The following is a 57,671-nucleotide window of genomic DNA, read 5'->3' on the forward strand; positions in this document are numbered from 1 at the left end:
TTTGTTTCGTTTGCAGTTGCCAGACCGCAAGTTGTTGTAACAAATCAAAAGGAGTTTTGCTGACGTGCTTAAAGCTTTAAGCTTTACGGAACCCCCCGCCTAGCGGGGGGTTTTCTACATACAAAAAAGCGCTCGCCCCAAGGGCTGCGCCCTCAGGCAACCTCTTCAGCCAGCCAGCGGCGCATGAAGTTCTGCCCCGCCGTGCGGGCGGCTTCTCCCAGCCGTAGCGCGTCCGCCCGTATGGCGCGGGGATCGTTGCCGGTCTGGGCCAGCTCGCAGCAATGGCCGATAAGCCAGGTATCCATAAGTCTGGCGTCCATTTCCGGGTGAAATTGCAGGGCAAGCTGGCCGCGACCGCAGGAAAAGGCCTGATGCGGCGTCAAAGGCGTTGCGGCCAGCAGTTCGCATCCTGCCGGGACATCAAACGTGTCGCCATGCCAGTGGAGCACAGGGGCATCCACAAGCTCCGCCAGGGGACCGCGCAGCCCCGCTGCGGTCACGTCCACCGTGCCCCAGCCTATTTCTTTTTTTGGCCCGGCATACACCCTTGCGCCAAGAGCTGCGGCCATGATCTGCGCCCCAAGGCAAATGCCCAGCAAGGGCTTGCCCGAGGCCAGCCGCTCCGCCACCATGGCCCTTTCGTCAAGCAGGAAAGGATAGATATCTTCTTCGCCCACGCCGATGGGGCCGCCAAGAACCACTGCAAGGTCAGCATCCTTCCACAGATCGCTGGTTATGGGGCTCACCCCGGCCTGCACATAGGTCACGGCATAGCCGGCTTCTTTCAAAGGCTGCTCAAAAACGCCCAAATGCTCAAAAGCCACATGCTGTACGGCAACGCAACGTTTCATATTTCCCTCACAGGCAGTAAGTTACATCCCCGTTATCCGCAAGAACAGGCCCCGGCGTCAAACCATTTCTGCTCCGCAAGGTTCGCGCAGCCGCCCTTCCCCAGAAATGATTACCCCCGAGAATATATGTTTGCAAAATAAACCGGAACGGGGGTGGGCACTGAGGGCCGGTCTGGCGCGCCGTGGCTGGCGCAAAGGGCAGGGCTGCACTGGCGAAGCCCCGGCGCAGCCCGTGCATGACCGCGCGGAAAAGGCTGGCTGAACCGCCAGCGCGAATCCGCCCGCCTTTTCGGCTTGGGCCAGGCCGTTCTCGCTCTGGTCGGGCTTCTCCGGCTATGGCGGGATGTCCCGGATGGGGGCGGGCCTTTTCGGCTTTGGGCGGTCTGTTGCCTATTCGCGCTGCCAGTACCGGTGTACGGTGCTGGCGCAGGCCGGAGCCGCCGGAAAATCAGGACGCGCTCTTGCTTCCTGTTTTACCGCGAGGCCGCGCACTGCTGATGAGCACGCCAGCCACCACAAGCGCCCCGCCCACAAGGCTCAAGAAGGGCAGCCTCTCCCCGGCCATGCGCCCGAAAATAGCCGCCCATACAGGTTCCCCGGCATAAATGAGGGTGGCGCGGGTGGGCGAAATACTTTTTTGCGCCCAGTTCATGACCAGTTGAATGAGGGCTGTGGCAACTCCAAGCCCGCAGGCGCTGCACACGAGCACCCACGAAAACCCCGGAACAGGTTCGCCCACAATGGGCATAAGGCTGAAACTCAGAATTGAGGTGACGGTCACCTGCACAACAGTGACCCTGCGCACATTGACCGACCCCGCAAAGTAGCCGATGAACAGAATTTCAAGAGCGCAGGCCACGGCCCCCAGCAGCGTGACCATCTCGCCGACGCCAAAGCCCAGCGAAACGCCGTCGGGCCCGGCCAGCAAAATCAGCCCCACCAGGGCGCAGCCTATGCCCAGCCACGCCATTGTGCTCGGGCGATGCCGCATGAATACCCATTGTAAAATAGGCACGGCAGGCACATAAAAAGCCGTTATAAACGCGGACTTGCTGGCAGAGATGGTAATAAGCCCATACGACTGCAAGGCATAGCCGCCCAGCAGCGAAAGCCCGATGAGGGACCCGGCAAAAAGCTCGTGCACGGTGAGTCCACGCAGAATGGGCAAAGAAATGACAAGAAGCGCCAGAGCCGCCGACCCAAAACGCAGTCCCACAAAAAACAGGGGGCCGGTAACATCCAGAGCGTTGCGTATGATAAGAAACGTCGTACCCCAGATCATGGTTACGCCAACCAGCGCCCATTCACCCTGGCTGAGCTGAAAAAAACTTTTATCCCGCATGATGGCAAATACCTGATCCCTCGTAAGCAGACTGGGGCAAAACATTATTGCCGCAGCGGATGTAAAACAACGCGAATTGCAGTTCTCTGCCGGGTCTCGTGCCGGGCAGTCAGTCCAGAGCGGATTACCACTGAGACTCTACTGCCCAAGGTTTTGACACGAGCGCCTGGGCGCTTGCCAGTGCATATAATCTGCGCCTGTATGCCTTCACTGCGCCCTTCTGCCCCGCAGCCGCCGGAATTCTTCCAAAGCGAACTCGCTCTGACGGCCACTGAGCATACGCGCAATCCAATACAAAAAAAGTCTGGCTCATTGCGGAACACCTGGTTGTGACTGCACTGGGCGTCCCGCTTCCAGCAGGGCACTGTAGCTCGTGCCAGCGCAAAAGGGAACCGGCAAAACCGGTTCCCTTTCTGCGGCCAGAGCATGGCCGAACTCGTATCTCCCGTGACGCGACTGGCCCCGCGGGAGCGGATATATCACAAATTGTATTTTTTCTTCGCCTTGTACCCAAGCCACACAAGAACCAGCCACACCGGCACCGCCTGCACAGAGCCTTCCATGCCGATCTGCGTCAGCACCACGAGCACCACTGCCATGAAAAGCAGGCAGAGGTAGTTGGACAGCGGATACCAGAAGGCTTTGAACACGATCTTTTCACCGGCTTTAACCTTGGCCGCCCGGAACTTGATGTGCGTAAGGCTGATCATCGCCCAGTTGATGACAAGGGCCGCCACCACCAGAGCCATAAGCATGCCAAGAGCCTGGGCGGGCATAAAGTAGTTCAGCAGCACGCACAACAGCGTTGCGCCCGAGGATATCATAAGGGCGGGAACCGGCACGCCTCTGGCGCTGACTTTGGCCAGAACCTTGGGCGCATTGCCCTGAAGCGCCAGCCCGTAAAGCATGCGGCTGTTGCAGTACACACAGCTGTTGTACACGGACAACGCCGCAGTCAGCACCACAAAGTTGAGCACATGCGCCGCCGAGGGCACGCCGATAAGATCAAAAATCTGCACAAAGGGGCTGGCCACCATGGCTTCTGCCCAGCGGCTCTTGTCCACTGAAGCGCCAAGCTTGTTCCAGGGGTGCAGGGTCAGCAGCACGGTAAGCGCGCCGATGTAGAAAATGAGAATGCGGTAAATAAGCTGGTTGACGGCCTTGGGGATGGTTTTTTGCGGATTGGATGTCTCTGCGGCGGCAATGCCCACAAGCTCAAGCCCGCCAAAGGAGAAGCTCACCACGGCCAGAGAAGTGAAAACTCCGCCCCAGCCTCTGGCAAAAAAGCCGCCGTATTCCCACAGATTGCTGACGCTGGCATCAGGGCCTGCATTGCCGGACACCAGCAAAAAGGTGCCAAGGCCAATCATGGCCACAATGGCGGCAACCTTGATGGAGGCGAACCAGAACTCCATTTCGCCAAAAACGCCCACTTGGGCCAGGTTGATGCCATTGATGAGAAGAAAGAAAAATGCCGTGGTCTGCCACGGCTCTATACCAGGGAACCAATACTGCACGTACACGGCCACGGCAGTGAGTTCCGACATGCCCACCAGTACGTATAGTATCCAGTAATTCCAGCCAGAGAGCAAACCGGGAAATTCGCCCCAGTATTTGTAAGCAAGATTGCTGAAAGATCCGGCCACAGGCTCCTGCGCCATCATTTCGCCAAGCTGGCGCATGATGAGAAAAGCGATAAACCCGCCGATGGCATAACTGAGAATAACGGCAGGACCGGCCATTTGAATTGTGCCCGCAGATCCGAGAAAAAGGCCTGTGCCAATGGCTCCGCCGAGGGCAATCAGTTGGATGTGCCTGTTTTTTAAGGCACGGTGTAGTTCTTGGGTGTCTTTTTTCATACCTGGCCCTTAGGTTATAATGATTCGGGAAGCCATAGCAGCATTCCGAGCTTTTGAAAAGACGGTTGGACCCGGTGCAACATCTCCAATGCCTTTGAAGCGGCTTTGGGCCTGCTGATTTTTTTTGGCGCATGTAAAAAGTCCGTCCTCCCACTGGACAGATGCGCCTCAGTATCGTAAAATTTTTTTGAATAATAAATTTTTTAATACAAATTGCAGCCCTGCGGCCAACCTCGCAAAAAATGGGCGCATATTACGTCGAAACGAACATCTTTCGTCAACCACAGGAGATCGTCATGAGTACAGTTTTGGGAACGCTTGACCATGTTCTGCTGATGGCCCCCGGCCCCAGCCCCGTTGCCTCCAACGTCCTTCAGGCCATGAGCCTGCCCACCCTTGGGCACCTTGACCCCGACTGCATCAAGGTTATGGACGCCATTCAGGATCAGCTGCGGGCCGTATGCAAAACCGGCAACGACGTTACCTTTCCCATTTCTGGCACTGGCTCGGCCGGTATGGAAACATGCTTCGTCAACCTGATTGAGCCGGGCGACGCCGTGCTTGTGGTCAACAACGGCGTGTTCAGCTCCCGCATGGTGGAAGTGGCCTCACGGCTTGGAGCAGAAGTGGACGTGGTGGAAAGCCCCTGGGGCACGCCCGTCAAGGTGCAGGATGTCAAGGCGCAACTGGCGAAAAAACATTACAAGATTCTGGCCGTGGTGCATGCCGAAACCTCCACGGGCGTGAACAACCCTGTTGCCGAGTTGGGTGAGTTGGTCAAAGGCAGCGACACCCTGTATCTGGTGGACAGCGTGGCCGGACTCGGCGGCGTGGACGTGCAGGTGGACAACTGGGGCGTCGATGCCTTTTACAGCGGCTCGCAAAAATGCCTTTCCGTCCCCCCCGGCCTTGCGCCCGCGTCTTTCTCCGAGGCCGCAATGGACGCCATGGCCAAACGCAAGACCAAGGTGCCCAACTGGTATCTGGACGTGTCGCTTATCCGCAAGTACTGGGAAGGCTCCCCGCGCGTGTACCACCACACCGCGCCCATTAACATGTACTACGGCCTGCACCAGGCCCTGGACAACCTGCTGACCGAAGGTCTGGACGCCGCCTTCGCGCGCCACAAGGCCATGCACCAGCGCCTGGTGGACGGTCTGGCCGATCTGGGCTTCAGCCTCTATGTCAAGGAAGGTGCGGCCCCGCAGGTGAACCTTTTTGTGCCGCCCGCTGGCGTGGACCCCAACGCGCTGAAGGGCTGCCTGCGCGAAAAGCATAAGATTGAAGTGGCTGGCGGCCTGGGCGCTCTGGCTGGCAAGGTGCTTCGTGTGGGCGTTATGGGCGAAGGCGCGCGGCCTGAAGCCATTGACAAGCTGCTCGCGGCCATTCGGGTCTGCATGGGCAAGTAAGTTCCTGAACCATCCCTGCGGGCGGCGGTCACAGGCTGCCGCCCGCATCCAGAATTCGTTCAACGAAAACTTGCCGATACTGCGAAGGCGGAGGATGCGCGCCGTAACAGCGTAAGCGCCTGTTCTTCGCTGGTACGCGCCAGTACGGCTCCTTCAAACGTCAAAAAAACGTTCGCCGAATTTGGTCCGCGCCCGCCAGGGGCATGGTCACGCCCACATGGCGCAGCACGACGCTGCCGCAGCATTGGTGCGTTTGGCCAATGGCGACAGCCATAGCGTGGAGCAGACCGTGCGGCACGCCTGCTGCCTTAGTTCGGGATTTATAGCGTGCACAGGCTGAAGCCTGTACAGCGCCGGTTTCCTGCTCCGCAAGACCATTCGGTCAACGGTTGATGCAAGCACTGCGGGCAAGAGTGAAGTGTGGTTGCGTTTTCAGGTGGACGTCAGCGCATGCGGGCGCATGAATTACCAATGCTACACTGCGCCAGCGCTCAGACCTTTTCTTCGTCGCTCTCGACCTTAGCAGCCATGGCCTTGCTAAGTGAGGCGGCACGGCGCTCACTGTTCTTCTTTTTTTCGATCTCTTCCGAAACGCGCCTGAAAAAATCCTCCGGCTGAACTCGCAAGGCTTCACAAATGGAATAGATGGCATTGACGGTAGGCTTTTTCAGCTCCCGTTCAATGTCACGCAAATAGCGTCTCTCAAGGCAGGCAAAGTCAGCCAGAGACGACTTGGTCATGCCGCGCTCTGCCCGCAAAACCTCAATCACCCTGGCAATGGCGCTCGAAAGGTATGGATATACTTTCATGAGTATTGATTACACCAAATTCTGCCGATGAACATGTGCTATAGTACTCATAAATTGAGAACTATAGTTCACTTTCTTTTTTTCCGATTTCTTTATCGAGCAACAATCTCCGCACAATTCTTTTTTACGCATATTCATACCCCCTATATTCCTGTCTTTCTGCTTCACAAAACATTTACACACCCTGCAAAGAATAGGTTTATAAATAAATAGATATCCACTGCGCATATCATACAACACAAATACATACCATATACTATCAATATTATTTCATACATATAGATAGCCAACAAAACAGTTATAAGTAACACAACATTATTAAACAATTTGTAGTTGTGTTTATTGAAAGTAAAAATGAAATATAAATCATCAGTATTAACTTTACTTCGCCACATTGATAGTCAAATTGGTAATTGCATATTGACATATAAAAATATTGTTAAACATTCCTCTTTCTTTCAAGGTGCCTTCGACGTTTCAAATCAAGAACAAACACCATTATCGGTTATCAACTGACCAGTGCATTAGAAAACAAATTTATTTTTAAATTTTAATGTATTATAAGAAAATTTCTTGTCGCGGGGCACTGATCTGGCACAAATTGCCCGCAATGGTCAATTGATACTTGCTTCAGCAATCCAATAAATGTAGAGTAATCCATCATTTGTCACCAATCCATTACTGCGAGCCAAGTTTTCGTCCCTTTTGTCCTCACGCAGCGAATATTGGGCCAGGGTGACGTGATTTACGTGATTGTTGCCCTGATCGCTGGCGCCTCCAGAAAACATAGACTATGCTATACGCAGGGCGGACCCCCCGACTTGCTCGAAATCCACTGTGCGGGTGGTGTGCTTCTGTAGCATCGGACAAACGCTTCCCTATGATCTGCGAAACCTGAGGAAAGCGCGCATGAAGATGTTTCAGTTCAGGATCCTTTTGCTGGTTCTCTCAATTCTGCTTTGCCAGAGCTTCTGCCCGCGCGCCTACGCGCAGGAAGAAGCTGTGCGCGTCGGTTTTTTCGAATTCGGCGACTACATGTTTCGAGCCCGCAGCGGCCAGTACCAGGGGCTCATCTTTGAGTTTCTGCAAGAAATTTCCAGAACAACCGGCATGCGCTATAAAGTTGTGGACTGCGGCAACTGGACCCGCAGCCTGGAAATGCTCGAGCACGACCAGATAGACCTTTTACCCTGCGCCTTTTTTACGCCCGAGCGCGCGGAAAAGATGCTCTTTCCCAACCTGCCTCTTGCCAATTCCTTCATGACCATCAGCGTCAGGGACGACGATAAACGCTACACCTTCGAAGACTATGCCGCATTGGACGGCATGCGCGTGGGCGTTGTGGCCAACACCAAGAACGTCCCCGCCCTTGAAGCCTTTATGCTTCAGCACAATGTGAGCTTGGCGCTGGTGCCCTACATCGACATGCAGAGCATGCTGCAAGCACTGCGCGACAAGGAACTGGACGGCGTGGGCATCACCAATCTTGGCAAAAACAATCCATTTCGTGTTATCGCGCAGTTTTCGCCAGAGCCTTTTTATATTGCCGTCAACAAGCGCAAGCCCGAAATCCTCGCCCTGCTGAATGCGGGCCTGGACAAGATCATGCTGCGTAATCCTTCTTACGGACAAGATCTTTACGGCAAATACCTGTCAACCAATATAGCAAAGCTGCAAGTTTTTACATCTGAGGAGCAGGCTTTCCTTCATGAAGCCCGCGTAATCACTGTGGCCTACGACCCAACGTGGGCTCCTCTTACATATAACCACCCAGAAACAAACGAATTTTCTGGAATCGTGGCGGATGTCTTTCAAAAAATCCAGCAAATGACTGGTCTTAAATTTAAATTCATCCCCATGCCCCAGGATCGTGCCCTGAGCATGCTTACCGTTGGCGAAGTCGATGCCATATGCGCTCTGACAGGTGGCTTTATCTGGGATAAAAAGCTGCAGATCCGCACCACGCGACCCTACCTTCGGACAGCTGCGGCGCAGATCCGCCGACGCGACGATGCGGAAGCGCCGAAGCACATAGCACTGCAGCGTGGCTATCTGCTTTCGGCCCACGTGGCCGAAAACAACCCGGACAAAAAAATCAGTTTTCACGGCACACTGGCTGAGTGCCTGGATGCCCTTATCAGCAAAAAAGCGGACGTGGCGTATTCCAATATTCACACGGCCAACTATCTTATCAAGAATTCCCGCTATACGGGCCTGGTCATAAGCCCAATAGACAGCTACGAAAATGACCTCAGGATCGGCATTTCGCGGCAGGCCGACGCCCGCCTGTTTGCCGTGATGGACAAGAGCCTGCAGTTTTTGCCCATTGAGCAGATTGACGACCTTGTGCTCAAGCACAGCGTGCCCAACCGCGAAACCACACTCAAAGAATTCATTGCCCAGTATCCTCTTGGGGCGTTCAGCGCCCTCATGGTGGTGTCACTCATCATCACCGTGCTTCTGGGCGTCAACCTGGCCATCAAATCAAGCAGCAACAGACGCATACAGATGCTGCTCCACCGCGACACGCTTACCGGACTTTCCAACCTCTATAAATTCAGGCAGGACTGCACCCAGTTTCTCAAAAGCGCCGATGCCGACGGGCATGTCCTGCTGTTCGGCGATATCTGCCAGTTCAAGACGATCAACGACCAGTTCGGTTTTTCCACCGGCGACCAGCTGTTGTGCGCCTATGCTGAAATCCTGCGCGATAACGTGGCCGAAAATGAATTGTGCGCGCGTATTTCAGCAGACATGTACGTTCTGCTCCTGCGCTATGACGGGTGGGAAAACCTGAAGGCCCGCCTGCACCATATGGATGAAAAACTGGATATCTGGCGTCAGCAGCAGGAAATGCCCTACAGGATCAACACGGTCTATGGCGCATACACCGTCAACCGCGCAGAAGGCCGCGACGTGCAGCTTATGCTGGACCTCGCCAACTACGCGCGCCGTGAAGCCAAACGGAACAGCACCTTCAACGTGCTGCTGTATGACGAACACATGCGCCAGGAGGCCCTGCTGCATCAGGAACTCAACGGCAGGCTTGAGACGGCTCTCAAAGAAGGGGAGCTGGTGCCCTGGTTCCAGGCCAAGGTAGATATGCGCACGGGAGCCATTATCGGCAGCGAGGCGTTGGTGCGCTGGAACCATCCTGTCCATGGCCTGCTTATGCCGGGCAGCTTTATTCCTCTGTTCGAGCGCAATGGCCTTGTGGTGGACATTGACATGCACATTTTTGAGCAGGTCTGCATGATCATGCAGAGCTGGCGGCTGCGTAATCTGCCCCTGCGCACCGTTTCATGCAATTTTTCGCGCTTGCATTTCGACCGCCCCGAATTCCCGCGCCAGCTGGCTGAAATCGCCGAGCGTTACGCCATTCCGCACGACCTGGTGGAAGTGGAGATCACTGAAAGCGCGATCATGAAAAACCCGGAGGCCGCCTGGCTGCGCCTGATCCAGCTCAAGCAGTATGGCTTCAAAACGGCCATTGACGACTTCGGTTCGGGCTACTCCTCACTGGGGCTGGTGCAGATGCTCAATGCGGACGTCATCAAGATCGACCGCAGTTTCGTGCAGCGCGACCTCCCGGGGCAGAGGGCGCAGATAGTGCTCGGCAGCATCATCAGACTCGCCCTGGAGCTGGAAATGGCCGTCATTTGCGAAGGAGTGGAGACGGCTGAACAAGCGGCCATTCTCATGCGGCTCGGCTGCTTCAAGGCGCAGGGTTTCTACTACGCCACGCCTGAGCCCGAAAACGAATTTGAAGCCCGCCTGGCCATGCAGATCGCCTGATGCATGCGCCATAAAAAAGCCTGCTGGCACTTTTGACTGCCAGCAGGCTTTTTAAAGCGGACATTTTCACGCACAGGCTCCTGCCTGTTTTAACGCAAAAATTCTATTATAACGGCTCCCCCCTCTCCCGCTTCAGGCCAGAAAATCAGACCAGAAAGCACGTTATACTATTTTAGAGAAGGTAAACTTTTACAAAAGTTTACCTGCTCTAAAATATACCGAGAGTTTTAGGGGATGGGGGTGTGGAGGAGGGACCCTTTTGCAAAAGGGGTCCCTCCTCCACAAAGCATTTCATTCGTTAACTGTCTAGTCGCCAGAGTCGCCCTTTTCATCGGGGTCGGGTCGCCTGTCTGTCTTTTCCTGATCCATGCTGTGCAAAATAAGGCTCATGAGCCGCCTGGTCTGCACTTCTCCGTCATATTCCCGCAAGATTGTCTGCTGGGCGCTGGAGCGCACCTGCTCAAGGGTGGGGGCTTTTTCCAGAGTATCCGAAATCTTTTCCGCCATGGCCTCGGTATCCCAAAAGTCGCATAAAAAGCCGTTGACCCCGTCACGGATGATTTCCCGCACAGGCGGAGTGTCGGAGCCAACAATCAGCGCGCCGCAGGCCATGCCTTCCAGCAGGCCCGTGGTCAATGCATGGGGAGCGGCCAGATAGACATGCACGGTGGAGGCCCGCAAAAGTTCACGGTATTCCTTCAGCGGCCGCGCCCCCAGCACATGCACGCGCACGCGCTGCTCCTCCGGCAGGTTCAGGTTGTCCACGCTGCGCGCGGCCTCTTCTTCCGACCTGCACGCCGGCTTGTCCTCCGCGCATTCCGGGCGCGCGCCCCCCTGTGCATTTTCCAGCCACGAGAGCAGCACAAGACAATTGGGCCTTTGCTCAAGCAACCGGGGCAAGCAGGCTATGAACTGCTGAAATCCGCGCGCGCTCTCGTGCGGGGGGCCAAAAAAACTGACAAGCTCGCCGCTGCGCTCTTCCTGGTTTTCGGACGGCGAGAAAAAGCGGGTATTGATGCCGCTGTGCACCACATGCAGCCTGCTGGCCAGAAAGTCGGGATACTGCGAGCGCTGCCACAGGGATGAGGTCACGGCCAGATCGCACTCGCCCAAGGCGTTGTATTCCCAAAGGTTGGCCACACGCGCCAGAGCAAAATCAGCAGCCGGGCGCGGTTTGCCACGGGTAAAAAAGCAGTGGCTCTCGCCCTGGGTGTAAAACCAGTCCGCCTGGCCCACATAAAAGGCTTTGGGGAAAATGTCGCGCACATAAAAGCTGCCGCCCATACTGGCCGACGCACAGATGATGTCGGGCAAAAACCCTTCCTTGCGCAACGCCAACAGGGCATTGCCAGCCCGCGCGCCGCGCCGCAGCCTCGTGACGATTTCTTTTTCCGCCGGATCATCACTGTCGCAGGAAGACGGGGGGGCCAGCCGCAGACGTCGCACCCCGGGAATGGAGGTTTTCTGACCGGATTCCGCCAGAAAAAGCACCGTGTTTTCCCGCTGGGTTCCAAATGACTGGGCCAGCGAACGAAACCGACCAGGGAATACAGAGTTCAAAAACAACAGCCGCATAGGTACTAACCACTCATCTCAGATTCGCTGTCGCGATCATTTTCCAACAAGTCGAGAAAAGCCTTGCCCTGTTCGGTTGGCAAAAACTGCCTGAGCGCCTCCACAACCTGCATGTCGTATTTGGGCGGCTGCTCGCCAAGAATTTCCAGGGCCTGCTCCACGCTGTGGGCCTGACGGTAAGAACGCGAGCGCACCAGCGCGCAAAACGTATTGGCCACGGCCAGTATCCTGGCATTTTCACAAATGGCGTCGCCACTGAGCTTTTCGGGATACCCGGAGCCATCCATTCTTTCATACATCTGTGCAATGGCTTCCATAACGGGGAGGCCAAAATCAATGCCTTCAAGGGCATGCTTTGCGTACTCCACATGATTTTGCAAAAGCGCCCTTTCTTCGGGCGTGAGCATCCCCGATTTGGTGAACAGTTCCTTGGGCAGCTGTATCATGCCTATTTGCGAAAGGTTGGCCGCAGTGCGCAGGGTTGCCAGCGTCACAGGGTCCGTCTTGCCCAGCCAGTACGCCAGGGTGACCGCCAGTTGGGCAGTGAAGGCCGAATGGCCGCGCAAATAGCTGTCTACGGTTTCGATGGCGCGCACAAAGGCGTTGACGGTCTGGTTGACCATCCGCTGCGCTTTTTGCTGCGCCATGGCAAGGTCGGTCACGTCGCTGTACACGGACACCACGCCTGTCATACGCCCTGCCTCGTCGCGGAAGGGCGTGCAGGAAGTGAAGAAGTAGCGTTGGCTGCCTTCGACTATCAGGGTTTCGGTAAAGCTGGAGAGACTCCCGGACTGGTGTACGGCCAGCGTATGGGTAACGAGGCTTCGGGCCAGGTCCGGCCCAAGTTCGGTGTGGGGGCGTCCACGCAGGGCATTTATATCCTTGCCCGCCATGCGGGCAAAGCTCTGGTTGGCATAGAAAATGACGCCGTTAAGGTCATTGAGCACTATGCCCGACGACAGGGCTGAATTCACCCCGTCCATAATCTGCTTCTGCTGGTTGACCACCGTGTACAGCCGCCGCAACTGGTCAGACACGGCGCGCTCCCTGCGACCCACAAGCCACCACCACGAAGCGGCCATCATGATGCCGACCAGCGCAATGATCAGGGCCGCGCCCATTATGACGTTTTGCCGCAGTGAGCGGTAATCCGCATCAATGCGGACAGCCTCGACGCCCTGCTCTACCAGCCAGGGCAAGCGCGGCACGGGCAGCGCCAGGGTGTAGTTGATTTCATCTTCAGTGCCGCCGGGGCCGGGCTCGTTACGCATTTCCAGAGGCAGGCGGCCGCCTTCCAGCTTCCAGCCGGGCAGATCCACAAAGCCCTCGCGCACCGTGGGATCAATGCGCTGCACCTGCTCGTTAAAATTCTGCAAAATGGCGGCGCTGTATTCCTTGCCGCCGCTGTGCCGCGTTACCGCCTTGACCACAGGCAGCACGTTGTATGAGGCCAGCAGAACGGAAACGACCTTGTCGCCCTTTGAGTCCACATAGAGCGGCGCCTTGATGGGAAAGGCCATGTCCATAACGAGTTCGCCGTTTTGACGGCGCACCGGCATGAAGACAGGCTGCCCGGTCTTGAAGACTTTTCCCAGAAAAGCGCGCTGCGCCTCGTTCACTACGGGCGGCGTGCCCGGCGACATATAGATTTCCAGATCAGAATTGACCAGATACGCGGCCCAGAATGAATTTTTATCAATAAAATCCTTAAGTTGCCGAACCATCATGGGCAGGCGCGGGGCAAGGCCGCTCAGGGGGTCGTTGGCAGACATAGCCACTGCGGCCTTTTCCGCAGGTTCTGCCCCTTCTGCTCCTTCAGCATTTTCCGCAGCTTGCGCGTCTTCCACAGCTTGCGCATCGGAAAAAAGGTCAGCCGTCGGCAGGCTCTTGCTCTCTTTCTTCGCCTCACGCAACAAGACCTCGGCAGGCAGGCGCGAGCTGTCGACCTCCGCAGCAAAAAGCCGCAGCAGGTCCAATTCCACAAAAACTTCCACCTGCTCGATGAGCGCCCCTGACCACACCGTCAGCAGGGCCACCTTGTTGTTGGTCTGCACGTGCAGATTCTGCCCCACCTCCCGCAGCATGCGGGCACGGGAATTTTGCAGGTACCAGTTGGCCCCCATCACGACAACTACCGCCATGACCGCGAAGAACGCCAGCATAATGACTGCCGCTGTGCGGTTGCGCGATTTTTTGTTCGAGGAATCCTGTTGTGCCATATGTCGTTCCTTTCGCGGCGGATCAGCGTTCACGCAGGGCGTTCTGCTTGGCCTTGAGAATGGGCTTGAGCAAATAATCCAGAACGGTTTTTTTGCCGATGAGGATGTCCGTCGTTACGATCATGCCGGGGATGATTGGCAGAAGTTCCTTGTGATAGGTAATGGCATTCTTCTGGGTGCGAACCTTGACCAGATAGAAGTGCTCGCTCTTCTTGTCTTCAATGGTGTCGGCGCTTATGGATTCAAGCTTGCCCTCAAGGCCGCCGTAAATGGAAAAGTCATAGGCAGAAATCTTGACCATGACTTCCTGGCCGGGGCGCAGAAAGGCCACGTCCTGCGGCTTGACCTTGGCTTCCACCAGCAGGGTGTCGTCCAGGGGCACAATGTCCATGATGGGTTCGCCGGGCTTTACCACGCCGCCCACAGTGGAAATGTATATCTGCTTCACGGTGCCGCGAACGGGCGTGCGAAGCTCTGTCCGGGTGACGCGGTCGCGCCCGGCCGAAAGACTTTCGCGCAGGGAGTTCAGCTCCTGCCGTCTCTTGTTTATTTCGTCCGTAATGGCCGATGCCTGTTCCGCACGGCGTGAGGCTATGCGCTGCCGTGATTCTTCCGCCGCGGACTGCGCCTTGGGGATGGTCGCCGCCAGGGCGTCGATCTGGCCCTGAAGCTCCACAACCCTTTGCTGCATGCCAAGATATTCGAGCTTGGAAAAGTTGTTGCGCTGCACAAGGGCATAGGCCGTGTCGCGCTGCTCAATGGACAGGGCAAGGCTGCGGTCCAGCTGCACCTTGCGCGCGGTCTGTTCTTCCACGTCATGCATGCGCTGCGTGTACTGCGATTCCAGCACCTCGATTTCGGCATTGAGCTGCACACGCCGCACCTGATAGGCGTTTTCCTGATCCTGAATGATCTGGCGGGCGCGGATCAGTGTATTTTCATCCACCTTGCGGCCAATAAGCTTGCTGGCCCAGGCTTCAAGATGTTCGGGAAACACTGGGGGCTCGCCCTTGATTTCGGCCTCAAGCCGTATGATGGCGAGGCTGTTTTCCATAGCCTTGGTCACGGCGTCCCGGTACGCGCTCTCGGCCATTTCATTGTCCAGCTGGGCAAGAATGGCGCCCTTGTCCACAATCTGCCCTTCATGAACCAGAACCGCGCGCAGGATGCCGCCTTCAAGGTTCTGGATGGTCTGGGTGCGCTGCGAGCCCACAACCGTGCCTTCGGCATGGGTGACTTCATCCACGCTTGCAAAGGCCGCCCAGATAAGCAGACACAAAAACATGACGGCAACGCTTATGGAAAGCGCCCGTACCCCGAAGCGCGGACGCCGCGCCAAAGCCGCATCCACCTCGCTGGCAAACTGGATGTCATCGGGCGTCAGACCATTGAGCGGCGCGTCCATGGCCGCAAAAAGCCCCGGATTGGACTGGGGTTGACCGGGCTGTTTCGGTGCGCCGCCGCCGCGCAGCCTCTCCATAGTTTCCGCCATGGATTGACGCAGGCTTTTGTCAGGCTTCTGGGCATGTTCGCCGCCCAGCAGCAGCTCGCGCAAAAAGGCCTTGGGGCCGCTCTCATCCGCCGTTCCTTCCTGCTGCTCCTCGGGGCCAAGCGGCTGCATCCCGGTTTCAGCGAGGCCATCAGCGGACGCCATAGGGGCAAAGTCCCCCTTGGGTATCCCCTCTTCACCCCAGGAGGAGCCGAGGACCGCTGGCGCGAATCCGCCCATGGAGGCGTCGCCCTCAGACTCCACCCCTGGCATGGCCGGAATGGAGCCGTCTTCAGTGGACGCTCCCGGCGCGATAAAAGGAGCGCCCTGCCCGGGCAGGGGCGACAGAAATTCACAGCTTGTTTCTTGCCCGAAAAATGCGCTGAAGTCCGGCTGCAACGCGCCAGGGGCAGGGGCTGCTGCGGGAGAGGCCTGGGCCGGCGCTTTTGCCCGACCGTCGCCAGTTACAGTGCCGCCCGCTTGCGGTTGTCCCGCAGGAGCGGACATGTTTTCCGCATTGGTGTTTTGTGGTGTCTGCTGCATATTACGCATTCCCCGCTGCCGCGCGCGCCCCAGCGCCGTGTTCATGTCTTGCCGCCGCAACGCTTTGCTTTGAACGGTCGCGCAGGCTCTGCAACACGGCATCACGCGGCCCATCCATCTTGATCTGGCCGTTTTCCATAACTATCAGCCGTTCCACAATCCTGAGCATGGACAAGCGGTGCGTCACAAGCACCACCGTGCGGTCCTGCATGACCGAGAACAGACGCTTTTGCAGCATGAGTTCAGAATCCGTATCCATATTACTGGTTGGTTCATCCAGAAGCAGCACTTCAGGGTCACGCACCAGGGCCCGGGCCAGAGCCACGGCCTGACGCTGACCGCCGGAAAGCGCCTTGCCCTGCTCGCCCACCTGTGCGGCGAAGCCCGCGGGGTTGTTGCGCAGAAAGTCCGTCACGCCAGCCAGGGCCGCTGCCCGCAAAATCAGGTGGTCGTTAATGGTAGGATCGCCCAGAGCGATGTTGTCGCGAATACTGCCGTAAAACAGCACCACGTCCTGCGGCAGAACCCCTATGCGGCCTCGCAGGTCGGTGCTGGGGATCTGGCGAATGTCCACATCACCGAACTTCACGGCCCCTTCCTTGGGCTGGTAAAGGCCAATGAGCAGTTTTGACAATGTGCTTTTTCCCGACCCCATGGGGCCGATGATGCCAACGCGCTCGCCCGGCTCAATGCGCAGGGAAACGCGGTCAAGAGCCAGCCTTTCCTGATGCGGATAGGCGAAAGACACGTTTTCCATAGTGAAGGAAGGCCGCAACATGCCAAAATCCATGCAGGTCTTTTCAACCTGGTTTTCGGACGGCAGCAGCATGAGCATGTCCAGAGCCTTGAGCGTCACGTGCGAATTTTGCAGCCGCGTGAGCAACGAGGCCATCTGCAGCAGGGGGGCCATGGTGCGGCCCACCAGAATATTGCAGCCTATGAGCGCGCCCATGGTCATGAGCCCTTCAGAGATGCGGTAGACGCCCCACACGATCATGGCCACTGTCACCAGCTGGGTGATGAGCATGGATACCGTGACCGCCAGGTTGTTATACTTGCGCGCTTCACTGTTGGACTGGGCCGAAAGGCCCACCACGGATTCCCAGAGTTTCTGCATACGGCTTTCGGCCATGCAGGACTTGAGGGTTTCAAGCCCACCCACAATTTCCACCAGCAGGGCGTTTTTCTGCATGTTCTGCTTGTAGCTGGCCTCGGCGCTGCGCCGCGAACGCTGCTGCAGCAGCAGGCCCAGCCCCAGCATAAGCGGCATGGCCGCCAGGGGCAGAAAGACCACCGGGCCGCCAATAAAGCCGGTAAGCAGCAGAAAGATCACCAGGAAGGGCAGGTCAATGCAGGCCAGCAAACTCGACGAACTGAAAAATTCTCGCAACTGCTCAAATTCACGAAGGTTATTCACCAAAGCCCCAGTGGATTCCGGCTTGGCGTCCATACGCATTGAAAGCACTTTTTCCACCAGCGAACTGGAAAGCACGATATCCGCATTGCGCCCGGCCACATCCACAAAGTGCGTTCGTAATGAGGACAGCAGAAAATTGAACATGTAGATGATGATGATGCCGATGGCCAGAACCCACAGGGTTTCAATGGCGTTATTGGGCACCACGCGGTCATACACGTTCATGACGAACAGCGGACTGCCCACGGCGATCAGGTTGATGACCACGCTGGCCAGGGCAACATGGCGGTAAATGGGGGCATAATAGCGCAGCACGTCCCAGAACCAGCGCTTGCCGTGCGCAATGCTCAGCCGTTCGGCCCGGTCGTCGGGCGCGGCCTCCACTGCGGCGAAAAGGGCATACCCCGAGTAATCCTGCTTGAGGTCTTCAAGCTGGACAGTCTGGGCGGCTTCGCTGGTTTCGGGAAAAACAACTTCTGCCTTGCCGTCACGAATGTAGGTTACAACGCAAGAGCGGTCGTGCGTCAGAAGAAGGATGCAGGGCAAAACCAGGCTGGGAATTTCATCAAGTTCGGGGCGAAAAACAATGCGCCCTGAAAGCCCCGCCTTGCGCGCCGCCCGCAGGCAGGCCTGGGGCGTCACCTTGTTGCCGGTGAGGCCCGACATGAGAAACTGCGGGCTCACAACCTTGCCGCGCAAACGCAGCAGAACCGCAAGGCTGCGCAACAGACCCGGCATAAAATCCACGTCCGAAGGGCGCAGGGGCCCCATGGTACGTTCCTTGTCCCCCTGCCCGCCGCCCATGGCGGCTTCCTGGCGCGCGGCATGGGCTATGGCGTCCATAGCGGCCTTGCCGACCTGACTGGAGGCACCGGGCGCGCCTTCTTCTCTCTGTTGTCCACCAGTATCTGTAGCTTCGCCAGCCTCGCCTGCGGCGGGATCGCCTTCTCTTGCGCCAGCCCCGGCCTCCGGCGTCGGAGCGTCAGCGCTGTCAGCGCCTGCTGCGGAAGGCTGCACGCCCTGGAGCGCCTGTGATGCCCGCGATTGCGGCATCTGCGATTGCGGCTGCTGCGATTGCGGCTGCTGCGGCATTGTGGCCGACTGCTCCGGCTGCTGCGATATATGGGACTGCTCTAACGGGTGTGATTGCTGCGGCATCTGCGGCATCTGCGGCATTTGCGGCATCTGCGGCATTTGCGGCTGCTCCGGCTGTGATTGCTCTGACGCCTGGGGCTGCTGCGTCTGTACTTGCTGCGACGCCTGCTGCTCCATATTGGCAGCCTCTTTGTGGTCTGCCCCGGGTGATGCCTTGTGCCTGTCATTGCCGAGCACGATTCGGCCTCCGGGCTTCAACGACATGGCGCCGTGCAAGGCAGTGCTTTTTGCCGCGCCGCCTTCTTCGGGCGTATGCTGCTGGTTTGGCGGCGGCGCTCCAGGCTTCGTCGCGGCAGCATGCTCACGGGGGTGCAGCACAGCGGCCCGGCTGACGGCCTGATTGCCACGGGGCGCGGTTGCGCCCGCAGACACCGGGGATTCAGCATCAGGCCGCGCGGCCGGATTGCTCTGTAAATTTATAGAGGAAGCTTTTCCAGAGGGCGCCTCGTGATTTGCGGCAGCGCCTTTGTCGACAGCTGTTGTCTCATCACGGGTATTTTCTGAACGATCTGTTATATTGGAATTTTCCATGGCATTCCCATTGCTGTAGCGTCGGGGCAGAAACCCCTTGCAGATAGGCGGGAGCGTACGTCGGCAACAGGATCACTTGCGGGACTTGTGGCCGCATCGCATGATGTAAGGCGATCTTCCGCCATATGAAAAATACTATACTGATGCAGGATTGCCAAGCGTTTTGGCTACCCGAATCGGCGGAGGAGACGTGTGGGAAAACGCATGCGCTGAAAGATTGGTGTTATGCCCCGGCGCATCTCTGCGCCGGGGCATAACACCTCTTACTCGAACCAGCCGGGAGCGAATTCTTCGCGGGGATCCGCTGCATCCTTGGGCGGGGTCTGCCCAAGGGGTGCGGTATTGATGGACATCTGCGGCAGCAGATTGCCCGAAAGGGCACTCAAACGATACGCGCCCACCAGGATGTTGCCGCGAGCGGTTTCAGCTTGGGTCGAAGAGTTGAAAAGCTCATTCTCTGTATCAAGCACGTCCAGAATACTGCGCTTGCCGATCTGGAACTGCTCAATATAGGCTGAACGTGTGTACTTGCTGTACTCCACGGCCTTGGTATAGTGCGAGAACTGCTCCTGCGCGGCCTGATAGTTGGTCCAGGTGCTCTCGATATCCAGCTTGAGCTCGTCGATGAAGTCGTACATCACCTGACGGCTCTGACGGATACGCGCCGAGGCGGCACGGCGTTCAGCCAGGTCGGCCCCGCTGTTGAAAATATTCCAACGCACAACGCCCATCACGTCAAAGCTGTATATCCAGCGGTCACTTGCGCCGCCACGGTCCGTATAGTTGGGGCCGGCTTCAAGATTCAGCGTGGGGTAAAATGCCGAATCAGCCAGTTCACGCTCGCCGCGTGCTGCACGGATATCCTGCATGTAAGCGGCAATTTTGGGGTTACTCTGCTCGGCCTGCGCGAACACGGCGTCAGGCCCCTGATACAGTTCAGGAGGCATGGTCACGGGAGCCAGCTTGCCGGTCGCCGGCAGGCCGGTAAGGCGTGTGTAGCGCTCTTCGGCCACCAGCAGGGCGGCCTTGGCTTCAGAAAGGCTCGACAGCGCACGCTGGAGGCGTGAACGGGCTTGCGTCACGTCTGCGGCGGTATCAGCGCCAAGGTTGGCTCTTTCCTGCGCTTGGCTGACCAGGGCCTTGTGTTGCGTGACGTTCGATTCGGCCAGCGCCAGAATCTTTCTGCGCCGCAGCACATCAATATGCGAGATGATTCCCTCAAGCGACATGGAAGTGGCGGTGTCAAACACCCTGAACTTCACAGACTCAAGGGTCGATTTGGCTGTACGCACGCGCGACCTGGTGGCAAAGCCATCCCATATGGGCTGCACAAGCTGAGCGCTGACGCCAGCCAGGCCCCACATCTGGGTGTCCAGGTCTCTACCGCGGGTTGATGAGTCGCTCAGGACGCTGCCGCCAGCCCGGCCGGTAACGTCGACGCGTGGGCCAAAGCCGGCTTTGGCGCGGTCGGCCTCATGTTCAAGTACATTACGGTTTTCCTGCATGCCACGCAGGGCGCGGTTTGACCGCAATACTCCGTAAACAGAGTCTTCCACAGTAATGACCTGCCCCGCTGGCGGCGGCGGATAGGCGGATTCTGCAGCCGAGGCCACAGCGGGCAGCAGCAGGCCAAAAGACAAAAGGTATGCAACAAGTTGTTTCACGATTCACTCCCTGAACTGGAAATCCGCACCGTCAAGCGTTTTTCCGCTCTGTCAGCACGCCGGCCAGAATGGCCCACATTATGAAGATAAACAGCCAACACAGGCTTACTTTCACAACGGCATGCTTTGAGATGATTTTTTACTTACACAGGGCAATTAAGCCCTGCAGACTCTTCAAGTTCTGCTTCGGAAGACCAGCCCGCGAGCTGCACATCTTCATCCCAGCAACGCAGCGGCCGATCACGACACGCTGATTGCTATGCAAGATTCGGCCCGAAGCATATGGCCTATACGCAGTAAGCAATAGCTGAAATATAAAAGCAATAGCTTCGAGGCCCTTAACTTGAAATAGGGTTTTTTAACACTCTATAATTATTAACAATATATTCTAATAAATTTTTTTAACACTCTTACAAATACTACATAAAAACAGGCTTGTTAGACACACTCCACAGCTCCGTACCGTTCCGGCTCTGCCGTGCAAAAAAAGATATTCGGTAAAAAAAATCCGCAAATAAAGACAAAAACTTTATAATTACAGCATACTGCATAAACAGTAACGCACGGTACTGCAAATTTCTGTTGATGGGGCTCGCCCCCCACCATCAGGATTCAGAGAGCCGATAGGCGGAACCCAGAGGGGAAGACAGTTGGCGGGGCAGAATATCAGCTATAAGCAGCTGGTATACTGCGTAAACCCCAACTTGCGCGGACAAGGTTCAAAAGCGGCTGACGAGCAGTTTCACATCGCATGCGCCCTGGCGGCCATAGGCCATTCGCCATTGCGGCATATGCGATCTACCGGCCTCTGCTCGCAAAACCCGCCTGGATCTCTCTTTGGGGGGATTTTTGCGGAGCAGACCGACACCTATGTCAAAAAGACGACACCACCGCTCGAACGTAAACGACGTACAGGAATATAAGTCAGAGAGCAGGCGTTCTCTGAGTCAAGGCAGCGCGGAGCAGTCACCGTTGCAAATATTTATTCGCAACGCATCAATATGCGGTTCGCCCTTTGTGGCGCGGGGCAGCGCGGATAAACCGCGCTTAGCCCCCGCGCCTGACGGCTGACCACGCAGCCGCAGGGCAACTTTACAATAAAATTGTCCTAGAAGGTGTAGTTCAGTTCTTCAAAGTAGGCCTTGGGGTGCGCACATGCGGGGCACATTTCGGGCGCATGATCTCCGTCCACAAGACAGCCGCAGTTAAGGCAGCGCCAGACCGTGGGCTTGGAACGCATGAACATGCGGCCTTCCTTGATGTCGCTGGCCAGCTTCAGAAAGCGCTTTTCGTGGTAGGCTTCGGCCACGGCGATATGGCGCATGGCATAGGCCACTTCAGAAAAACCTTCTTTTTCGGCAATGGCGGCCATAGAAGGATACATCTCTGTATGCTCATAATTTTCGCCATGTGCAGCGGCCAGCAGGTTGGCTTCGCTGCCGGCGATGACGCCAGCGGGGTAGGCTGCCTGAATTTCTACTTCGCCGCCTTCAAGAAACTTGAACAGCCGTTTGGCGTGTTCCTTTTCCTGAGATGCGGTTTCAAGAAAAATTTCTTCCACAAGCACGAACCCGTCTTTTTTGGCTACGCCGGAAAAGAAGTCATAGCGATTGCGCGCCTGGGATTCACCGGCAAAAGCGGTAAGAATGTTCTTTTCAGTCTGGCTGCCCTTCAATGATTTCATAAACCTCTCCTTGAACATGCCAAGCATGTATTTAAGGTATGCGAGCTGAAGCGAAATAAAAGGGGACAGCCATTGCCATCCCCCAAAAGCGACTATAAGAAATGAGATCAGTTACTGTCAAGCATTTATGCAGCCTGTTGCGCTGCTGCAAGCTGGGCTTCCAGAGCCGCGAGTTGTGCCTGGAGGGCATTCATTTTGCTATTGATTCCGGCATCCATCACGCCGCCAGTCACATGACTGGCAAGACTGGTCAGCTGACTTTTCAGAGATTCGATCTGCTTTTTGATGCTCTCAACGGTATTTGTACCACTGGAACCGCCGCCAATTCCGGAGGAACCGTCAGCGCCGCCCGTACCCTGAGCAGACCCCTCCGCCTCGCTGCCGGACAATCCTGCAACGGACGCTCCGGACGAACTGGTCGTTTCTTCCTGCTTGTCGTCACTGGAGGCCGAGGAAGTATACCGGCCCAGTTTTTCGGCAAAAAGCGCCTTGGCTTGATCGGAGATGCTTACCGTATCGCCCGAACTGCTCCCAGATGTGGTACTGCTGGCGCTTTTGGAGCTGCCGCTGCTGATTCCCCATAATTCATCCACGCCAGAAAGACCACTGACGCCATATGTGCTTGTGCTGGACACGCTCATAATTACTCCTTCAGTGCTGTGCACCAGGAAAGTATTGCTCCTCGCCCCTTTCCTCCTTGAAGCAGCAAAAAATATGCCACCCGATATAGGGCAAAATTTGCCCAAAAGGCCTGACGATGCCCATTCTTTACAGGCGCGCCGACCTATGGCAGCCTTGTCTCATGGTTGAAAAAAAACCGGCTTCACGGCGCTTCCGGTCTCAAGGCGCGCCTCTGCCTGCCTGCGTCCACCTGCGTCTTGCCGATGGCACCAATCTTACAGCCAGGGTAAGGGTCTCTTCCCGTGCCAGGCGCACGCGCCTTTCCCTCAGCCCTTACGGGCATCTGACCATCACCACGCCAGAAGGCATGCCTCCATCCCTGCTTGAACAAACCCTCCCCCAGTTTTTGCCATGGCTTGAACGTGCATGGAAAAAGCGCAGGGCCACGGCCCCACGGCAGCAACTGCCTCCAAGCATTGCACTGCCCCTGGCCGGGCTGACGTTTGCGGTGCGGACTGAGGGCGACATGGCGGCGGGCAAGCTGGCGGCGGCACGGCATCACGAAAACCATTTTTCTCTGCTGGCGCGGATAGGTTCGCAGCGGCTTCTGCTGGTGCAAAGCGTCGACTGCCTGCGCCTGTTCGGCGCTGTTGAAGACGCCAGCCTGTGCGTCAAGGCCCTGCGCCAGTGGTGCCGCCATATGGCCGAAATCCTGCTCCCGGCGTATCTGGACAATCTTGCCCGGCAGGCAGGCTTTGCGCTTGAAAAAATCAGCGTGCGGGATCAACGCTCGCGCTGGGGCAGTTGCGCGCGTACGCGCAGGGCCAACGGCAGGAGCCAGCCACAGGAAAAAGACAGGCAACGGGCCCAGGACGGCGCAATGCATGGCGCATCCCTCACCGCGCAAGGCAGAGCCGGAAGACTGGCCGCAAAGCTTTTCAGCCTGTTCACCGCCAGACCCGAAAACAATGGCGGCAGGCAGGCAGGGCTTCTGACCACAAATCAGGAGTACAGCCCTGCGGGGCAGCAGGGGCAACCGGTCGGGCGCATCAGCCTCAACTGGCGGGCGGCGCTTCTTCCCCTGCCCCTTCTGGAGCACCTTTGCTGGCACGAGTTGTGCCACCTGCGCCATATGGATCATTCACCGGCCTACAGGGCAGAGCTTGCCCGATACTCGCCCCACTGGCCCCAACAGGAAAAAGCCCTCAATGACGCATGGCGCGACCTGCCCTGGTGGGCGCTGCCTGGAGAAGGCGAGCCGAGTCCGGCCGAAGGCGAAGAAGACTGATCCCCCACCCGTTTGCCGGGCCAGGATGCCGCAGAGACTCTATCTGTTGAGCATATATCGAGATTGTAAATTCTGAACGGTTGACGGCGCGCGCTGCGGCACATGCACGCGCAGCAACCCCCACGGCACGCCTTCACGGCGAGCGCCCGCGCGGCCATCAGAGCAGTGCTGGCGCAACACCACGCCAGATCATGTTACCTTTGAAAAAAGATGGATGCGTTAGCGCTGCACGAAAGTGCAGCGCGCCGCAACGTGGCATGGATGCTGCCAGAATTCGCATCTCTCGGCAGCATGCCGCATTGAAATGTGACGCATTACAAAGGCATTCTGCTCTAGGGCTTCAGGTCGCCCATAGAGTTGGCCCTTCCCGCCAGCACGATGGTGTCGCCCTTTTGCAGTACCGTCATGGCCGGGGGCACAAAATTAAAAGAGTGTTCCCCCACAGGGCGTATGCCCAGCACCATGACATTAAAACGCTGCATCAGGTTGAGGTCAATCAAGGTCTTGCCGTGCCACTCGTCCACCTTCAATTCCTGAATGGCTATGCCGCCGTACTTGGGGATAAGGTCCAGCATGCCGGGGTAGGTAAGCTGATGGGCGGCCATGACGGCAGCCTCCATTTCGGGCACAAGGGCGCGGTTAACGCGCAGGCGCTGCAATATTTTGCGGTGTTCCTCGTTGGAGGCCTTGACCCATATCTTGGGGCCGCCCAGTTCCTGCACGTTCAGGGTGATGCTCAGCGACTGCTCCACGCTCTGCCCCACGCTGATCACCACCCAATCCAGATCCTGCACATGCAGCGAACGCAGCACGGCTATGTTTGTGGCGTCGGCCTTGTACACGGAATTCAACGCATCCTCGGCCCTCTGCACCTGAGAGTCGGACATGTCTATGCCTACCACCGTGTGCCCCAGAGAAACCAGGGTGGTGGCCATGCGCAGCCCGAACTTGCCCAGGCCGATAACACCGATTTCAAGTTTCTTTTCCGCCATATATTTCTCGCAATAACGCTCCGCTGCTGGCGGAAACGCCTTTATGCCCGGCGCTGCTTCTTGTCCATGCCGGGACGTCTTTTACAGGAATGCCGTTCTCGAACGGCGCAAATATTTTCAGGGCCGCAAACCCCGGCACAAGGCCCGTCCAGGCCGCGCGACGCGGCAGTGCCATTGCCAGACAGCGCGCGTACCTTGCCGCGCAGGCAGGAACGACTCGTGCCATCCGCGAAACAATGTGCGAGGCCGCGCGAAGCCGCATCCCCGGCTAGCCGATGGGCAGCTGGGTTTCCGCCACTGTGTACGCCTTGCGCGGCTGAAGGCTCTGCACAGCCATAAGCAGGCTCAGCAGGCCCACGCGCCCGGCAAACATGTTGACGATAATAATGCCCTTGCCCTCGGCGCTCAGTTCTGGCGTGAGATTCAGGGAAAGCCCCACTGTGCCGAGGGCGGACACTTCCTCAAACAGAATGCGCAAAAAGGACGGGCCTTCAGTGGTTGTTCCGTGCAGTATTCCGTATTCCGTGATGCTGAGAAGAAAGGTCGATATGCCAACCAGCATTGAGTAAAAAAAGAACAGCGTCAGCGCGCGGGTGACGTTTTCCTCCGGCACGCCCCTGCCTTCCAGCACTATCTGTCTGTCGCCGCGAAACTGCGTTGCAATATAGCCCACCAGCACCCTGAACGTCACCACCTTGATGCCGCCGGAGCACGAACCTGGCCCGCCGCCCACAAACATGAGGGCCATGATCACCAACAGGCTGGCCTCGCTGAGGCTGGCCATGTTGACGGTGTTAAAACCAGCAGTGCGCGCCACCGCCGTCTGAAACAAGGCCGTCAGGGCCAGATCAAAACCATCGCCAAGGGCGTGCTCATTGCCCACTCGCCAGAATTCAATGGCAAAGCCCACGGCAGCGCCCACAACAATAAGAAAGAAGCTGGTTTTCAGCACAAGACGGCTGAACCGGCTGAACTGGCGCACCGGCAGGCCTATCCGCCCTCTGGAGATGATGCCGAGCGCCTCGCGCAGTACGCCAAAGCCAATGCTGCCCAAAAAAACGCTGGCCGTGATAATGCTGTTCACCACCACATCGTCGCGAAAATTCATGAGGCTGTTGGCGCTGAGCGAAAACCCCGCATTGCAAAAGGCCGACACAGCGTGAAAAACCGCGCTGAACGGATAAAAAAACACAGGATCATGCCAGTACAGCAAAAGGGCCGTCACTGCCTCAATGCTGAAAACAAGAGCCAGCACCTGCAAAAGAAAGGACCTGAGGTTAAAGTCATCCCCAAGCAATGCCTGACTCACGGCCTCACGGCTTGTGAAGGGCACATGATTACGCCAGAGCAGAAAAATAATGCTTGTATAGGTCATGATGCCAAGGCCGCCTAGTTGCACGAGCAAAAGCAGCACGGCCTCGCCAAAGGGGCTGAGCACGGCGCTGATGTCCACAGGCGTAAGCCCTGTAACGCACACCGCAGATGTGGAGAGAAAGGCCGCGTCCATCAGGCTGAGGCTGTGTCCTTCTTGCCAGCTTGCGGGCATGTGCAACAATGCCGCCCCGACGGCAATAACCGCCAGGAATGAAAAAACGGGCCAGGTGAGGGGACTGAAAAATCGGTTCCACTGCATTCTCACCATGTAAGCCAGGCGTGACAGGATTGCAAGGCAGATGACGCCGGGCGGCAATCCCCTGCCGCGCGGGTCATGGCCGCAGTGCTGGCAGAGCGCAAACCCTGCGCGACGGGGCCGTGCCGCTGGCAATGCCGTTGATCTTGCCGCCGCATTTTTCACCACCATTTTCCGTCCTGCACGCCGACAGCTCCCCCTATGTCGCATGGGCGCATGGGGCGCGCTGGGGCACATTGGAGAGCATTGGACACCCTGGTCTGAACGCAGGCGCTCTTTACAGACGGCTTCGGTGCGCGTATGCTTTAAAACGAGCTAGGGGAACCGTGCGGACGAGAGTTGCACGGCTGAGAGTGGGAAAACCCAGACCCTATGAACCTGACGCAGTTCGCACTGCCGGAGGGAAGCCGCAGCCACAAGCTCTACCGCTGCTTGTGGTTTTTTTGCGCCCTGCGTCGCAACCCGCGAGGCACACATGTCTACCACACTTTGTTCCCAGAACGCCGCTCTGCGCGGTCTTCTGGACACGCACCTTGCCACCCTGGCCGCCGAAGAGGGGCTGACGCCCGAAGCAATCATCGCCGCCCTTGAAGCCGGAACCATGGTTCTGCTTGGCAATCCCGCCCATGTCGGACTCAAGCCCATTCTCGTGGGCCAGCCTGCCAGGGTCAAGGTCAACGCCAACATCGGCACGTCCCCCCTGAACAACTGCCCCAACACAGAAGAACGCAAAATTCACGCCGCGCTGGACGCGGGCGCGGACACGGTCATGGATCTTTCCATCGCCGGGGATCTGGACGCCCTGCGCCAGGGCATGCTGGCCGCCTGCCCCCGTCCTCTGGGCACAGTGCCGCTCTACGCCGTGGGCCAGCAGATACTCGACGCCGACCGCGAGATCACCAGCATGCGGCCCGACGACCTTTTTGATGAAATAGCCAAGCAGGCCGCGCAGGGCGTGGATTTTGTCACCGTGCACTGCGGCCTTTCCCGCCGTGGCGCCGAGATGGCCGTCAAGAACAACCGGGTTCTGGGCATAGTCTCGCGCGGCGGCTCCATGCTGGCGCGCTGGATGCTTGAAAACGGCCGCGAAAATCCCCTGCTGGAATACTTTGACCGCCTGCTGGACATCTGCCGCCCCTACAATGTCACCCTGTCCCTGGGGGACGGCCTGCGCCCCGGCGCTGGCGTGGATGCCGGCGACGCCGCGCAGTGGGAAGAAGTCATCAATCTTGGCCGTCTTGCCAAGTACGCGCTTGAGCGCGGCGTACAGTGCATGATCGAAGGCCCCGGCCATGTGCCGCTCAATCAGGTGCGTACCCAGATCCAGGGCATCAAGCGCCTGACCAACAATGCGCCCCTCTACGTGCTTGGCCCCCTGTGCTGCGACAGCGCGCCCGGCTACGACCATATAGCCGGAGCCATCGGCGGCGCTCTTGGCGTGGAAGCCGGTGTGGATTTTCTCTGCTACCTCACCCCCGCCGAACACCTCACCCTGCCTGACGAAGCCGACGTGCGCGCGGGCGTCATGGCCTCGCGGGTGGCGGCCCAGGTGGGCGAAACGGCGCTGGGCCGTCCCCATGCCGTAGCGCGCGAGGCTGCCATGAACGCAGCCCGCAAGGCTCTTGACTGGGACGGCATGTCCAAGGCCGCGCTTGACCCCAAGATGCTCGAAAAACGCCGCGAGGCCCACAAGTCTGAAGAAGTGTGCGCCATGTGCGGCAAATTCTGCGCGGTCAAGATGCTGCGCGACCATTAAAAACAGCAGCTTGCCTTTGACCACAGGCAACTTCAAGGCCACACGCAAAGGCTGGCCGTGAAGACCAAGATCGAAGGCAGGGCGTGAAGAGCAAACACGAAAGCCAGATTCAAAAGCCAGGCTTGAAGGCGGACTTGAAGGCAAGGGAAGCCAGTTACAGCCTTTGATCATGCAAATTCCCGGCGACGCCGTCTCCACCGCAGTTCTGGCGGTAACGGCTGAAACCGGGCTGGCGCTTTCACCACAGGCGGCTGCTCCGGCAGCCGCCTGAGCGTTGCAACGTGACCACACGCCGGATGTGCTGCCCTATCCGGTATAAAAGCGCCGGAACGTCAGGCGGCACAGGTCTGCCCGGCCCGGCGCTGTTGCGGTTCTTGCGCCATACGGCCCTGCAGCCCCATACAGCCGGGCAAGGACAGTGTAGATCAGGAACACTTCCGGGCCGGACACCGCAGCGCTGGCGTTCCACGCCGCCGCTCGGGGCAGGCAGGCTTCCCCCTGAGCGCTTCTTGACTCCGAAGGGTCCTGCATATATGCCTCATCCTTGCCCGCCCTTTGGCGCGGGTCCACCATTCCCTCTGCCCGGCGTAACCCGGTATGCGGAAGCAATATGAACGTACCCGTTCCTGTGGCCACCGTAGGCCTTCTGCTTTTTTCCAACATTTTCATGACCTTTGCCTGGTACGGGCATCTACGCTACAAGGGCGCGGCCCTGCCCGTAGTAATCCTGATCAGCTGGGGTCTGGCTTTTTTTGAATACCTGCTGCAGGTTCCCGCCAACCGCATCGGCTACGGGCACTTTTCGGCAGCTGAGCTGAAAACCATTCAAGAAGTCATTTCCCTGTCCGTTTTTATGGTTTTTTCCACCCTGTGGCTGCATGAACCCATCCGCTGGAACCATGCGGTGGGCTTTGGACTTATCGTGCTGGCCGCGTGGGTTATCTTCAAGGAGTGGTAGGCATGGAATTTGGTCTTGTAGCCCTGCTGGCGGGTATTGCTGCCGCCTTTGCCGGAGGCTTTATCGACGCCATCGCCGGGGGGGGCGGGCTTGTAACCATGCCGGCGCTGCTGCTGACGGGGGTGCCGCCGCACATGGCCCTGGGAGCCAACAAGTTCAGCGCCTGTCTTGGCACCTGCGTGGCTTTGGGCAATTTTGCGCGCAGCAACCTTGTACTCTGGCGCGTGGCCCTGGCCGGGCTGGCCTTCTCTCTTATAGGCTCCTGGGCGGGCGCACGTCTGGCGCTGCATGTGGAACCGGCACTGCTGGGCAAAATTCTTGTGGGGCTGTTGCCCGTGGGCATGTGCGCCACCCTCATGCCGCGCAAGGAGCGGTCAGGCGGCCTGGGCGAAGTGACTCTGCACGGCCCGAGGCTGTGGCTGCTCACCCCCCTGGTCTGCCTGCTTATCGGCGCATATGACGGATTTTTCGGCCCCGGCACGGGCAGCTTTTTGATACTGGCCTTTCACTGGATTCTGCGCATGGGTCTTATGGAAGCGTCGGCCACGTCCAAGGTGCTCAACCTCGCGTCCAATTTCGCCGGGCTGATGGTCTTCATGATCAACGGCGTGGTCGTCTGGAGCCTGGCCCTGCCAATGGCCGTAGCCTGCTGCCTGGGCAACTGGCTTGGCAGCCGCCTGGCCATCCGGGTGGGCCCTGCCGCCGTGCGCCGCTTTCTTATGGTTTCGCTGAGCCTGCTGCTGCTTACCCTTGTGTGGCAATATTTTCTGGCTCCATTCATGCGGTAGGCCTTTGCCTCCTGGAATATTTTGTGGGGAGGGGCCCTTTTGCAAAAGGGGCCCCTCCCCACCTAAAACTCTTGTGTAGTTTAGTCTGGTACAGCGAGTCTTCTTACTTGAGCGGGGTGGACAAGGAACCGCGCCTTACAGGCATCACACCATCTTATAATTAGTCTGCTCCAGGCTTGGCCTGCTCGGCCAGCGCCCCACCACTAGGGCAAACGCTGCGCTGATAAATGCTGCACTGATAAATGCCGCACTGCCATGCCAAAAACGGCGCCAAACACCACCCCGCAGCAGCGCGGGATGGCCACAGGGGCGAACTCCGCTCAACCAGCTGATTTTATAAAAGCAAAGGCCCGTGCACTGTGCACGGGCCTTTGCGGTATGGGGGTAAAAACTTATTTTTTTGCGTCCTGCTGCATCGTGTCACGAACCTTTTCGGCTTCTTTCAGTTCATCCTGCGCTTCACGCAATTTCTGCTGCCGTTTTTCGATCTTTTTGCGCGCATCGCCCTTGGCAACGGACTTGTCCAGATCTGCCTGACGTTCCGCTACTTTTTCCTGTTTCTCAAGCACCTTGATTTTGGCTTCGGCCAGTTCGCCGTCATCGGTGCACCATGTGCGCACGTTTCCCAGGGCACGCTCAAGCCCGGCTACCCGGCCCGTGTTCTTGTGCTGCTTGGCTATACTCAACTGGCGCTCAAGCTCGGCTATTTTTTTAGTGCAAATACCTTCAGCGCGCGCCGACACGGCAAAGGCGACAACCATAACTGCGCAAGCGCACATAGACGCTATCTTCATCATATTTTTAATCATATTTTCTCCCTTTTTGGCCCGGCCAGTGCATGAGGCACATCCGGGGCGGGCACATCATGCCCATAGTTATTCGTATGACAAGGTGCATACAAAACCCAACAGGTGCTGCCCTTGTCCGTTTATTACCGACACGGTACACTTATTACAAACTGGCCGCCATTGCGGCCGCAACTCCTACCATCAAGGAGCGCACATGCGTACGTTTATTTTCACTCTTGTTTTTATGCTTACTCTGGGGCTGAGCGCTGTTCAGGCCGCGCCTGTCAAAACCCATCTGCCCGGCGATCTTACCCTGGAAGAGGCGCAGGACATTCTTAAGGCGGCGCTGTCCAAGGCAAAAGAGGTTGGCGTTCTAATGAATATTGCCGTGGTGGACGCGGGGGGAAACCTTAAAATTTTCGCCCGCCAAGACGGAGCCTATCTTGGCAGCATAGACATCGCCCAAAAGAAGGCCAAGACAGCCCGCTATTTCAATATGTCCACAGCCGAACTGGGCGCTGCCGCGCAGCCCGGCAAAGAACTTTTCGGCATCGAGGTAACCAATAACGGCCTCGCCATCTTCGGCGGCGGGGAACTGCTGGTGCGCGGCGGCGTCGTCGTTGGGGCCATAGGCGTCAGCGGCGGCAGCGTTGTGGACGACAGCACAGTGGCCAAGGCAGGAGCGGCGGCCCTGCAGCAATCATCCAAAAAATCTTCTTTTTAGAGTATGTTACCTTGAAAAAGGCTCCATGCCTCACCGCTGCGCGCGAGCGCAGCGCGGTGCAACACTATGCGGATACAGCTGAAAATAGCATTTTCGACTGTATGATAAGGCTGAAATGTGCAACATTTCAGCCTTAATCCGCATCTAGTTGACCATTTCAATATAATGGCGACTGTCCGCCTTGGCCGGCAGCTCGAATTCAACGGTATACCGTAGCCGTGGATCGCCGTTGGCGCTTTTGTCAACCATACCGGTGGTCGCCAGGCATCTGCAGGAATCCTTGTTGGCGCTCAGAGTCTTGAAGCCTTCGATATCAATGCCCGCATCCTTCACGCCCACTTCATGAGCGTAGGCCTGCATGGCTTTTTTGACGTAGTCCTTGCCTGCGCTGGAATCGCACTCAGGCGAAGACGTGCAGCCCGCTGCGAACACGACCATAAGCGCCGCCGCCAGGATTGTTGTTTTCAGCATGAAAAACTCCTTTAGTACTGCTTTGCCCGGCATAAACCATTAAGCATAAGTGGTTGCCGGTTCCTGAAATACCTTTTTTGCAAAAAGCGCTTCGCGAAATTTGCAGATGCCAGTTTGGGCTTGCAGCCGTGCAGGCTGCCCCGCGTACGTTGCCCAGCGGGCCTGCGGCGCACATCCCGGACGTTTACTCATAAAAACATTCTAACAGTAAATCTATGACAAATATCTGATAATTGGTCAAACCCCATGCCGCCAAATTTTCCGTCAAAAATGGGGTTGGAGAAGTTTTCAGGGCAGATTAAAGCAATGTAATGTTGAAATACTTTGTGGGAGAGGAGCCTTTTGCAAAAGGAGCCTCGCCCACGACCCCACCCCAAAACACTTGGTGCCGTTGCGTCTGTAATAACGAATGTCTTGATTTGCGGGGATTCGGAGGCAGCGTCTTTCAGGCAGCACCCATCTCAACGGTACAATGCTCCAATTGGGCGAGGCAGTGTTTTTGCCGCGCAAAAAAAGAACATCCCGCGCAAGCGGGATGTTCTGCGATCATCGACCATTTGGCAGCCGTGACATGCACGGCTGAAAAAATCAGTTTTTCAGGCTGTGGATGGGGGCAGGAATACGGCCTCCCAGAGAGATGAAATCTTCGGCATTGCCGCCGGGCACGGGCATGATGGCGGCCTTGCCAAGCAACCCGCCAAAAGAGACCTCATCGCCAACGCCCTTGCCGGGCACGGGGATAAGGCGCACAGCCGTGGTCTTGTGGTTGATCATGCCGATGGCCATTTCATCGGCAATGATGCCGGAAATGGTGGCCGCCGGGGTGTCGCCGGGGATGGCGATCATGTCCAGCCCCACGGAGCACACGCTGGTCATGGCCTCAAGCTTTTCAAGGCTGAGTATGCCCGCGGTGGCGGCGGCCTCAATGCTTGAGTCTTCAGACACGGGAATGAACGCGCCGGAAAGCCCGCCCACCGAGGATGAGGCAAAAGCCCCGCCCTTTTTCACCGCATCATTGAGCATGGCGAGCACGGCGGTGGTGCCGGGCGCGCCTATGCTGGAAAGCCCGAGGCTCTGAAAAATCTCGCCCACAGAGTCGCCCACAGCCGGTGTGGGCGCAAGGGAAAGGTCGGCCACGCCAAAAGGGATGCCCAGACGGGTGGCCACTTCGGTTCCGATCATTTCGCCCACGCGCGTCACCTTATAGGCAGTGCGCTTGATGACTTCGGCCATGTCCAGCAGGGTGAGGGGGCCGCCCTTTCCGTTATGGCCCGCCTCGCGGGCGCGGTCCAGAGCCTTTTTCACCACGCCGGGGCCAGAAACGCCCACATTGATGACCACATCGGGCTCCCCAACGCCAAGATACGCGCCAGCCATAAAGGGCACGTCCTGCGGAATGTTGGCAAACACCACAAGCTTGGCGCAGCCAATGCCGCCGCGATCCGCCGTGGCTTCGGCCACCTTGAGGATCTGCCGGCCCATAAGAGCCACGGCGTCCATGTTGATGCCGCTGCGCGAGGAAGCCACGTTGATGGACGAGCAGATGCGGTCCGTCTGAGAAAGGGCTTCGGGCAGGGCTTCAATGAGGGCGCGGTCGCCTTTGGCAAAGCCTTTTTCCACCAGGGCGGTGAATCCGCCCAGAAAATCCACGCCCGCTTCCTTGGCGGCTTCGTCCAGAGCCTTGCACACGCGCACCATGCCGTCAGGGCCAAAGGGCGCGGCCACTACGGCTATGGGGCTGACGCTGATGCGCTTGTTGACCACGGGGATGCCGTATTTGTCGCCCACCTCGTCGCAGATGGCCACAAGCTGTGAGGCGTAGCGGCGCAGTTTGGCCCGCACGTTGGCGGTGAAAAGATCGAGATCATGGCTCACGCAATCAAACAGGCTCACGCCCAGGGTGACGGTGCGCACGTCAAGATGCTCGTTGCGGAGCATGTTCAGAGTGCTTATGACTTCGCGTTCGGAAAGCATGGCTATAATCCTGTATGGTTGCAGACGCTGTCTGGCAATAATTCTTGAACAACGGTTCCTGTGCGGACGCGCAACGGCCTTCGCCCAGGGGCATACCCTGATGCAGGGCCTGACTCCGGGTCATGCCCCGGGGCTGGACTCTGGAGCCCGACCTCCCGCGCCTGTTCAGCCTTCGCTAGAAGGAGCTGACGCGGTGAACGGCCTCGAAAATATCCCGGTGCTGCACGCTCACGCGCAAATCGCGGCTCTGCCCTTCACAGGAGAGTTCACGGCGCAGACGGCCAAGATCCACGGAGTCGGGAACCATGACCTCAAAAACAAAAAGGGCGTGGTTGGTTCCACCTTCGCCCAGAATGGCCTTGAGGCTTTCAATGTTCACGTCATGACGGGCGAATACGCGGCTCATGGCCGCGATGAGGCCGGGTTTGTCCGGTCCGTCGGCAGTGACCACAAAGGGTTCGCAGTGCAGGTCCTGCCCCCATTGCCCCTTGATGGCGGGACGCACCAGCACAGACAGGTCAACCTTGGCTTCGGCCAGGCTGGCGCTGAGATTCTGGCGCAGATTCTCGGCATCTGTCCCGTCAGGAGCCGCCACCACAAATATGGCGGCAAACTCTCCGGAAAGTATGGTCTGGGTCACTTCTTCGATATTGCAGCCGTTTTCTTCAAGAATACGACTGACAGCGGCTACAACGCCGGGGCAGTCGCGCCCCAAAAATGAGGCAGTATACTTGTGCATGAGGTAATCCTTGCGGAAATATACCGCGGGCAGAGCCGTGCGGATGTTGTCACGGAAAGCACTGCTATATACGCAACCACCGCGAACTTCAAGGGGCAACAGGCTCCACGGGCGGCTGAAAAGCATTGGGCACGCCGTCCTTGACGCCTTTCAGTGAATGGCATACCCTTACAATCCTTTAAGACTAGGCATCTCAGGAGTTTCTCAGTGGAAAATCGGGAAAAGAAGATTAAAAAGCCTACTATCAAACTAGGCACCAAGTCGCAGCACGCGGGCTATTTCATGCCCATGTTGGAAAGCTTTGCCAGCCGCGAAGGACTTAATGAAGTCGTAAAAAACCGCGTGGTCAAATCCTGCGATCTGCTGGATGCGGGCGTGCCCCTCTTTCCCAATGATTTTCGAAAAGAGCACTCCATCTCCTGGGTACTGGACAAATTTGGCGACCTGGAGGGCGAAGCCCTTGAGAGCCAGGAAGACGTCGTTGCCATTGCCGGGCGCATTGTTTCGTTGCGCTCCTTCGGCAAGGTGGCCTTCTTCCATATAATGGACCAGACGGGCCGCGTGCAGTGCTACGCCGCGCGCGAACACCTGGACGAAGCGACGCACAATCTGGTGAAAAAACTGGATATTGGCGATATCGTCGGTGTTTCCGGGCATCTGTTCCGCACCAAGACGGGCGAACTGACCATTGCCTGCCGCAACATCAAGCTCATCACGCGTTCCCTGCGCCCCCTGCCCGAAAAATACCACGGGCTCAAGGATATGGAAACGCGCTACCGCCAGCGCTATGTGGACCTTATCGTCACGCCGCGCGCCCGCGAGATATTCTTCAAGCGCAGCCTTATCGTGCGCGAGTTCCGCCGCTTTATGGAAGACCGGGGCTTTATGGAAGTGGAAACGCCCATGATGCAGCCCCTGGCAGGCGGCGCAGCCGCCCGCCCCTTCAAGACGCATCACAACGCGCTGGATATCGGCCTCTACATGCGCATCGCGCCGGAGCTGTATCTCAAGCGTTTGCTGGTGGGCGGCTTTGAAAAGGTTTTTGAGCTCAACCGCAACTTCCGCAATGAGGGCATCGACACGCGGCACAATCCAGAATTCACCATGTGCGAATTCTACTGGGCCTACGCCACGTTTGAAGACCTCATGGATTTGACCGAACAGCTTTTTGCCCATCTTGCCCAATGCGCGTGCGGCTCCACCGTGGTGCCCTATCAGGGGGATATGATCGACCTTACGCCCGGCAAGTGGACGCGCATGAGCTTCTACGATTCGCTCACCGTCATTGGCGGGCATCAGCCTGAGTTCTACAACGATTACAGTCGTGTGCAGAACTATATCCGGCAGAAGGGCGAAAAGGCCGCAGACAGCGAAAGCCTGCAGAAACTGCACGCCAAGCTTTTTGACCTTGACGTTGAAGGCAAGCTTATCCAGCCGCACTTCATCTACCATTACCCCACGGAAATCTCGCCGCTGTCGCGCCGTAGCGACAAAAACCCCGGCCTCACCGACCGTTTTGAGCTTTTCATCACTGGCCGCGAGCTTTCCAACGCTTTTTCCGAACTCAACGATCCCGTTGACCAGCGCCTGCGCTTCGAAGAGCAGGTGCGCGAAAAAGAAGCCGGTGACGATGAAGCCCACAACATGGACGAAGATTACCTGCGCGCCCTTGAATACGGCATGCCCCCGGCTGCCGGTCAGGGCGTGGGCATTGACCGGCTGGTCATGCTGCTGACGGATTCGGCCTCCATCCGCGAGGTTATCCTCTTCCCCCTGCTGCGGCCCGAGATTTAGAGCAATATAACTTTTACATTGCTCTAATCGCGCTCTGGCCGCTGCGTGAGCAGGCGTTCGCCACGGAGGCGTAAGCGCAGTTTATCTGCGCGGTTAAACGCCGTAGTGGGCGTGCATTAAACTTTGAGAATATATATTCTCAAAGGTAATCTGCGCGAGGCCCGAGCCCACCATCACGATTTTGCCTAATTCAAGAGGGCCGTTCCTTTGGGAACGGCCCTCTTCACGTGGTGGGCACGCCTTTACGGCTCGTGCGTTTTTAGATCCGAATAATGTTGAAATAGTACATTTCAATTTTCAATTGAACGGGTAGCTGCTGACGCGTGAAGCCCGCGCTTGCATCTGCACGCCTAATGTCCGCTCACACAGCGCCGGGGCGCTTCGCCGCAAAAAGCCTCACAAACGAGCGGGCAAACAGCCAGAGAAACACGCTCAGTCTTCGGGCCGTCCGTGCTGCCTGTGAAAAACCTTCCATCCCAGCGCCCCGCCCCGGCTTTCACAGGCTCGCAGGCATTCGCCGCAAACCGTGCAGTCCCGGCGTTCCGGCCCGTCCGGCCGTCTGGGGTTGAGTTGCAGCGGGCAGGCGACCCTGCACGGCGCTTCTCCCCGGCAACTGCAGTGCGCGGCAGTCCAGCCAATGCGCAGACCCGGCGCTTTTGCGGGCAGACAGCGGGCCGCCGTCCCCAACAGCACGGATTGCGGGCAGACATACCGGCACCACAGCCGCCTGCCGCTTATCACTTCCAGCGCCAGCGCCGCTGCGGGCAGAGCCAGCGCCGACAGCAGAAACAACACTCCCGCGCCCTGCCAAACCAGCACGGGAACCAGAGAAAGTTCACCGGGCATGCCCAGCACATTGAGAACCGGATATTCCAGCAAAATGACCAGAGACAGTCCCGCCACGAGTATAAAACCCTTGGCGGCAAAGGCCAGGGCATGCTTCGCGGAGGCTGTTTCACGCTTTGGCGCGGCCTTGGACCGGGGCCACCGGGCGGCCACCCCATACAGCAGTTCGGACAAAAAGCCGTACGGGCACACCCAGGAGCAGAATACCCGTCCCAAAAACAGGGCCAGAATCAGGGAGCAGACCGCGCCCCACAGCAGGGCCCCGGCGGTCATCATTCCCTCTGCCGCCACCTGCAGGGCGGCCACAGGATCGGCAAAGGGAAGTCCGAAAAAATGCAGGGAAAAAAGACTGCCCCTGATCTGCCCAAAGCCCGCCGCAGTGATCCAGGGCAGCATGCAGAACAGCACAAGAACAGACAGCTGTGCGCACCGACGCGCCAGAGTGTACCATTTCATACGCCGCTCCCTGGTGCATCCAGCGTCGGCACGGCGGAAAGAGGCCTGCGGTGAGAAGAGGCGGGCCATACCTCCACCGCCTGCACGGGGCACACGTATTCGCAGATGCCGCAGCCGACGCAGGCCTTGGTTATGGCCGGCACCACCCCGCCTGAAAGAACCACGGCCGAACCGCGCAGGGGGCAACGGTCATAGCAGGTCATGCACATGACGCCGTTGGTATAGTTATGACATCGGTCTTTCAGTATGTAGGCCCGCCCCATTCCGGCGTGCGCCATGTCCGTGACGGCGGGGTTCAGCGCGCCGGACGGGCAGACAGGCGGGCACTTCATGCAAAGATAACAGGGCGTTTCGCGTGGCACGACACGCGGCGTCCGGCGCGAGCGCCCGAAGCCGTCCATAAGTTCCAGACTCTTGTGCGGGCATACGGTCACACATTGCCCGCAGCGCACGCACTGGCGCAAAAAATCTTCTTCCGCCGCCGCGCCGGGCGGTCGCAGCGGCGGAAGAAGCAGGCTCATTGGAGCCCTCCCTCACCCACGCCTTCCACCACCAACGACGGCCCATGTCCTTTGGGCCGATGCGGCGGGCAAGGCATGTGCCCGGTGCTGTCCATATCATCCTCATAGTTGATAAAGGCCACGTCGAGAGCCAGCACGTAGGGAAGCCCGCTCACGTATTCCAGATATCCCTGCAGGGTCTGAGACGGGCTTTCCAGCACAACGGCCAGTTTGTCCGCTTCCGGCACTTCCTGCACGTCCAGCACGCCCCTGGTCGCCCGCAGCTCGCTGCACAAGGGCAACAGGTGTTCACGCAGAGAACTGACCACGATTCCCGCTATAGCCATATGCCCCCCTATGCCTTGCGAATGCGCGCGGCGCATATTTTGTATTCAGGCTCACGCGATACCGGATCGGTGGCATCCAGAAAAAGCTTGTTCACCAGTTTTTTGGGATCAAAAAACGGAACAGCCACAAGGCCAGGCCGACAGACGTCGCTTACCCGCGCTGGCAGCTCCATGGCGTCACGCCGCGTCTCCACAATGACATTATCGCCGTGCTTGATGCCAGACATTGCCGCGTCTTCTTCATTTATTTCCACAAAAGCGGCCGGATTGGCCTTTTGCAGTTCGGGCACCTTTCCCGTCATGGTGGCCGTATGCCAATGGTCAATGACGCGCATGGACGTAAGATACAGAGGGTAGTCGGCATCCGGCTCCTCGGCCGCGCCCTTGGCCGGGCGCATCCAGATCACGGCCTTGCCGTCGGGCTTGCCGTAAAAGAAAAACCGGTCCGGGTGGTCTGCCGGGACGCACGGATCCTGCCCGCGCACATAGCGCAGGGACGTTCCGGGGTGGTCCTCGCTGGGGCAGGGCCAGATCAGACCGGATTCCTTGCGCAGGCGATCCCGTGTCATGCCGGAGAAATCATAGGTGGTTCCCTTGGAGACCATGCGCCATTCGTTCCAGACGTCCTCGGCGTTGTTGAAGTTCACAAGCTTGGGGTCCACGCCCGCGCGCTTGGCGAACTCCACCAGGGTATTGACCGTAGCGCGGCACTGGGCCGGAGGCTCCACGGCCTTTTCGATGAGCGAATAGCGACGCTCGCCGCAGCCGTACACGCCGTCGCGCTCGCACCAGAAAGCCGGGGCAAGCACAAGGTCGGCATACTGCAGCGTGACCGCATCGGGAAAGGCCTCAATGCTGACAAGGAAGGATTCGGGGTTGGACATGGCCTTGTGCACCTTGTTCAGATTGGGCAAGGTGTGGGCCGGGTTTGTCTCGCATATGATCATGCACTTCACGTCGCCCCTGCCAAGAGCCTCGAACAGGGCCACCGTGTGGTACCCCGGTTCGGGCGCGATGCGTCCTTCGGGCAGGCCCCACAGCTTTTCCATTTCAGCCCGGTTTTTGGGATTGGGGATGGCCCGCCCGGCGGGCAGCAGATGCGAAAGCGCCCCGCTGTCGCGGACGCCGCCGCAGGCGTTGGGCTGCCCGGTAAGCGAAAACGACGTGGCCCCGGGGCGGCATATCTGCCCGGTGAGCAGGTGCAGGTTATGGATGAGATTGTTGGCAAAAACGCCCTGCACACGCTGATTGATGCCCATGCACCAAAGGCTCATGGTGGCGGAGGATTCGGCAAAGGCGCGGGCGGCCCCGTAAATCTGCTCAACCGGCACGCGGCATATTTCCGCAACCTTCTCAGGCCGGTAGTTTTCAAGAAAAGCCTTGTAGCCTTCAAAATCCGAAGGCTTGCCTTCGGCATCCATAAAGGAGACGTACCGCTGCCAGAAGCGCGGGCTGTCCAGCTCTTCATTGATGATGACCCAGGCCATGCTGTGCATGAAGGCCAGATCCGTGCCCGGACGAAAAGCGATGTGCATGTCCGCTATGCGTGAGGTATTGGTGCGGCGCGGGTCGGCCACAATGATCTTCACGCCCGGCTCCACCTGCTTGCGGCGGGCTATGCGGCGAAAAAGCACCGGATGGGCCTCGGACGTGTTGGACCCGATGATGAAGAAACAGGTGGCCTGGTCCATGTCGGCATAGGTGCCCATGGGCTCATCCTTGCCGAAGGTGGTCACATAGCCGCCAACGGCTGATGCCATGCACAGGCGGGGGTTGCCGTCCACATTGTTGGTGCCGAACCCGCCCTTGAAAATCTTGTTGGCCAGATAGCTTTCTTCCGTGAGGCACTGCCCGGAGCCATACCACGCCACGGAGTTGGGCCCGTAGGTGTCTATGCTGTGACGGAACTTTGCGGCCATGAGGTTGAGGGCCTCGTCCCAGCTCACGGGTTCGAGCTTGCCGCCCTTCTGGCGGCGCAGCATGGGCTGCGTCACTCTTTCTTTGGAATTGAGCACGGGGATGAGCAGCGACCCCTTGAGGCACAGAAGGCCCGCGTTATGGTTGTTGGGGTCGCCCTGAATGGCGACGGCCTTGCCGTCCTTGACGCCCACAAGAACCCCGCAGCCCGTGCCGCAATACCGGCAGACGCCCTTTACCCATTTTTCGGGCTTGTTGTCGGCCGCATGGGCCAATGTGCTCAGTCCCGTGCCGGAAGCCGCGGCCATGGCGGCCGACATGGCAAAATATTTCAGAAAATCACGACGTGAAGTACTCATGTGTTCAACCTCGCTATTAAGCTGGCGTAAGGGTCCGTTGCGTCCCAAAGCGCCCTGCCCTCTTCACGAAGACCGGGCCATGGCTGCCGTTAAGGCTGGCGCTGAAAACCGGGGCAATCCCCTGTGTCTGCCGCAGTCAGCCTTGCCGGTTTGCATCACAGGTCCGTCTTGTTGGAAGGCATGCGATATTCATAAGCCCGGCCATGCAGGGGGCTCTGATGATAGGGATGGCAGCTCACGCAGTCGTCACGCTTGCCGAACTTGGCTTCCATGCGCTGGATGGAAAGCGAGTGGCAGCGCGCGCACACCTCGACGCCGGGCTTGCGCGCAAAGGGGATGGCCCCCTTGCCGTCAGGCATGCCGTGGCAGGTCTGGCAGCGCACCAGGGTGACGCCGTGCTTGCTCTCATACCACTCCTGGGCCAGGCGCGGCGTGCTCTTGGCATGGCAACTGTAGCAGTCCCCTTCCATCTTGGGCGCGGCAAGGTGTTTGGCCGCCTCGCAGCGCTCGCCCGGGAAGGCCCAGGCCATATAGCCGAAATAGCCGCCCGCAAGCACCAGCAGGGCCAGCAGGGAACCGATCAGGATCTTACAGGACTTCATGGCCGGATCTCCTTGATTTTCTGAGCGAACGTGTGGTTGGCGGGTATGCGTTCGTCAAACACGGGCAGGTGGGCAAGATTGCGGTGACACCCCACGCAACCGCTGCGGGACTGACCGTTCTTGCCCTCATAGTTTTCGTGCGCCAGTCTGCCCTCTTCAGAGACAGGCCCGTCGTTTTTGGCGTTTTTTGTCAGGTTTTGATGACAGGCCCTGCAATTGGCGTCATCGGTGAAGCGGCGGGCCACAGGCTGCATGGCCGCCCTGTTAAGGTCAGTGCCGCCATCAACGGAGTGCACCCACACATCCTTGATGCCCAGCCACGCCTTGGCGCCGAGCATGCGGGCGATATTGCCCGAAGGGATGTGACACTGCCTGCAGCCAATGGCCTGGCCCTGCGCGTCCTTGGCATGTGATGAAAAACGCATCTCTTCCTGATAAACGCGCATTTCATGACAGGAAAGGCAAAAGTCCGTACTGGAGGTGTACGCCACTCCGCCGCCAGCCAGAGCCACACATGCCACAAAAATTACGCAGCCTATGATCCAGACGCGCTTTCGTGGATAGGGCATGGGTTTGAACCTCCATCAAAAGAAAAGAAGAAGAGTTGTAATAAACACCTTATCAAATCATGAAGTGCAGCACTGCAATAATGCCAGATACCAATAGAATCTTCGTATTGCAGCCGCCAAAGCAATTCCTGTGCCAGTTCACTGTTTTCATTTTAACTGTGATTACAGGCATATTTTGAGAAAAACATCACATACCAAAGACAGGCATTCATAGTAAAATGACAATCGTCATAAAAAAATGACAACCCTTCCCATACCGGCTTGCTCGCGCGCACGACAAAAGCCCATGCCCAAACCCTGCGGCCAGTCCGCCTTCCGCCCCAAAAAACAAGGCCGCCAGTGTCGCTGTGGACATTGACAAGCCGCGGTTTTACGGGCAAAGCCCCATGAGAAAAAAACAATTGTCACCAGCCGCCCCACCCCGCGTTCGCGCCATGTCTGACAGCGCCCTGGCCATGCCAGAGCCACGCCGGAACGAAAAACGCCTGCAGGATGCTGTCGGCTGACCCTGCTGAAACTGGCGACGGCCCCTTTCCTCTAAAAAATCTCTTGAATATCCCGCCAAGCTGGGCCACTATGCCGCAAATGTCATTTGAACTCTTCGTAGCCTTGCGCTACCTCTTTTCAAGGCGCAAACAGACCTTCATTTATATAATCTCACTCATGTCCATTATGGGCGTTGCGCTCGGCGTGGGCGCGCTGGTGGTCGTGCTGGGCGTTTACAACGGCCTGACCACCGACATGCGCGACAAGATCCTTGGCGCCAACGCGCACGCCATTGTCATGTCCTACCTGCCCTCGGCCTTTGAAAACGACGACGGCCTGCTGGATCGCATCCGCTCGGTCAAGGGCGTCACCGGGGCGACCCCCTTTATTTACACTGAAGTCATGCTCTCCGCCGGAAACGGCGTAAAAGGCGTGGTATTGCGCGGCATTGACCCGGAATCGGGCCCCCACGTGCTTTCCATGCTGCGCCAGATGCGCACAGGCTCGGCCGCCGCCCTGCAAAAGGAAGGCACGCCAGGCCTCATCATTGGTGAAGAACTGGCCAAAAGGCTTGGCCTTGTGGAAGGCAGCCGCGTGAACCTGCTTTCGCCCTCCGGGCAAAAAACGGCTTCCGGCTACGCGCCGCGCATCCGCCCCTTTGAAGTGGTGGGCATATTCAAGACAGGCATGTTTGAATACGACTCGTCACTGGCCTTTGTGAGTCTAGCCGCCGCGCGCGACGTGCTTGGCCTGCCGGATAAATACCTTTCCGGCGTGGAGCTCACCGTTGACGACCTTTTCAAGGCGGACCAGACCTCGGCGCGCGTGGCCACCGAGCTTGGCTCACCTTTTTATGTGCGCTCCTGGATGGAGATGAACGCCAACCTCTTTGCGGCCCTCAAGCTGGAAAAGATCGGCATGTTCATTCTGCTGACCATGGTCGTGCTTATCGGCTCCTTCTCCATCGTGACGACGCTTGTCATGCTGGTTATGGAAAAAACGCGCGACATCGCCATCATGATGTCTATGGGAGCGACGCGCGGCATGATACGGCGCATATTCATGCTCCAGGGCAGCATCATTGGCGTCATCGGCACGCTGCTGGGCTACGCGCTGGGCCTCTCGCTGGGGTGGCTGCTCAAGCGCTACCAGTTCATCAAACTGCCTGAAAACGTCTACACGCTTGACCATCTGCCCATCAGCATCACCACCACCGACGTGATCATCGTCGGGGTCAGCGCCATGCTGTTGTGTTTTCTGGCCACCCTTTACCCGGCACGCCAGGCCGCCCGCCTTGAACCGGCGGAAGCACTGCGCTACGAATAGCCATGTCCGCACTCTATAAATTTTCTAACGTGGGCAAAATCTTTTCCGCACCCGGTGAAAACCTTGAAATTCTCAAGAATATCAATCTGGTCGTGGAAGAAGGCGAGGCCCTGGCCATTGTGGGAACTTCCGGCTCTGGCAAAAGCACCCTCTTGCATCTTATGGGTGCTCTTGATACTCCAAGTACGGGCGCTGTCTTTTTTGATGGTCAGGACATGGCGCGCATGACGCCTGACCAGAAGGCGGCCTTCCGCAACAGAACGCTGGGCTTCGTTTTTCAGTTTCATCATCTCTTGCCGGAATTTTCGGCAGTGGAGAACGTGGCCATGCCGGCCATCATCGGCGGCGAACGCCAGACCGCCATCATGCCCAAGGCCCGCGAAATGCTCGAACGCGTGGGTCTTTCGGCTCGTATGGAAAGCAAGATTTCTACGCTTTCAGGCGGCGAAAGGCAGAGGGTGGCCATTGCCCGCGCGGTGCTGATGCGCCCGCGAGTTCTGCTGGCCGACGAGCCCACCGGAAATCTGGACGAAGGTACCGGAGCACAGGTGGGCACACTCATGAACGAACTTAACCGCGAACTGGGCATGACCCTCGTGGTCGTGACGCACAATCGGGAGCTGGCCGCAGGCATGGGCCGCACTCTGGAACTGAAAGCGGGGACACTGTATGAAAAAAACGTTGCGTAATCTTCTCTCTAACATCCTCTGCATTACAGCTCTGGTTTGCGCTGTACAGCTTGCACCCGGTGAAGCAGGAGCCGCTCAGGGGCCACTGGTTCTTGTGTTGCCCTTTCAGGTCAATGCCGGACCGGAAATGCCCAATGCCGCCCGTGATGTACCCCAGATCATTGCCGATCAGCTCAAGCAGAACGGCATGAACGTCGTGCCGATGAATGCGGCGCGTCAGTTGCAGCAACGCCACGGCGAGAACATTGACCTCGCCACAGCGCGCGTCCTGGGCCGTCAGGCTGGCGCGCAGCTTGTCATATACGGCAGTTTCAATCAGCTTGGCGACGGTTTCAGCATGGATACCCGCCTTGTTCCCGTGCAGCAGGGCGAAGCCGTGCCCGCAGGTTTTGAGCGCAATTCTCTGGTCGCCCTCAGCGACTGTGCCAGCACCCTGGCGAGCCGCGCGGCCGAAATGACCAAGGTCAACGCCGCCCCCGCGCCGCAACTGGCCGACAACGGCCCGGGATTCGTGCCCATGGGCGCGCCCGCCGCCGCCAAGGGCGGCCTTGCCGACGTGCAGGTGCGCGGCATGAATGTTATGGACCCGGACACAGTGCTCATGCGTCTGACCATCCGTAAAGGCGACACCCCCGATGCCCACGCCATCAACGAAGAAGTGAAGCGCATCTGGGAAATGGGATATTTCAGCGACGTGCAGGCCACCCTTGAGGGTAATGTGCTCGTCTTTACCGTGGTGGAAAAACCCCGCATCGACAGCATCGTGGTGGAAGGCTCCAAGGGCATCAGCAAGGATGACGTCCTTGCAGCCATGGGCACCAGAACCGGCAACGTGCTCAACGAGCAGGTGCTTTCCGACGACCTGCAGAAAATTACAGAGCTGTACCGCAAGGAAGGCTACTATCTCGCCAAGGCCAACTACCGCCTTGAAGACCGCCAAGGCGGTCGCGGGGCGGTGCTCGTCATCAATGTGGACGAAGGCAACAAGCTCTACGTCAAAGAAGTTAATATCGAAGGCCTTAAAACCCTGAGCAAGGGCGACATTGAAAAGTACATGGCCCTCAAGCCGCGCGGCATCTTCTCGTGGCTCACAGGCACCGGCGTGCTCAAGGAAGAATACCTTGAGCGCGACACCAACGCCATCGCCGCGTACGGCCTCAACGAAGGCTATATTGACATTCAGGTCAGCGCCCCCCAGGTCGACTACAAGGATGACGGCATCTACGTGACCTTTGTGGTCAACGAAGGCCCCCGCTATACTGTCCGCAACGTGGTTTTCGCGGGCGACGTCATCGACAGCGAAGAAAAGATGCTTGAAGTCGTGCAGATGGACGACTGGCAGAAGTCCAACAAGTACTTCTCCCTTTCGGTCATGCAGGAAGACTCCAAGCGCCTGACCGACTACTACTCCGACTACGGCTACGCCTTTGCCGAGGTGGACACCAAGCTGATGAAGGCCGACGACGGCAGCGATCAGGTGGACGTGGGCTACCTTGTCAACAAAAAGCAGAAAGTTTTCATCCGCCGTCTGGTGGTCGAAGGCAACACCAAGACGCGCGACAACGTCATCCTGCGTGAAATGCGCCTGGGCGACGGCGATATGTATGAAGGCGCCAAGCTGCGCCGCTCCAACGAACGCCTGAACCGCCTGCGCTACTTCGGCGCTGTGGATATGGAACTTATCCCCACGGGACAGGAAGACGAGGTCGACCTCAAGGTCAAGGTCAAGGAATCCAACACCGGCGCCATCATGGGCGGTATCGGCTACTCCAGCTACTATGACGTGGGCGTGAGCGCCTCCATCATGGAACGCAACCTCTTTGGTCGCGGCTACTGGCTGCAGTTGCAGGGCTTCTTCTCCTGGCGGCGCACGTCGGGCACCCTGTCATTCACCAACCCGCGCGTGTATGACACCGACCTCTCCTTTGGCAACGACATTTACTACACCCACGATTACTGGGACAACTTCACCAAGGACACCGTAGGCGACACCGTGCGCTTCGGGTACCCCATTGGCGAATACACCTCCGTGGGCGTCGGTTACCGTCTGGAACGCTACTACCTCTACGACGTGTCCGATAACAGTTCCCCCTACATCCGGGACTACAAGGGCGTTAACTGGACCAGCGCCGTTTCGGGCCGCATCCTGCGCGACACCACCGACAGCAAGGAACGCCCCACCAAGGGCACCATCGCCCGCCTGTGGGCTGAATACGGCGGCGGCGGCATCGGCGGTACGGACAACTTCGTCAAATCCGTTGCCGACTGGCAGGGTTTCTGGTCCTTTAACCCGCAAAACACTGTCCACCTGCGCGGTCGCGTCGGCGGCGTGTTCCAGAACACCGACGACAAGGTGCCCGTATTCGAGCGCTTCTGGGTCGGCGGCATGGATACCATCCGTGGTTACTCCTATTCCGACCTCTCGCCGCGCGACTACAAGCACGGCGGCGAACAGATCGGCGGCGACCGCATGGGCGTGGCCAACCTTGAATACATCTGGACCTTCCAGAAAGAGCTGGGCCTCGCGCTGGTGCCCTTTGTGGACTCCGGCTTCAACATCGACGCCAAGACCATGGCTCATGACTGGGACAAGTACATTGTCGCCTCCTCGGGTCTGGAACTTCGCTGGCGTTCGCCCATGGGCGACCTGCGGATAGCCTACGGCATCCCGCTTATACAGGATTACGACAAAGAAATGCCCTCCGGCAGAATTGAGTTCAGCATGGGGCAGTTCTTCTAGAAAAAATTGCCTTTGAGCGCATCTGCTCTCAAAGGCTGGAGCCACAAAGCTGGCTGACCATACATAACTGCAAGCGTGGCGCGAGGTTATCCCCGCGCCACGCTTTTTTGCATGTCAATCTTTTTTGGCATATATTGTGCAAAATATGCGTGCAATGGGCGTACGCGGCGAAAAAACGTACGGCTGCAAGCCCGCATATCATCAGGCGACCCGGCGCAAGCACAAGAAAAACAGCAGCGAACTGTCACTAAAATGACAGCCGCGCACCAGCAGAGTAAGGAACACCCGTGGCCCGCAAAGAAAACCCATCCCCTACTCAGGGCCCTCCAAAGGCCCGGACGCAGTCCCGGAGCCCGTCGCCGCGGCCTCCGCAGGATACGCCTGAGGGCAGGTCGCAAGGGCAAGGCGCGGCCTCCGGCCAAACCAGGCACGGCATCAGACGTCTTGCCCCGCCAGTGTTTTTCTTGCTGGCCCTCTGCCTGCTGGTGGTTTTCTTTTATGACACCGGCTACACGTCGTTGCCGCCCACGGGCAAACGCTACGATACCGCCAAGGCCGGCATTGAAACGCTGCGCCTGGACGCCAAAAAGGCCAATCTGCGTGAACCCTGGGAAAAACTGGCTGCAGAGTTTCGCGCCATCTATGATGCCGATCCCGGCTGGCCCAACCGTCCTGCCGCCCTTTTTCGCGCCGCTGAAAGTCTTGAAGAACTTGCCCGGCGTTCCTTTGCCAAGGCTGATGCCCGCAAGGCCATAGAGTGCTACGAGGCGGTAGCCATGCGCCACGCCGACAGCCGCCTGGCTGACGACGCCCTTTTTCACGCCGCCAGACTGCGCGCAGCCTGGCTCAAGGATGACAAGGGCGCGCTGGAACTTCTCAACCGCATCAAGACCCAGTATCCCAAGGGCGACATGCTGCCCGAAGCCCTGGCCCTGGAAAAAACCCTTCTGGCCTCGGCGCAGGGGCGCACAGCCCCCGAAGCCCGGCAGGTCGCCGCTTCTGAAGGCAGGCCCTCCATCGAAGACCAGGCCGCAAGCCCCCCAGCCCAGGACAAGGATAAAAAGCGCGCTGATGCAGGCGCCTCTGCCTCGTCAGCCCAATCTGCGCCAGCGGTCACTGGTTCGGCGGCCGCCCCCGCCGCCCTCTTGCCCCAGGATCAGATTTTGCCGCGCTACCGCAAGGCCAAGGCCGACATGGAAAGCCTGAGCGCCGACAAGGTGCGCTCGTGCTGGCGTCAACCCTGGGAAGAACTGGCGGCGGAATTTCTGCTTATTTATCAAAGCCGTAAAAATTGGGCCATATCCCCCGGTGCGCTCTTTCGGGCGGCCTCAAGTCAGGAATCCCTGGCCAACTGCTCCCACCTCGCTGCGGAATACCGTCAGGCTCGCGACCTTTACCTGAATCTCGCACAGGAATTTCCCAAAAGCGCTCTGGCGGACGACGCCCTCCTTCGGGCTGCGGCCATTGAGGCGGACCGGCTGAACCAGCCGCAGGAAGCCCTTGAGCTGCTTGACGCCATCGCCACCCTGTACCCGCAGGGCGACATGCTCCCGCAAGCCAAAATCCTGCGGCAGCGCCTTTCCGGCGGCTCTGATGTCGCTGCCGCACCCGGCGCCAAAGCCAGCCCGGCTTCCGCTCAGCCAGTGGCGGCCCCTGAAGTCCACACGCTTTCCTGGAACTCACTGAGCAAAAACTCTGTTGAAATCGTGCTGGACCTCTCCGCTCCGGCCCGTTATCGCGCCCGGCTGGAAGAAGGCAAAAAAGGCGCGGGCTCCAGCCTGTATCTGGAGTTTGACGACGCTTCCGTTGTCAAGGATGTGCGCCAGGGCGTCACGGTCAAGGGCAGTCTTTTGCAATCCGTTCGCGTGCGCGACCGTAAGGGCGGCGGCGCGGTGATGCAGTTCAGCTTCAGGGACGTGCGGCGCTTCGACACGCAGGCAGAAAGCAACCCCTGCCGCATTGTCTTGCGCGTGGCGGCGGGCAATACCGCCCTGCCTCCACGTCAGGGCGCGAATGGGGGCTTTGCCGGGCAGGACAAGCCGCGTGAGCAGGCTCCCTCGCCCGACGAACCACGGCATGTCAATGACATGGCCCGCCAACTGGGCCTTACTGTGCATACAGTCTTCATTGACGCAGGACATGGCGGCCGCGACCCTGGCACCCACCACAACGGCATTCTTGAACGGGTCATTACCCTGGACGTGGCCACGACCCTTGGGCGCTTGCTGCAAGCCAACGGGGTTGATGTGGTCTACAGCCGCACCAATGACACAGGGCTCTCCCTGCGCGAGCGCACAACCCGCGCCAATGAGGTAGGGGCAGACCTTTTTGTCTCCATCCACGTCAACGCCAACGACGACAAATCGGTCAACGGCTTTGAAACCTACTATCTTGATCTGGCCCAAAACGCCGAAGCCGCGCGAGTTGCGGCACTGGAAAACGCTGGCAGTGATCATCGCCTTGGCGATATGCAAAAGATGCTGGCTGATGTGATGCTTACTGCAAGAGTTGATGAATCAAAAAAACTTGCTCAGGATATCCAGCGCGTTACTCTTTTCAGACTGAAAAAACGCGAGTATACTGTACGCAATAACGGCGTCAAATCCGCGCCCTTCCATGTACTGCTTGGCGCGCAGATGCCTGCGGTACTGGTTGAGCTTGGCTACTGCACCCACGCCGAAGAAGCCCGTAACCTCGCCAACGCCAAATACCGGCTGACATTGGCCGAAGGACTGGCCGAGGGCATACTTGCATACAAGGACCGACTGTTAAAAAAGCGGACTGCCCAGAATTCCTTGACGCCCGAAAGCGCTGGTGCTATGTGATGCAGGGATTTCAAATACGCGCCGCGCTGAAGTATTAGCAACACTAAAGCCCAATTGTACCGGCGCGGCAACCATGCCTCCCTGCTTGTGCAACGTGAGTGGGGGCTGCATTAACCTACCATTATACAAGTTTCTTACGGCGCGAGGGTCATCCCAATTCCGCAAGGACGAGATAAAAAACAGCAATCGGGGAAGGAGTACTTTACATGCGCAAGGTTTTGATGATGACCTTAGTGGTCTGCATGCTCATGGCTGGAACGGCGCTTGCGGCTGACAGCAATGCCGTGCCTGCTGCCAAAATTGGCGTTGTGGACATGCAAACGGTGGCCACTCAGAGCGAACCCGCCGAAGCTGCCAAAAAGCAGATGGAAGACAAGTTCGGCAAAGAACGCTCTGCTCTTGAAAAGCAGGGCGAAGCTCTGAAAAATAAAGCCGAAGCCCTCAAGAATCCCAAGGTCAGTGAAGAAAAGAAACTTGAGTTCATTCGCGCCAAACAGGATCTGGACCAGAAGACCCGTAACTTCCTGCGCAAAGTTGAGCAGGAAGAAGTCAAACTGCGTCAAGACATGGTTACCCTGGTTTTCAGCGCCACCTATGAAGTGGCCCGCTCCAAGGGTTTCAACTTCGTGGTGGACGTGACCGCCGGCGGCGTTCTGTATGCCGACCAGTCAATGGATCTGACCCAGGACGTGCTCACCGAAGTGAACAAGCTTTACAAAGAAAAGAAGAACGACAAGGGCGGCAAAAAATAGTTCCGTCTCCTTACGTCTGCAATACAGCCTCTCGACCCTGACGGGGCGAGAGGCTTTTTTTATTGACGGCTGCCATCGGGTCGGCAAGACCGTTGCGCTTCGGCGTGCCAGTGTTTAGAGCAGTTTACGAATAAAATGAGTTAACTGCTCTGCAAGGATTCTCCAGAAAATTCTTGCCACGAAATGCGCGCAGGCAGGCTTTTGCCCTCCATAAGCGCGTATTTCAAGTGTTACATGCTCAAAAGTTTCAACATTCCAGCGGGCAATCATGGGCCGCCCCGCGCCCTGCCCGAAATACCCAGGAGGCCACATGCAGGAATCAGCCCCTCAGCCCCAAAGCATGGACATACAGCGTATTATGCGCCTGCTCCCCCACCGCTACCCTTTCCTGCTGGTGGACAGGGTGGTGGAATGCGTGCCTGATTCGCACATAAAGGCCTATAAAAACGTGACGTTTAACGAACCGTTTTTTCAGGGGCATTTTCCCGATGCGCCCATTATGCCCGGCGTGCTCATTCTTGAAGCTCTGGCCCAGACGGGCGGCCTGCTGGCCACTGCGGACATGGGCGACCTGGACGACAAACTCTTTCTCTTCACCGGCCTCGACGGCGTGAAATTTCGCCGCCAGGTGGTGCCGGGCGACCGCCTCGACCTGGAATGCTCCAATTTGCGCATGAAGCTCAAACTTTGCAAAATGGAAGCCCGCGCCTTTGTGGATGGCAAACTGGCGGCAGAAGCGCAAATTACCGCAGCTATCGGCGACAGGCCCAAAAGCTAAGGAAACGCTGATTTATTCCGTTTGGCGGCGTTGCTTCACTTTTTTTGAAACAGTCGAGGACGGAAGAGTCCACTCCTGCTTCAAAAAAAGATCGCGCCTTGCCAAACGAAATAACTGCGCGTTTCCAGGAGGCTCTTTAATCAGCGTTTCCCTAACACGCTGCCACATTGGAATTGAAATGCTTTGTGGGGGAGGGACCCTTCTGCAAAAGGGTCCCTCCCCCACACCCCCTTCCCCTGGACAGTGTCGTCACAAGCCCCTTTCCAGTTATTTCTGGTCGAGCTTCGCCTTTTATTCCGGTCGAGCACCATCCGAGTACACTCCCTGCTTAAAAGGCCGTTCTCCTTGATATGACTGGAAATTCATCTTGTGACGACACTGCCTAAAACCTTTACTGTATTTTACAATGCTGCAAAGTTTTTGTGATTTAGAGCAGGGGTTCAAGAAACAGCGTCTTCCGCATCATGCCATCGCACCAGTTATTTGCCGTTACGGACGTTTTATTATCATAACGCACATGCCCTTTGAGAATACATGTTCTCAAAGGGCATGGCACGCCGCTGCAGCCGAGCAGCCGCCCGGCATCACGCCATAAATCACGCCAAAGGCCGCCAGCACAGATCAGGCGGCCTTCATGCGTTTTTGCACGAGGGTGACGGCAGCGCTGGCGCCAAGGGCCGCTGCTGTGGCCAGCACATAGCACAGCCATAGCGGCAGACGCTCCACAAGAGCCATGACAATGGCCGCAAAGGCTATGCAGCCAAACCATCCGGCCATGAGCCCCCTGTATATGCGCACCACTGCCCCTGCCCCCTGCGTTGCGTGTATAAAGGGCACCATGGCGCAGATCATCACAGGAAAGAACATCAGCACGCCGCTCCAGCCCGCCCCAAGCCAGTGGGCCACCTCGGTGACGACATAGACCAGCAGCGAACCAAAGCCCATCTGGGCGGCAATAAGCCACCAGCGCGAGTGCTGGGGCTGCGCGGCCTCCGGGGAGTCTTGCCGGGGCAGGCAGACCAGCACCAGCAGGGGCGACAGCAGGGAAAGCGCAAAGGCGGCCAGGGGCCAATAGGGCAAGAACTGCACAAGCCAGCCGCCCAGAAAATAAATGCCTAGCGAAAGACCGATGGCCAGATACCAGGGGATGCCCAGCACAGCCAGCCAGGGATAGGCCACAGCGGCCAGCCCGTTGGCGTCGATGCCGAGCAGTGTGTTGTACGAGGCCTGCGCCGAAAAGGCCGTCCCCTGCTCAAGAGTCAGAAAAAAGGACAAGGGGCCGGAAACCACGGGCAAACCAGCCGCCACGCCCCCGACAAAAGCTCCCCACCGGCGGGTGATGAGCATACAGATCAACACCAGCAGGGGCGTTATGATCAGCTTGAATGCAAGAATCCCGTTCACAGCACGCTCCGTCGCAGGAATACCCCGTCCAATAAAGACGGCGTCATGGCACAAGCAGAAGCCATAACGCCGCCCCCAATGCAAGGCAAGAGGAATGACAGAGCGAAGTCATAAACTCAGGGCCGGGCATACCCGCCCGCGACGCCTCCCGGACTCAATACAAGCTGCCACAGTTGCAGGTCACGCGCGCGAAAAGCTCCAGCGCAACTCAACAGGTAGTACAAGAACATGCGGCTTTGTCGTTCACTGCACTGAAACCTGCCTTCTTTTCTTCCCCTGATGAAGTTGTCGGCCCAGCATACGAGCGTCCTGTCATAATCCGCGCCAAAGTTGTGCCAGTCTTCCATTACAAAGCGGCCTTCAGAGCATTTTCCCAAAAGGGAAATGCTGGGCAGGATGCCGTTTTTGAAAATATACTTTTCTATCCAGGGGTCCACACTGTGATGGGGCTCGTTGGTCCCGATGGTGTGCAGCAAGAAAAGACCGTCCTCTGCCAGCAGACTGCGCACCTTGTCCATAAAGACGGCGTAATTCTTGTGCCCCACATGCTCGAACATCCCGACGGAAACAATACGGTCATAGGTACCTGTAAGGGCGCGGTAATCCTGCAACAGCCAGCGCACGTCCAGACCCTGGCTGCGTTCACGCGCATACTGGGCCTGAGCCCTTGAAACCGTCACTCCGGTAACGCTTACGTCATACTCGCGTGCCATATACCTTCCGAGCCCGCCCCAGCCGCAGCCGATGTCAAGAACGCGCATGCCTGGCCGTAACATGAGCTTGCGACAAATCATGTCCATCTTCTGCCGCTGCGCCGCTTCAAGCGTGTCTACCCCCTGCCAGAAGGCGCAACTGTACTGCATTGAGGTGTCGAGCATGGCTTCAAACACGTCATTGCCGAAATCATAGTGATGTACCGCCACCATGTGCGCGCGGTCGGGGCTTTGAAGATTGCGGAACAGGTAGGAGACAAGCTCAAGCAGGACAGGCAGTGTAAAACGGAAGCGCCTTTCAAGCCCCCCGCGTAAAACCTTGCAGAAGAACTGATCCAGGGCCTTGCAGTCCCACCAGCCTTCCATATAGGCCTCGCCCAGCCCAAGGTTGGCAAAGCGCAGAACGCGGCCATACAATTTGTTGTTGTGAACCTGAATATCCCAGGGACGGGGGCCGTCTATGGAGACATCAACCGAAGCAAGCATTTTCTTAATGTCTGATTCGCACATAACTGACACTCCATATTGACTTTGATGGCAGCAGGCGTGCAAAACCTGCGCATAAAGAAAATATTTTCGCGAGTTACGCAACTTGAATTCAGCGCACGATGTGAGCTCAGATAAAGACTACTGCCATTTTTTTTCAAAGACAATAGTGCGTATATTTCATTTATGTTAACTATATCGGCACTATCCCATGCACGCCCCTCCTTCAAGAGTTTACAATAACCTCACGTAACATTTAGCAATCGCAGGCATGAGCACAAAAAATTTACGATGATGTGGTGCCCGGCAGACTCTGCCTTTGACATTTCAGCTTCAAACCAGAACACACCTTGTAACATGCCGGAGCATTTAACACTTGAAATGCTCGCTTACGGCAGGCCAAAGCCTGCCAGTTCGCATTTCGTGGCAGGGATTTTCTGAAAAAATCCTTGCAGAGTGGTCAACTCATTTCATCCGTAAACTGCTCTAAAACACGTTAAAAGTTTTAGGGGGTCGGGGCGTGGGGGAGGCGACCCTTTTGCAAAAGGGTCCCTCCCCCACAAAGCATTCCAGAACTAAAATACTCTCCCCTGCTGCCCGGCAATAATGCCAAAAAAACGCCAGCGCGGGGACGGTGCGGCAAGGCCGCTTGCGTCCGCCGCGCCGGAAACCGACAGGCAGAAAAAGGCTGTGACAGCCTACAATATTTTCGTGTGCGCCAGATGCCGCGTCACCTTTAAGAGGTCAGCGCCGTAGAACCACCACACAAGCCCCACAACACAAAGCAAAAAGCAGTATTCCCCCAGGCTGCCTGTAGAGCACAGCTTGAGCGAAAACTTGTTGCTGCGTGAAAAGGGCGTAAGGGGCACGCCCGATGGCGTCAGCATGTCCAGAACCACGTGACTGAGGCCGCCGAAGCCCAGCCCCATCAGTACGTCACGCCCCATGGGGCCGAGTTGCAGGCCGGGCACCGCAAAAGCAACCGCACACACGGCCAGCCACCAGCCAAACCAGTGGGTGGTTCCCCTGTGTACGGCATTGAATATTTTTTGCCTCCCGCGTCTGGTGGGGGCAAGGCCCGCCATGCGCTGGTCCAGCACGTCGGGCATGACAGCCCCGACGCAGGCCGCCGCCACTCCGGCAACGGGCAGATGCAGGGCCAGGGCCGCAGCTACGGCCGTGGCCTGATGGGTTATCCACTTCATGAATAATCCTGAGAGAGAATGTTACCTTTGAGATATGTCCTCAAAAAGAACCCGCCCCAGACAGTGTTGTCACGAGATGAATTTCCAGTCATATCAGGGAGAACGAACCTTTTATGCAGGAAGTGCACTCTGATGGCGCCCGAGCGGAATAAAAGGCGAAGTTCGACGCAGAAATAACTGGAAAGGCGCTCGTGACGACTCTGTCTACCCGCAGCGGGAAAAGCCGCATGCAGGGCAGATCAGGCAACCTTCCTGAAAAACAAGTTTTTCGCCGCAGTCGGGGCAGCAGTTGGCGGCCAGATCACTGACAGTATCCACAACCTCATCTTTCAGGTAGCGCTGCTCCAGCACCCAGGCAATGGCGTCAGGAATGGAAAGCAGCAGGCCCTTGCCGCGAAATACGGGATGTTCGCCGCCGATGCCCTTGATCTGCGCCACAACGTCGCGCACATGCACGCCGGAGCGCAGCGCCAGAGAAACAAGGCGGCCTATGGCCTCGGCCTTTGCGGTAATGGAGCGGCCGGATTTGCCAATGGTGGCAAAGACCTCAAAGGGTCTGCCATCCACCTCATTGACTGTAAGATACATGGCCCCAAGGCCCGTTTGCACCTTGCGGGTGAAGCCCTGCACCTCGTCGGGACGCTTGCGCACCATAGAAGAAGGAGCCGCGATAGGTGAAGCGGCGGCAGGCGCGCTGCCCTGCTGCCCGGACGTGCCCGCTTCGGGCGCGGATTCGCCGTCCATTTTCTTCTGTCCCTCGCCAGTGGCGAGCACCTGAATGCTCTTGCAGCCGTCGCGGTATACGGTGACGCCCTTGCAGCCTTCCTGATACGCCAGCCAGTATATTTCGCGGATGTCCTGCTCTGTGGCGCTGTTGGAAAGATTGACGGTTTTGGACACGGCATTGTCCGTGTGGCGCTGAAAGGCCGCCTGCATGCGCAGATGCCACACCGGCGTTATATCCATAGCGGTCACAAAGACCTTGCGCAGGGGGGCGGGCAGATAGTCCATGCCCTGGATGGAGCCCCTGGCCACCACCGCGTCCATCAGCTCATGGCTGAACAGGCCCCCGTTCTCAAGCGCTTCCGCAAAATGCGGATTCACTTCCACAAGGCGTTCGCCGTCCAGAATATTGCGTGTAAAGCACAGGGCAAAAAGCGGTTCCACGCCGGACGAGCAGCCAGCGATGATGGAGAGCGTGCCCGTAGGCGCAATGGTGGTTACCGTGGCGTTACGGTACGGCCCAAGCTTGCGGCGTCCATACACAGAGGTTTCGTAGGCCGGGAAGGGCCCGCGCTCCTGGGCCAGCAGGGCCGACGCCTTGTGCCCTTCATCCTGCACAAAGGCCATGAGCCGCTCGCCAAGGTCAATGCCCTGTTGCGAATCATAGGCCACGCCAAGCTGAAAGAGCAGGTCGGCAAAACCCATAACGCCCAGGCCGATCTTGCGGTTTTTGCGCACGGTTTCGCTGATGCGGTCAAGGGGAAAGCGCGAGGCGTCAATGACATTGTCGAGAAAGCGCACCGCCAGATGTACGGCATGGCGCAGTTCGTCCCAGTCTATGCCCTTGGCGACAGGATCCGCATCGTTTTCGTGCCCGGGAACATAAAAACAGGAAAGATTGATGGAACCCAGGTTGCAGGCCTCAAAGGGCAGCAGAGGCTGCTCGCCGCAGGGGTTGGTTGATTCTATGTCGCCCTGGTCAGGCGTTGGGTTGTCGCGGTTGATGCGGTCCAGAAAGACAATGCCGGGGTCGCCCGACAGCCAGGCCTTGCGCACCAGCAGGTCAAAAACCTCGCGCGCGGG

Annotated in this window: 43 protein-coding genes and 1 riboswitch (1 of these 44 running past the window's edge); of the genes, 14 read left to right on the forward strand and 29 right to left on the reverse strand. The window is 58.0% G+C overall.

What is annotated here, in order from left to right:
* Positions 1–152: 152 nt before the first annotated feature.
* From BCS36_RS05645 to BCS36_RS05655, 3 genes are all read right to left on the reverse strand, one after another.
* Positions 153–851 (reverse strand): glutamine amidotransferase, encoded by a 699-nt coding sequence (locus BCS36_RS05645; protein WP_291301935.1) that lies wholly within the window; start codon positions 849–851, stop codon positions 153–155.
* Between the two features lie 448 nt (positions 852–1,299).
* Positions 1,300–2,193, reverse strand: a complete 894-nt coding sequence (locus BCS36_RS05650; RefSeq protein ID WP_291301936.1) for a DMT family transporter — start codon at positions 2,191–2,193, stop codon at positions 1,300–1,302.
* Between the two features lie 479 nt (positions 2,194–2,672).
* Complete coding sequence (locus BCS36_RS05655) at positions 2,673–4,052, reverse strand: amino acid permease (protein ID WP_291301937.1); 1,380 nt, start codon at positions 4,050–4,052, stop codon at positions 2,673–2,675.
* Between the two features lie 296 nt (positions 4,053–4,348).
* On the opposite strand from BCS36_RS05655, the gene BCS36_RS05660 reads away from it, so the two are divergent.
* Positions 4,349–5,461 carry an alanine--glyoxylate aminotransferase family protein gene (locus BCS36_RS05660; RefSeq protein ID WP_291301938.1) on the forward strand — a complete coding sequence of 371 codons (1,113 nt, stop codon included), beginning with the start codon at positions 4,349–4,351 and terminating at the stop codon, positions 5,459–5,461.
* Positions 5,462–5,952: 491 nt separating this feature from the next.
* Here BCS36_RS05660 and BCS36_RS05665 read toward each other — a convergent pair whose 3' ends face one another.
* On the reverse strand, positions 5,953–6,270 hold the full coding sequence (locus BCS36_RS05665) for a helix-turn-helix domain-containing protein (protein WP_291301939.1): 318 nt from the start codon (positions 6,268–6,270) through the stop codon (positions 5,953–5,955).
* 909 nt (positions 6,271–7,179) lie between these two features.
* Between BCS36_RS05665 and BCS36_RS05670 the strand changes: the two genes are divergently transcribed.
* Complete coding sequence (locus BCS36_RS05670; protein ID WP_291301940.1) at positions 7,180–10,065, forward strand: EAL domain-containing protein; 2,886 nt, start codon at positions 7,180–7,182, stop codon at positions 10,063–10,065.
* A 306-nt stretch (positions 10,066–10,371) separates the two neighbouring features.
* Here BCS36_RS05670 and BCS36_RS05675 read toward each other — a convergent pair whose 3' ends face one another.
* From BCS36_RS05675 to BCS36_RS05705, 7 genes are all read right to left on the reverse strand, one after another.
* Positions 10,372–11,556, reverse strand: a complete 1,185-nt coding sequence (locus tag BCS36_RS05675; protein ID WP_291301941.1) for a glycosyltransferase — start codon at positions 11,554–11,556, stop codon at positions 10,372–10,374.
* An 89-nt stretch (positions 11,557–11,645) separates the two neighbouring features.
* Positions 11,646–13,859 carry an HD domain-containing phosphohydrolase gene (locus tag BCS36_RS05680; protein ID WP_291301942.1) on the reverse strand — a complete coding sequence of 738 codons (2,214 nt, stop codon included), beginning with the start codon at positions 13,857–13,859 and terminating at the stop codon, positions 11,646–11,648.
* A gap of 22 nt (positions 13,860–13,881) precedes the next feature.
* Positions 13,882–15,891, reverse strand: a complete 2,010-nt coding sequence (locus BCS36_RS05685) for an HlyD family type I secretion periplasmic adaptor subunit (RefSeq protein ID WP_291301943.1) — start codon at positions 15,889–15,891, stop codon at positions 13,882–13,884.
* Position 15,892: 1 nt separating this feature from the next.
* Entirely contained in the window at positions 15,893–18,994 is a 3,102-nt protein-coding gene (locus tag BCS36_RS05690; protein WP_291301944.1) for a type I secretion system permease/ATPase, read from the reverse strand.
* A gap of 263 nt (positions 18,995–19,257) precedes the next feature.
* On the reverse strand, positions 19,258–20,658 hold the full coding sequence (locus BCS36_RS05695) for a TolC family outer membrane protein (protein ID WP_291301945.1): 1,401 nt from the start codon (positions 20,656–20,658) through the stop codon (positions 19,258–19,260).
* 1,108 nt (positions 20,659–21,766) lie between these two features.
* On the reverse strand, positions 21,767–22,342 hold the full coding sequence (gene rbr, locus BCS36_RS05700; protein ID WP_291301946.1) for a rubrerythrin: 576 nt from the start codon (positions 22,340–22,342) through the stop codon (positions 21,767–21,769).
* Between the two features lie 125 nt (positions 22,343–22,467).
* On the reverse strand, positions 22,468–22,983 hold the full coding sequence (locus tag BCS36_RS05705) for a FlxA-like family protein (protein WP_291301947.1): 516 nt from the start codon (positions 22,981–22,983) through the stop codon (positions 22,468–22,470).
* Between the two features lie 161 nt (positions 22,984–23,144).
* Between BCS36_RS05705 and BCS36_RS05710 the strand changes: the two genes are divergently transcribed.
* A complete protein-coding gene (locus BCS36_RS05710) occupies positions 23,145–24,251 on the forward strand; it encodes a YgjP-like metallopeptidase domain-containing protein (RefSeq protein ID WP_291301948.1) in 1,107 nt (368 codons plus the stop codon).
* Between the two features lie 332 nt (positions 24,252–24,583).
* On the opposite strand, the gene BCS36_RS05715 is transcribed toward BCS36_RS05710, so the two are convergent.
* On the reverse strand, positions 24,584–25,243 hold the full coding sequence (locus BCS36_RS05715) for a TrkA family potassium uptake protein (protein WP_291301949.1): 660 nt from the start codon (positions 25,241–25,243) through the stop codon (positions 24,584–24,586).
* 268 nt (positions 25,244–25,511) lie between these two features.
* A complete protein-coding gene (locus BCS36_RS05720; RefSeq protein WP_291301950.1) occupies positions 25,512–26,876 on the reverse strand; it encodes a TrkH family potassium uptake protein in 1,365 nt (454 codons plus the stop codon).
* 304 nt (positions 26,877–27,180) lie between these two features.
* Positions 27,181–27,295, forward strand: a riboswitch (TPP riboswitch).
* Positions 27,296–27,348: 53 nt separating this feature from the next.
* Between BCS36_RS05720 and thiC the strand changes: the two genes are divergently transcribed.
* Complete coding sequence (thiC, locus tag BCS36_RS05725; protein WP_291301951.1) at positions 27,349–28,629, forward strand: phosphomethylpyrimidine synthase ThiC; 1,281 nt, start codon at positions 27,349–27,351, stop codon at positions 28,627–28,629.
* Positions 28,630–28,935: 306 nt separating this feature from the next.
* Here the strand turns inward: thiC and BCS36_RS05730 are convergent, their stop codons facing one another.
* Complete coding sequence (locus BCS36_RS05730; protein ID WP_291301952.1) at positions 28,936–29,160, reverse strand: hypothetical protein; 225 nt, start codon at positions 29,158–29,160, stop codon at positions 28,936–28,938.
* A 79-nt stretch (positions 29,161–29,239) separates the two neighbouring features.
* On the opposite strand from BCS36_RS05730, the gene BCS36_RS05735 reads away from it, so the two are divergent.
* Both BCS36_RS05735 and BCS36_RS05740 read left to right on the forward strand, forming a co-directional pair.
* The gene (locus BCS36_RS05735; protein WP_291301953.1) at positions 29,240–29,587 is read left to right on the forward strand and encodes a DMT family protein; all 348 of its coding nucleotides are present in this window, start codon (positions 29,240–29,242) and stop codon (positions 29,585–29,587) included.
* Between the two features lie 2 nt (positions 29,588–29,589).
* Complete coding sequence (locus BCS36_RS05740; RefSeq protein ID WP_291301954.1) at positions 29,590–30,375, forward strand: TSUP family transporter; 786 nt, start codon at positions 29,590–29,592, stop codon at positions 30,373–30,375.
* Positions 30,376–30,767: 392 nt separating this feature from the next.
* Here the strand turns inward: BCS36_RS05740 and BCS36_RS05745 are convergent, their stop codons facing one another.
* Positions 30,768–31,184 carry a DUF1090 domain-containing protein gene (locus BCS36_RS05745; protein ID WP_291301955.1) on the reverse strand — a complete coding sequence of 139 codons (417 nt, stop codon included), beginning with the start codon at positions 31,182–31,184 and terminating at the stop codon, positions 30,768–30,770.
* A 193-nt stretch (positions 31,185–31,377) separates the two neighbouring features.
* Here BCS36_RS05745 and BCS36_RS05750 point away from each other — a divergent pair, with 193 nt between their 5' ends.
* Positions 31,378–31,887: a heme-binding protein gene (locus BCS36_RS05750; protein ID WP_291301956.1), complete on the forward strand. Its 510-nt coding sequence runs from the start codon at positions 31,378–31,380 to the stop codon at positions 31,885–31,887.
* Between the two features lie 144 nt (positions 31,888–32,031).
* On the opposite strand, the gene BCS36_RS05755 is transcribed toward BCS36_RS05750, so the two are convergent.
* The 3 genes from BCS36_RS05755 to BCS36_RS05765 all read right to left on the reverse strand — a co-directional run bounded on the left by BCS36_RS05755 (position 32,032) and on the right by BCS36_RS05765 (position 35,197).
* The gene (locus tag BCS36_RS05755; RefSeq protein ID WP_291301957.1) at positions 32,032–32,358 is read right to left on the reverse strand and encodes a hypothetical protein; all 327 of its coding nucleotides are present in this window, start codon (positions 32,356–32,358) and stop codon (positions 32,032–32,034) included.
* A gap of 588 nt (positions 32,359–32,946) precedes the next feature.
* Entirely contained in the window at positions 32,947–34,332 is a 1,386-nt protein-coding gene (locus BCS36_RS05760) for a PFL family protein (RefSeq protein WP_291301958.1), read from the reverse strand.
* A 175-nt stretch (positions 34,333–34,507) separates the two neighbouring features.
* Entirely contained in the window at positions 34,508–35,197 is a 690-nt protein-coding gene (locus tag BCS36_RS05765; RefSeq protein ID WP_291301959.1) for an ACT domain-containing protein, read from the reverse strand.
* Positions 35,198–35,359: 162 nt separating this feature from the next.
* Between BCS36_RS05765 and lysS the strand changes: the two genes are divergently transcribed.
* Positions 35,360–36,865, forward strand: coding sequence for a lysine--tRNA ligase (gene lysS, locus BCS36_RS05770; protein WP_291301981.1), 1,506 nt, complete (start codon positions 35,360–35,362; stop codon positions 36,863–36,865).
* A gap of 432 nt (positions 36,866–37,297) precedes the next feature.
* Here the strand turns inward: lysS and BCS36_RS05775 are convergent, their stop codons facing one another.
* From BCS36_RS05775 to BCS36_RS05800, 6 genes are all read right to left on the reverse strand, one after another.
* Complete coding sequence (locus BCS36_RS05775) at positions 37,298–38,167, reverse strand: 4Fe-4S binding protein (protein WP_291301960.1); 870 nt, start codon at positions 38,165–38,167, stop codon at positions 37,298–37,300.
* Positions 38,164–38,688, reverse strand: a complete 525-nt coding sequence (locus BCS36_RS05780) for a 4Fe-4S dicluster domain-containing protein (RefSeq protein WP_291301961.1) — start codon at positions 38,686–38,688, stop codon at positions 38,164–38,166. The genes BCS36_RS05775 and BCS36_RS05780 overlap by 4 nt, the downstream gene beginning before the upstream one ends.
* Positions 38,685–39,014: a hypothetical protein gene (locus BCS36_RS05785; protein ID WP_291301962.1), complete on the reverse strand. Its 330-nt coding sequence runs from the start codon at positions 39,012–39,014 to the stop codon at positions 38,685–38,687. The genes BCS36_RS05780 and BCS36_RS05785 overlap by 4 nt, the downstream gene beginning before the upstream one ends.
* A gap of 8 nt (positions 39,015–39,022) precedes the next feature.
* The gene (locus tag BCS36_RS05790; RefSeq protein ID WP_291301963.1) at positions 39,023–41,290 is read right to left on the reverse strand and encodes a nitrate reductase; all 2,268 of its coding nucleotides are present in this window, start codon (positions 41,288–41,290) and stop codon (positions 39,023–39,025) included.
* A gap of 155 nt (positions 41,291–41,445) precedes the next feature.
* The gene (locus BCS36_RS05795; protein WP_291301964.1) at positions 41,446–41,892 is read right to left on the reverse strand and encodes a hypothetical protein; all 447 of its coding nucleotides are present in this window, start codon (positions 41,890–41,892) and stop codon (positions 41,446–41,448) included.
* A complete protein-coding gene (locus BCS36_RS05800; protein WP_291301965.1) occupies positions 41,889–42,461 on the reverse strand; it encodes a NapC/NirT family cytochrome c in 573 nt (190 codons plus the stop codon). The genes BCS36_RS05795 and BCS36_RS05800 overlap by 4 nt, the downstream gene beginning before the upstream one ends.
* A gap of 585 nt (positions 42,462–43,046) precedes the next feature.
* On the opposite strand from BCS36_RS05800, the gene BCS36_RS05805 reads away from it, so the two are divergent.
* The 5 genes from BCS36_RS05805 to BCS36_RS05825 all read left to right on the forward strand — a co-directional run bounded on the left by BCS36_RS05805 (position 43,047) and on the right by BCS36_RS05825 (position 51,279).
* A complete protein-coding gene (locus BCS36_RS05805) occupies positions 43,047–44,273 on the forward strand; it encodes a lipoprotein-releasing ABC transporter permease subunit (RefSeq protein ID WP_291301966.1) in 1,227 nt (408 codons plus the stop codon).
* A 2-nt stretch (positions 44,274–44,275) separates the two neighbouring features.
* A complete protein-coding gene (locus tag BCS36_RS05810; protein WP_291301967.1) occupies positions 44,276–44,962 on the forward strand; it encodes an ABC transporter ATP-binding protein in 687 nt (228 codons plus the stop codon).
* A complete protein-coding gene (gene bamA / locus BCS36_RS05815) occupies positions 44,943–47,702 on the forward strand; it encodes an outer membrane protein assembly factor BamA (protein WP_291301968.1) in 2,760 nt (919 codons plus the stop codon). The genes BCS36_RS05810 and bamA overlap by 20 nt, the downstream gene beginning before the upstream one ends.
* A gap of 455 nt (positions 47,703–48,157) precedes the next feature.
* The gene (locus BCS36_RS05820; protein WP_291301969.1) at positions 48,158–50,527 is read left to right on the forward strand and encodes an N-acetylmuramoyl-L-alanine amidase; all 2,370 of its coding nucleotides are present in this window, start codon (positions 48,158–48,160) and stop codon (positions 50,525–50,527) included.
* Between the two features lie 206 nt (positions 50,528–50,733).
* Positions 50,734–51,279 carry an OmpH family outer membrane protein gene (locus tag BCS36_RS05825; protein WP_291301970.1) on the forward strand — a complete coding sequence of 182 codons (546 nt, stop codon included), beginning with the start codon at positions 50,734–50,736 and terminating at the stop codon, positions 51,277–51,279.
* A gap of 114 nt (positions 51,280–51,393) precedes the next feature.
* On the opposite strand, the gene BCS36_RS05830 is transcribed toward BCS36_RS05825, so the two are convergent.
* Positions 51,394–51,549 carry a hypothetical protein gene (locus BCS36_RS05830; protein ID WP_291301971.1) on the reverse strand — a complete coding sequence of 52 codons (156 nt, stop codon included), beginning with the start codon at positions 51,547–51,549 and terminating at the stop codon, positions 51,394–51,396.
* Positions 51,550–51,589: 40 nt separating this feature from the next.
* On the opposite strand from BCS36_RS05830, the gene fabZ reads away from it, so the two are divergent.
* On the forward strand, positions 51,590–52,057 hold the full coding sequence (gene fabZ, locus BCS36_RS05835) for a 3-hydroxyacyl-ACP dehydratase FabZ (protein WP_291301972.1): 468 nt from the start codon (positions 51,590–51,592) through the stop codon (positions 52,055–52,057).
* A gap of 621 nt (positions 52,058–52,678) precedes the next feature.
* Here the strand turns inward: fabZ and BCS36_RS05840 are convergent.
* The 4 genes from BCS36_RS05840 to BCS36_RS05855 form a co-directional block, all read right to left on the reverse strand.
* Entirely contained in the window at positions 52,679–53,461 is a 783-nt protein-coding gene (locus BCS36_RS05840) for a hypothetical protein (RefSeq protein ID WP_291301973.1), read from the reverse strand.
* Positions 53,462–53,577: 116 nt separating this feature from the next.
* The gene (cfa, locus tag BCS36_RS05845) at positions 53,578–54,684 is read right to left on the reverse strand and encodes a cyclopropane fatty acyl phospholipid synthase (RefSeq protein ID WP_291301974.1); all 1,107 of its coding nucleotides are present in this window, start codon (positions 54,682–54,684) and stop codon (positions 53,578–53,580) included.
* Between the two features lie 674 nt (positions 54,685–55,358).
* The gene (locus BCS36_RS05850) at positions 55,359–55,865 is read right to left on the reverse strand and encodes a metal-dependent hydrolase (RefSeq protein WP_291301975.1); all 507 of its coding nucleotides are present in this window, start codon (positions 55,863–55,865) and stop codon (positions 55,359–55,361) included.
* 204 nt (positions 55,866–56,069) lie between these two features.
* Positions 56,070–57,671 carry the 3' portion of a vitamin B12-dependent ribonucleotide reductase gene (locus BCS36_RS05855; RefSeq protein WP_291301976.1) on the reverse strand. Its footprint extends 711 nt past the window's final position, so 1,602 of the gene's 2,313 nt are visible here — the last part of the coding sequence; its start codon lies beyond the right edge, outside the window — the gene reads right to left on this strand; the stop codon is at positions 56,070–56,072.

Source organism: Desulfovibrio sp. MES5 (genome assembly GCF_002237645.1).
In the GTDB taxonomy this organism is placed as follows: Bacteria; Desulfobacterota; Desulfovibrionia; order Desulfovibrionales; family Desulfovibrionaceae; genus Desulfovibrio.

Coding starts and splice junctions, on each gene's coding strand:
- BCS36_RS05755 (WP_291301957.1), bottom strand. CDS start 32,358: ATGCTGAAAACAACAATCCTGGCGGCGGCGCTTATGGTCGTGTTCGCA.
- BCS36_RS05800 (WP_291301965.1), bottom strand. CDS start 42,461: ATGCCCTATCCACGAAAGCGCGTCTGGATCATAGGCTGCGTAATTTTT.
- BCS36_RS05645 (WP_291301935.1), bottom strand. CDS start 851: ATGAAACGTTGCGTTGCCGTACAGCATGTGGCTTTTGAGCATTTGGGC.
- BCS36_RS05805 (WP_291301966.1), top strand. CDS start 43,047: ATGTCATTTGAACTCTTCGTAGCCTTGCGCTACCTCTTTTCAAGGCGC.
- BCS36_RS05690 (WP_291301944.1), bottom strand. CDS start 18,994: ATGGAAAATTCCAATATAACAGATCGTTCAGAAAATACCCGTGATGAG.
- lysS (WP_291301981.1), top strand. CDS start 35,360: ATGTTGGAAAGCTTTGCCAGCCGCGAAGGACTTAATGAAGTCGTAAAA.
- BCS36_RS05795 (WP_291301964.1), bottom strand. CDS start 41,892: ATGAAGTCCTGTAAGATCCTGATCGGTTCCCTGCTGGCCCTGCTGGTG.
- BCS36_RS05785 (WP_291301962.1), bottom strand. CDS start 39,014: ATGGCTATAGCGGGAATCGTGGTCAGTTCTCTGCGTGAACACCTGTTG.
- BCS36_RS05790 (WP_291301963.1), bottom strand. CDS start 41,290: ATGAGTACTTCACGTCGTGATTTTCTGAAATATTTTGCCATGTCGGCC.
- BCS36_RS05780 (WP_291301961.1), bottom strand. CDS start 38,688: ATGAGCCTGCTTCTTCCGCCGCTGCGACCGCCCGGCGCGGCGGCGGAA.
- BCS36_RS05650 (WP_291301936.1), bottom strand. CDS start 2,193: ATGCGGGATAAAAGTTTTTTTCAGCTCAGCCAGGGTGAATGGGCGCTG.
- BCS36_RS05670 (WP_291301940.1), top strand. CDS start 7,180: ATGAAGATGTTTCAGTTCAGGATCCTTTTGCTGGTTCTCTCAATTCTG.
- bamA (WP_291301968.1), top strand. CDS start 44,943: ATGAAAAAAACGTTGCGTAATCTTCTCTCTAACATCCTCTGCATTACA.
- BCS36_RS05665 (WP_291301939.1), bottom strand. CDS start 6,270: ATGAAAGTATATCCATACCTTTCGAGCGCCATTGCCAGGGTGATTGAG.
- BCS36_RS05680 (WP_291301942.1), bottom strand. CDS start 13,859: ATGGCACAACAGGATTCCTCGAACAAAAAATCGCGCAACCGCACAGCG.
- thiC (WP_291301951.1), top strand. CDS start 27,349: ATGTCTACCACACTTTGTTCCCAGAACGCCGCTCTGCGCGGTCTTCTG.
- BCS36_RS05740 (WP_291301954.1), top strand. CDS start 29,590: ATGGAATTTGGTCTTGTAGCCCTGCTGGCGGGTATTGCTGCCGCCTTT.
- BCS36_RS05760 (WP_291301958.1), bottom strand. CDS start 34,332: ATGCTTTCCGAACGCGAAGTCATAAGCACTCTGAACATGCTCCGCAAC.
- BCS36_RS05745 (WP_291301955.1), bottom strand. CDS start 31,184: ATGATTAAAAATATGATGAAGATAGCGTCTATGTGCGCTTGCGCAGTT.
- BCS36_RS05705 (WP_291301947.1), bottom strand. CDS start 22,983: ATGAGCGTGTCCAGCACAAGCACATATGGCGTCAGTGGTCTTTCTGGC.
- BCS36_RS05850 (WP_291301975.1), bottom strand. CDS start 55,865: ATGAAGTGGATAACCCATCAGGCCACGGCCGTAGCTGCGGCCCTGGCC.
- BCS36_RS05715 (WP_291301949.1), bottom strand. CDS start 25,243: ATGGCGGAAAAGAAACTTGAAATCGGTGTTATCGGCCTGGGCAAGTTC.
- BCS36_RS05830 (WP_291301971.1), bottom strand. CDS start 51,549: ATGATTGCCCGCTGGAATGTTGAAACTTTTGAGCATGTAACACTTGAA.
- BCS36_RS05750 (WP_291301956.1), top strand. CDS start 31,378: ATGCGTACGTTTATTTTCACTCTTGTTTTTATGCTTACTCTGGGGCTG.
- BCS36_RS05685 (WP_291301943.1), bottom strand. CDS start 15,891: ATGCAGCAGACACCACAAAACACCAATGCGGAAAACATGTCCGCTCCT.
- BCS36_RS05810 (WP_291301967.1), top strand. CDS start 44,276: ATGTCCGCACTCTATAAATTTTCTAACGTGGGCAAAATCTTTTCCGCA.
- BCS36_RS05720 (WP_291301950.1), bottom strand. CDS start 26,876: ATGCAGTGGAACCGATTTTTCAGTCCCCTCACCTGGCCCGTTTTTTCA.
- BCS36_RS05730 (WP_291301952.1), bottom strand. CDS start 29,160: ATGCAGGACCCTTCGGAGTCAAGAAGCGCTCAGGGGGAAGCCTGCCTG.
- fabZ (WP_291301972.1), top strand. CDS start 51,590: ATGCAGGAATCAGCCCCTCAGCCCCAAAGCATGGACATACAGCGTATT.
- BCS36_RS05735 (WP_291301953.1), top strand. CDS start 29,240: ATGAACGTACCCGTTCCTGTGGCCACCGTAGGCCTTCTGCTTTTTTCC.
- BCS36_RS05825 (WP_291301970.1), top strand. CDS start 50,734: ATGCGCAAGGTTTTGATGATGACCTTAGTGGTCTGCATGCTCATGGCT.
- BCS36_RS05765 (WP_291301959.1), bottom strand. CDS start 35,197: ATGCTTTTCAGCCGCCCGTGGAGCCTGTTGCCCCTTGAAGTTCGCGGT.
- rbr (WP_291301946.1), bottom strand. CDS start 22,342: ATGAAATCATTGAAGGGCAGCCAGACTGAAAAGAACATTCTTACCGCT.
- cfa (WP_291301974.1), bottom strand. CDS start 54,684: ATGTGCGAATCAGACATTAAGAAAATGCTTGCTTCGGTTGATGTCTCC.
- BCS36_RS05660 (WP_291301938.1), top strand. CDS start 4,349: ATGAGTACAGTTTTGGGAACGCTTGACCATGTTCTGCTGATGGCCCCC.
- BCS36_RS05710 (WP_291301948.1), top strand. CDS start 23,145: ATGGTTGAAAAAAAACCGGCTTCACGGCGCTTCCGGTCTCAAGGCGCG.
- BCS36_RS05655 (WP_291301937.1), bottom strand. CDS start 4,052: ATGAAAAAAGACACCCAAGAACTACACCGTGCCTTAAAAAACAGGCAC.
- BCS36_RS05775 (WP_291301960.1), bottom strand. CDS start 38,167: ATGAAATGGTACACTCTGGCGCGTCGGTGCGCACAGCTGTCTGTTCTT.